The sequence below is a fragment of the Sphingomonas sp. UYAg733 genome (assembly GCF_054057355.1).
Genome location: NZ_JBSRZE010000003.1, coordinates 282,849 through 340,519, shown reverse-complemented (window position 1 = coordinate 340,519; position 57,671 = coordinate 282,849). Strand labels below are relative to the sequence as shown.

At 62.9% G+C, this 57,671-nt stretch carries 52 protein-coding genes and 1 tRNA gene (2 of these 53 cut by a window edge); 26 read left to right on the top strand and 27 right to left on the bottom strand.

Features of this window, described 5'->3' with window-relative positions:
- The 7 genes from cyoA to ACVWZA_RS08985 all read left to right on the top strand — a co-directional run.
- Positions 1–393, top strand: partial view of a ubiquinol oxidase subunit II gene (cyoA, locus tag ACVWZA_RS09015; protein ID WP_457310851.1) — the final stretch only. The gene continues 678 nt to the left of window position 1, outside the view; the window shows 393 of its 1,071 coding nt (coding positions 679–1,071); its start codon lies beyond the left edge, outside the window; its stop codon occupies positions 391–393.
- Positions 394–405: 12 nt separating this feature from the next.
- Positions 406–2,415 carry a cytochrome o ubiquinol oxidase subunit I gene (gene cyoB, locus ACVWZA_RS09010; protein ID WP_457310850.1) on the top strand — a complete coding sequence of 670 codons (2,010 nt, stop codon included), beginning with the start codon at positions 406–408 and terminating at the stop codon, positions 2,413–2,415.
- Positions 2,416–2,444: 29 nt separating this feature from the next.
- Positions 2,445–3,050 carry a cytochrome o ubiquinol oxidase subunit III gene (gene cyoC, locus ACVWZA_RS09005; RefSeq protein WP_457310877.1) on the top strand — a complete coding sequence of 202 codons (606 nt, stop codon included), beginning with the start codon at positions 2,445–2,447 and terminating at the stop codon, positions 3,048–3,050.
- Positions 3,047–3,442: a cytochrome o ubiquinol oxidase subunit IV gene (gene cyoD / locus ACVWZA_RS09000; RefSeq protein WP_457310849.1), complete on the top strand. Its 396-nt coding sequence runs from the start codon at positions 3,047–3,049 to the stop codon at positions 3,440–3,442. The genes cyoC and cyoD overlap by 4 nt, the downstream gene beginning before the upstream one ends.
- Positions 3,443–3,510: 68 nt before the next feature.
- Positions 3,511–4,158 (top strand): SURF1 family protein, encoded by a 648-nt coding sequence (locus ACVWZA_RS08995; RefSeq protein WP_457310876.1) that lies wholly within the window; start codon positions 3,511–3,513, stop codon positions 4,156–4,158.
- Positions 4,155–5,450, top strand: a complete 1,296-nt coding sequence (locus tag ACVWZA_RS08990; protein ID WP_457310848.1) for an ATP-binding protein — start codon at positions 4,155–4,157, stop codon at positions 5,448–5,450. Before ACVWZA_RS08995 ends, ACVWZA_RS08990 begins: the two co-directional genes overlap by 4 nt.
- 4 nt (positions 5,451–5,454) lie before the next feature.
- The gene (locus ACVWZA_RS08985; protein ID WP_457310847.1) at positions 5,455–5,988 is read left to right on the top strand and encodes a response regulator transcription factor; all 534 of its coding nucleotides are present in this window, start codon (positions 5,455–5,457) and stop codon (positions 5,986–5,988) included.
- 77 nt (positions 5,989–6,065) lie between these two features.
- Here ACVWZA_RS08985 and ACVWZA_RS08980 read toward each other — a convergent pair.
- The 4 genes from ACVWZA_RS08980 to ACVWZA_RS08965 all read right to left on the bottom strand — a co-directional run bounded on the left by ACVWZA_RS08980 (position 6,066) and on the right by ACVWZA_RS08965 (position 10,017).
- Positions 6,066–6,140: transfer RNA gene (locus ACVWZA_RS08980), tRNA-Glu, on the bottom strand.
- A gap of 75 nt (positions 6,141–6,215) precedes the next feature.
- Positions 6,216–8,789: a bifunctional lysylphosphatidylglycerol flippase/synthetase MprF gene (gene mprF / locus ACVWZA_RS08975; protein ID WP_457310846.1), complete on the bottom strand. Its 2,574-nt coding sequence runs from the start codon at positions 8,787–8,789 to the stop codon at positions 6,216–6,218.
- Positions 8,774–9,205: a DUF2147 domain-containing protein gene (locus ACVWZA_RS08970; protein ID WP_457310845.1), complete on the bottom strand. Its 432-nt coding sequence runs from the start codon at positions 9,203–9,205 to the stop codon at positions 8,774–8,776. Before ACVWZA_RS08970 ends, mprF begins: the two co-directional genes overlap by 16 nt.
- Complete coding sequence (locus ACVWZA_RS08965) at positions 9,202–10,017, bottom strand: AcvB/VirJ family lysyl-phosphatidylglycerol hydrolase (protein ID WP_457310844.1); 816 nt, start codon at positions 10,015–10,017, stop codon at positions 9,202–9,204. Before ACVWZA_RS08965 ends, ACVWZA_RS08970 begins: the two co-directional genes overlap by 4 nt.
- Before the next feature lie 150 nt (positions 10,018–10,167).
- On the opposite strand from ACVWZA_RS08965, the gene ACVWZA_RS08960 reads away from it, so the two are divergent.
- Genes ACVWZA_RS08960 through ACVWZA_RS08950 form a run of 3 tightly spaced genes read left to right on the top strand, consistent with a single transcriptional unit; the run spans position 10,168 to position 12,201 of the window.
- The gene (locus ACVWZA_RS08960; protein WP_457310843.1) at positions 10,168–10,446 is read left to right on the top strand and encodes a PqqD family protein; all 279 of its coding nucleotides are present in this window, start codon (positions 10,168–10,170) and stop codon (positions 10,444–10,446) included.
- A gap of 13 nt (positions 10,447–10,459) precedes the next feature.
- The gene (locus ACVWZA_RS08955) at positions 10,460–11,371 is read left to right on the top strand and encodes an HPr kinase/phosphorylase (RefSeq protein WP_457310842.1); all 912 of its coding nucleotides are present in this window, start codon (positions 10,460–10,462) and stop codon (positions 11,369–11,371) included.
- Complete coding sequence (locus ACVWZA_RS08950; RefSeq protein WP_457310841.1) at positions 11,368–12,201, top strand: sulfotransferase domain-containing protein; 834 nt, start codon at positions 11,368–11,370, stop codon at positions 12,199–12,201. Before ACVWZA_RS08955 ends, ACVWZA_RS08950 begins: the two co-directional genes overlap by 4 nt.
- Positions 12,202–12,223: 22 nt before the next feature.
- On the opposite strand, the gene ACVWZA_RS08945 is transcribed toward ACVWZA_RS08950, so the two are convergent.
- The 5 genes from ACVWZA_RS08945 to cysS form a co-directional block, all read right to left on the bottom strand.
- Positions 12,224–14,116: an asparagine synthetase B family protein gene (locus ACVWZA_RS08945; protein WP_457310840.1), complete on the bottom strand. Its 1,893-nt coding sequence runs from the start codon at positions 14,114–14,116 to the stop codon at positions 12,224–12,226.
- 182 nt (positions 14,117–14,298) lie between these two features.
- Positions 14,299–14,433 (bottom strand): hypothetical protein, encoded by a 135-nt coding sequence (locus tag ACVWZA_RS08940; protein ID WP_457310839.1) that lies wholly within the window; start codon positions 14,431–14,433, stop codon positions 14,299–14,301.
- 130 nt (positions 14,434–14,563) lie between these two features.
- The gene (locus ACVWZA_RS08935) at positions 14,564–15,934 is read right to left on the bottom strand and encodes a class II 3-deoxy-7-phosphoheptulonate synthase (RefSeq protein WP_457310875.1); all 1,371 of its coding nucleotides are present in this window, start codon (positions 15,932–15,934) and stop codon (positions 14,564–14,566) included.
- 291 nt (positions 15,935–16,225) lie between these two features.
- Positions 16,226–17,161 carry an NAD(P)-dependent oxidoreductase gene (locus ACVWZA_RS08930; protein WP_457310838.1) on the bottom strand — a complete coding sequence of 312 codons (936 nt, stop codon included), beginning with the start codon at positions 17,159–17,161 and terminating at the stop codon, positions 16,226–16,228.
- A complete protein-coding gene (gene cysS / locus ACVWZA_RS08925; protein WP_457310837.1) occupies positions 17,161–18,612 on the bottom strand; it encodes a cysteine--tRNA ligase in 1,452 nt (483 codons plus the stop codon). Before cysS ends, ACVWZA_RS08930 begins: the two co-directional genes overlap by 1 nt.
- Positions 18,613–18,781: 169 nt before the next feature.
- On the opposite strand from cysS, the gene rpsU reads away from it, so the two are divergent.
- The 9 genes from rpsU (at position 18,782) to rfbB (ending at position 25,985) form a co-directional block, all read left to right on the top strand.
- Positions 18,782–18,988: a 30S ribosomal protein S21 gene (gene rpsU / locus ACVWZA_RS08920; protein WP_069203433.1), complete on the top strand. Its 207-nt coding sequence runs from the start codon at positions 18,782–18,784 to the stop codon at positions 18,986–18,988.
- A gap of 88 nt (positions 18,989–19,076) precedes the next feature.
- Positions 19,077–19,676 carry an FKBP-type peptidyl-prolyl cis-trans isomerase gene (locus ACVWZA_RS08915; RefSeq protein ID WP_457310836.1) on the top strand — a complete coding sequence of 200 codons (600 nt, stop codon included), beginning with the start codon at positions 19,077–19,079 and terminating at the stop codon, positions 19,674–19,676.
- A gap of 48 nt (positions 19,677–19,724) precedes the next feature.
- Positions 19,725–20,363 (top strand): FKBP-type peptidyl-prolyl cis-trans isomerase, encoded by a 639-nt coding sequence (locus tag ACVWZA_RS08910; protein WP_457310835.1) that lies wholly within the window; start codon positions 19,725–19,727, stop codon positions 20,361–20,363.
- Between the two features lie 128 nt (positions 20,364–20,491).
- On the top strand, positions 20,492–21,901 hold the full coding sequence (locus tag ACVWZA_RS08905) for a cytochrome ubiquinol oxidase subunit I (protein ID WP_457310834.1): 1,410 nt from the start codon (positions 20,492–20,494) through the stop codon (positions 21,899–21,901).
- Entirely contained in the window at positions 21,898–22,905 is a 1,008-nt protein-coding gene (cydB, locus tag ACVWZA_RS08900) for a cytochrome d ubiquinol oxidase subunit II (RefSeq protein WP_457310833.1), read from the top strand. Before ACVWZA_RS08905 ends, cydB begins: the two co-directional genes overlap by 4 nt.
- Positions 22,905–23,024 carry a DUF2474 domain-containing protein gene (locus ACVWZA_RS08895; protein ID WP_457310832.1) on the top strand — a complete coding sequence of 40 codons (120 nt, stop codon included), beginning with the start codon at positions 22,905–22,907 and terminating at the stop codon, positions 23,022–23,024. The genes cydB and ACVWZA_RS08895 overlap by 1 nt, the downstream gene beginning before the upstream one ends.
- A gap of 93 nt (positions 23,025–23,117) precedes the next feature.
- A complete protein-coding gene (galU, locus tag ACVWZA_RS08890; protein ID WP_457310831.1) occupies positions 23,118–23,987 on the top strand; it encodes a UTP--glucose-1-phosphate uridylyltransferase GalU in 870 nt (289 codons plus the stop codon).
- Positions 23,988–24,048: 61 nt separating this feature from the next.
- On the top strand, positions 24,049–24,927 hold the full coding sequence (rfbA, locus tag ACVWZA_RS08885) for a glucose-1-phosphate thymidylyltransferase RfbA (protein ID WP_457310830.1): 879 nt from the start codon (positions 24,049–24,051) through the stop codon (positions 24,925–24,927).
- Positions 24,924–25,985: a dTDP-glucose 4,6-dehydratase gene (gene rfbB / locus ACVWZA_RS08880; protein ID WP_457310829.1), complete on the top strand. Its 1,062-nt coding sequence runs from the start codon at positions 24,924–24,926 to the stop codon at positions 25,983–25,985. The genes rfbA and rfbB overlap by 4 nt, the downstream gene beginning before the upstream one ends.
- Positions 25,986–26,106: 121 nt before the next feature.
- Here the strand turns inward: rfbB and ACVWZA_RS08875 are convergent, their stop codons facing one another.
- The 3 genes from ACVWZA_RS08875 to ACVWZA_RS08865 all read right to left on the bottom strand — a co-directional run bounded on the left by ACVWZA_RS08875 (position 26,107) and on the right by ACVWZA_RS08865 (position 28,838).
- Positions 26,107–26,547, bottom strand: a complete 441-nt coding sequence (locus tag ACVWZA_RS08875) for a hypothetical protein (RefSeq protein ID WP_457310828.1) — start codon at positions 26,545–26,547, stop codon at positions 26,107–26,109.
- A 144-nt stretch (positions 26,548–26,691) separates the two neighbouring features.
- Complete coding sequence (locus ACVWZA_RS08870; protein WP_457310827.1) at positions 26,692–27,456, bottom strand: metallophosphoesterase family protein; 765 nt, start codon at positions 27,454–27,456, stop codon at positions 26,692–26,694.
- A 119-nt stretch (positions 27,457–27,575) separates the two neighbouring features.
- Complete coding sequence (locus ACVWZA_RS08865) at positions 27,576–28,838, bottom strand: glycosyltransferase family 4 protein (protein ID WP_457310826.1); 1,263 nt, start codon at positions 28,836–28,838, stop codon at positions 27,576–27,578.
- A gap of 345 nt (positions 28,839–29,183) precedes the next feature.
- Between ACVWZA_RS08865 and ACVWZA_RS08860 the strand changes: the two genes are divergently transcribed.
- The 5 genes from ACVWZA_RS08860 (at position 29,184) to ACVWZA_RS08840 (ending at position 36,328) form a co-directional block, all read left to right on the top strand.
- Positions 29,184–30,482, top strand: a complete 1,299-nt coding sequence (locus ACVWZA_RS08860; RefSeq protein ID WP_457310825.1) for a sugar transferase — start codon at positions 29,184–29,186, stop codon at positions 30,480–30,482.
- 161 nt (positions 30,483–30,643) lie between these two features.
- Positions 30,644–31,384, top strand: a complete 741-nt coding sequence (locus ACVWZA_RS08855; RefSeq protein WP_457310824.1) for a polysaccharide biosynthesis/export family protein — start codon at positions 30,644–30,646, stop codon at positions 31,382–31,384.
- Positions 31,385–31,436: 52 nt separating this feature from the next.
- Entirely contained in the window at positions 31,437–33,674 is a 2,238-nt protein-coding gene (locus ACVWZA_RS08850) for a GumC family protein (protein WP_457310823.1), read from the top strand.
- A 6-nt stretch (positions 33,675–33,680) separates the two neighbouring features.
- Positions 33,681–34,976, top strand: coding sequence for a tetratricopeptide repeat protein (locus ACVWZA_RS08845; RefSeq protein ID WP_457310822.1), 1,296 nt, complete (start codon positions 33,681–33,683; stop codon positions 34,974–34,976).
- Positions 34,973–36,328 (top strand): O-antigen ligase family protein, encoded by a 1,356-nt coding sequence (locus ACVWZA_RS08840; protein WP_457310821.1) that lies wholly within the window; start codon positions 34,973–34,975, stop codon positions 36,326–36,328. Before ACVWZA_RS08845 ends, ACVWZA_RS08840 begins: the two co-directional genes overlap by 4 nt.
- Positions 36,329–36,832: 504 nt before the next feature.
- Here ACVWZA_RS08840 and ACVWZA_RS08835 read toward each other — a convergent pair.
- The 7 genes from ACVWZA_RS08835 to ACVWZA_RS08805 all read right to left on the bottom strand — a co-directional run bounded on the left by ACVWZA_RS08835 (position 36,833) and on the right by ACVWZA_RS08805 (position 46,656).
- Positions 36,833–38,317, bottom strand: coding sequence for an MBOAT family O-acyltransferase (locus ACVWZA_RS08835; protein WP_457310820.1), 1,485 nt, complete (start codon positions 38,315–38,317; stop codon positions 36,833–36,835).
- Between the two features lie 3 nt (positions 38,318–38,320).
- Positions 38,321–39,469, bottom strand: coding sequence for a hypothetical protein (locus ACVWZA_RS08830; RefSeq protein WP_457310819.1), 1,149 nt, complete (start codon positions 39,467–39,469; stop codon positions 38,321–38,323).
- A gap of 18 nt (positions 39,470–39,487) precedes the next feature.
- Positions 39,488–40,570 carry an acyltransferase family protein gene (locus tag ACVWZA_RS08825; RefSeq protein WP_457310818.1) on the bottom strand — a complete coding sequence of 361 codons (1,083 nt, stop codon included), beginning with the start codon at positions 40,568–40,570 and terminating at the stop codon, positions 39,488–39,490.
- Positions 40,571–40,663: 93 nt separating this feature from the next.
- Entirely contained in the window at positions 40,664–41,497 is an 834-nt protein-coding gene (locus ACVWZA_RS08820; protein WP_457310817.1) for a class I SAM-dependent methyltransferase, read from the bottom strand.
- 86 nt (positions 41,498–41,583) lie between these two features.
- Entirely contained in the window at positions 41,584–43,602 is a 2,019-nt protein-coding gene (locus tag ACVWZA_RS08815; protein ID WP_457310816.1) for an acyltransferase family protein, read from the bottom strand.
- A 10-nt stretch (positions 43,603–43,612) separates the two neighbouring features.
- Entirely contained in the window at positions 43,613–45,364 is a 1,752-nt protein-coding gene (locus ACVWZA_RS08810; RefSeq protein ID WP_457310815.1) for a carbamoyltransferase family protein, read from the bottom strand.
- A gap of 119 nt (positions 45,365–45,483) precedes the next feature.
- Positions 45,484–46,656, bottom strand: a complete 1,173-nt coding sequence (locus ACVWZA_RS08805) for an acyltransferase family protein (protein ID WP_457310814.1) — start codon at positions 46,654–46,656, stop codon at positions 45,484–45,486.
- Between the two features lie 110 nt (positions 46,657–46,766).
- Here ACVWZA_RS08805 and galE point away from each other — a divergent pair, with 110 nt between their 5' ends.
- Together galE and ACVWZA_RS08795 are read left to right on the top strand one after the other, a co-directional pair.
- Positions 46,767–47,780, top strand: coding sequence for a UDP-glucose 4-epimerase GalE (galE, locus tag ACVWZA_RS08800; RefSeq protein ID WP_457310813.1), 1,014 nt, complete (start codon positions 46,767–46,769; stop codon positions 47,778–47,780).
- Positions 47,773–48,561, top strand: a complete 789-nt coding sequence (locus tag ACVWZA_RS08795) for a glycosyltransferase family 2 protein (RefSeq protein WP_457310812.1) — start codon at positions 47,773–47,775, stop codon at positions 48,559–48,561. The genes galE and ACVWZA_RS08795 overlap by 8 nt, the downstream gene beginning before the upstream one ends.
- On the opposite strand, the gene ACVWZA_RS08790 is transcribed toward ACVWZA_RS08795, so the two are convergent.
- The 8 genes from ACVWZA_RS08790 to asnB form a co-directional block, all read right to left on the bottom strand.
- Positions 48,537–49,703 (bottom strand): glycosyltransferase, encoded by a 1,167-nt coding sequence (locus tag ACVWZA_RS08790; protein ID WP_457310811.1) that lies wholly within the window; start codon positions 49,701–49,703, stop codon positions 48,537–48,539. The two genes, ACVWZA_RS08795 and ACVWZA_RS08790, sit on opposite strands and share 25 nt — an antisense overlap.
- Complete coding sequence (locus ACVWZA_RS08785) at positions 49,700–50,899, bottom strand: glycosyltransferase family 4 protein (RefSeq protein ID WP_457310810.1); 1,200 nt, start codon at positions 50,897–50,899, stop codon at positions 49,700–49,702. Before ACVWZA_RS08785 ends, ACVWZA_RS08790 begins: the two co-directional genes overlap by 4 nt.
- Positions 50,839–52,062, bottom strand: coding sequence for a glycosyltransferase family 4 protein (locus ACVWZA_RS08780; RefSeq protein ID WP_457310809.1), 1,224 nt, complete (start codon positions 52,060–52,062; stop codon positions 50,839–50,841). The genes ACVWZA_RS08785 and ACVWZA_RS08780 overlap by 61 nt, the downstream gene beginning before the upstream one ends.
- Positions 52,059–53,492, bottom strand: a complete 1,434-nt coding sequence (locus ACVWZA_RS08775) for an O-antigen ligase family protein (RefSeq protein WP_457310808.1) — start codon at positions 53,490–53,492, stop codon at positions 52,059–52,061. Before ACVWZA_RS08775 ends, ACVWZA_RS08780 begins: the two co-directional genes overlap by 4 nt.
- A gap of 1 nt (position 53,493) precedes the next feature.
- A complete protein-coding gene (locus ACVWZA_RS08770) occupies positions 53,494–54,615 on the bottom strand; it encodes a hypothetical protein (RefSeq protein ID WP_457310807.1) in 1,122 nt (373 codons plus the stop codon).
- Positions 54,612–55,916, bottom strand: a complete 1,305-nt coding sequence (locus ACVWZA_RS08765) for a hypothetical protein (RefSeq protein ID WP_457310806.1) — start codon at positions 55,914–55,916, stop codon at positions 54,612–54,614. Before ACVWZA_RS08765 ends, ACVWZA_RS08770 begins: the two co-directional genes overlap by 4 nt.
- Complete coding sequence (locus ACVWZA_RS08760; protein WP_457310805.1) at positions 55,897–56,868, bottom strand: GDP-mannose 4,6-dehydratase; 972 nt, start codon at positions 56,866–56,868, stop codon at positions 55,897–55,899. The genes ACVWZA_RS08765 and ACVWZA_RS08760 overlap by 20 nt, the downstream gene beginning before the upstream one ends.
- A 112-nt stretch (positions 56,869–56,980) precedes the next feature.
- Positions 56,981–57,671 carry the 3' end of an asparagine synthase (glutamine-hydrolyzing) gene (asnB, locus tag ACVWZA_RS08755; protein WP_457310804.1) on the bottom strand. Its footprint extends 1,142 nt past the window's final position, so 691 of the gene's 1,833 nt are visible here — the last part of the coding sequence; its start codon lies beyond the right edge, outside the window; it ends in the stop codon at positions 56,981–56,983.

Below are 57,671 nucleotides of genomic sequence, written 5' to 3'. Positions count from 1 at the left end.
TTCCGCTTTCATGGGCTGACCGATCAGGACTTCGCGGCGTGGGTCGCGCGCAACAAGGCGGCCGGCGGTGATCTCACCCGTGCGCGTTACCTGCAACTCGAAAAGCCGACCGAGAAGGTGCCGGTGATGCGCTTCGCCAGCGTCGCGCCGGGCCTGTTCGACGCGGCGGTCGGGCAATGCGTCCAGCCCGGCACGCCGTGCATGGCCGACATCATGAGGAAGGACGCGGGCATGGCGGGGATGGACCATATGGCTGCACCATCGAAGCAGCCCGAATCCCCGCTGACCACCGCCGCCCCCGGCAGTCCGCCCCCGGTCGACCCAGCACATGTCGATCATCGCTCGCACGGCGCGCCGTCGGACGCGACGCCGCCCAAGCAGCCTGCCCTCTAAATGGCCATTCCAATGCAGATCTCACCGCTTTCCGTCAGCCCGATCTTCGGCCGCTTCACGCTGGAATCGCTGCCGCTGCACGAACCGATCGTCATGGCGACCTTTGCCGGCGTCGCGCTGGGCGGCGTCGCGTTGCTCGGTGCGCTGACCTGGTTCAAACTCTGGGGCTATTTGTGGCGCGAATGGTTCACCACCGTCGATCACAAGCGCATCGGTATCATGTACATGATCCTCGGCCTGGTCATGCTGCTGCGCGGCTTTGCCGATGCCGTGATGATGCGGTTGCAGCAGGTGATGGCGTTCAACGGGTCCGAGGGATATCTCAACGCGCATCATTATGATCAGATCTTCACCGCGCACGGGGTGATCATGATCTTCTTCGTGGCGATGCCGCTGGTCACCGGGTTGATGAACTATGTCGTGCCGCTGCAGATCGGCGCGCGCGACGTGTCCTTCCCGTTCCTCAACAATTTCAGCTTCTGGATGACCGCGGCCGGCGCGATTACGGTGATGATGAGCCTGTTTGTCGGCGAATTCGCGCAGACCGGCTGGCTCGCCATGCCGCCCTTGTCGGGGATCAGCTACAGTCCCGGGGTCGGGGTCGATTATTATATCTGGTCGTTGCAGATCGCCGGCGTCGGGACCTTGTTGTCGGGCGTCAACCTGATCGCGACCATCGTCAAGATGCGTGCGCCGGGCATGACCATGATGCGCATGCCGATCTTCTGCTGGACCGCGCTGTGCACCAACATCCTGATCGTCGCCGCCTTTCCGGTGCTGACTGCGGTGCTCGGGCTGCTGTCGCTCGACCGCTATGCCGACACGGCCTTCTTCACCAACACGCTTGGTGGCAACCCGATGATGTATGTTAACCTGATCTGGATCTGGGGCCATCCGGAAGTCTACATCCTGATCCTGCCCGCCTTTGGCATCTTCAGCGAAGTGACCTCGACCTTCTCGGGCAAGCGGCTCTTCGGCTACACCTCGATGGTCTATGCGACGGCGGTCATCACCTTGCTCGCCTACGTCGTTTGGCTGCACCATTTCTTCACCATGGGGTCGGGCGCCAACGTCAATTCCTTCTTCGGCATCACGACGATGGTGATCTCGATTCCCACCGGCGCGAAGATCTTCAACTGGCTGTTCACCATGTACCGCGGGCGCATCCGTTTCGAGCTGCCGATGATGTGGACGATCGCGTTCATGATAACCTTCGTGATCGGCGGTATGACCGGCGTTCTCCTCGCCGTGCCACCGGCCGATTTCGTACTGCACAATTCGCTGTTCCTCGTCGCGCATTTCCACAATGTGATCATCGGCGGCGTGCTGTTCGGGCTGTTCGCCGGAATCAATTACTGGTTCCCCAAGGCATTCGGTTTCCGGCTCAACGAATTCTGGGGGAAAATGTCCTTCTGGTTCTGGGTGCTCGGTTTCTATTTCGCCTTCATGCCGCTCTACATCCTCGGCCTGATGGGCGTGACGCGCCGCCTGCGCACCTTCGAGGATCCGAGCTTGCAGATCTGGTTCGGCATCGCCGCGTTCGGGGCGGTGCTGGTCGCGATCGGCATCGGCGCGATGCTGGTGCAATTCTATGTCAGCATCCGCGACCGGGAAAAACTGCGCGACGATAGCGGCGATCCGTGGAACGGTCGCACGCTCGAATGGGCGACGTCCTCGCCACCGCCCGACTATAATTTCGCTTTCTCGCCCGTGGTGCATAATGGCGATGCCTGGGCGGACATGAAGCAGCGCGGCTATCAGCGCCCGACCCAAGGGTTCAAGGCGATCCACATGCCGAGCAACACCGGCACCGGCGTGATCATCGCCGCGCTAAGTATGGCGTTCTCGGTCGGCATGATCTGGTATGTATGGTGGCTGGCGGCGCTCAGCTTCGTGGCGATCCTGGTCGTCGCGATCGGCCACACCTTCAACTATCGCCGCGATTTCCACATCCCGGCGGAGGAGGTCATCGCGATCGAAGACAAGCGCACGCGATTGCTCGCGGCGGGAGCGGCGGCATGAGCGCGACCGTGAGCACTGGCGCGATCGACATGGCCGCGGACGACGTCTTCTACCTGGTCGATGAACATGATCATCCGGAGGGTTCGAGCACAATGCTCGGCTTCTGGATCTATCTGATGAGCGACTGTCTGATCTTCGCGATGTTGTTCGCGACGTACGGCGTGCTCGGCGCAAGCTATGCCGGTGGGCCGGGCCCGCGCGAACTGTTCGACCTGCCTCTGGTCGCGCTCAACACCACGATGCTGCTCTTTTCCTCGATCACCTATGGCTTCGCGATGCTGGCGATGACCGAGGGCAAGGTGAGGGGGACGCAAGGCTGGCTGGCGGTGACCGGCCTGTTCGGTCTCGCGTTCCTGGGCATCGAGTTGTACGAATTCGCGCATCTCATCCATGAAGGCGCAGGGCCGCAGCGCAGCGCTTTCCTGTCGTCCTTCTTCACTTTGGTCGGCACGCATGGCCTGCACGTCACCTTTGGCCTGATCTGGCTGGTGACGCTGATGGTGCAGGTCCAGTTGAAGGGGCTGATCCCCGCCAATCGTCGTCGGCTGATGTGCCTCAGCCTGTTCTGGCATTTTCTCGACGTCATCTGGATCGGCGTCTTCACCTTCGTCTATCTGATGGGAATGCTGCGATGAGCGCCTCCGCCAATGTTCCCCCTGCTCATGGTCTGGGTCATGCCGACGCGCACGGCCATGATGACGAGGAAAGCCATGGCACGCGCAAGGGCTATGTGATCGGCTTCGTGCTCGCCGCGATCCTGACCGCGATCCCGTTCTGGCTGGTCATGACGACACCGTTTTCGAAACCAGTAATCGCGCTGATCATCATGGCTTTCGCCGCGGTGCAGATGGTCGTGCACATGATCTTCTTCCTGCACATGAACCGGCGGGCAGAGGGCGGCTGGTCGATGATGGCGCTGCTGTTCACCGTGGTGATCGTCGGCATCGCGCTGAGCGGGTCGCTCTGGGTGATGTACCATATGAACGCCAATATGACGCCGATGCCGCAGGCCATGGACCCTATGTAGTGACGCCGGCGCGCACCGTTTCCGCCCGCGCTGTCGTCGCGGGGCTGGTGGCACTGCTGCTCGTCGCCATGCTGGTTGCGCTCGGCACCTGGCAGGTGAAGCGGCTGGCCTGGAAACGCGACCTGATCGCGCAGGTTGACGCCCGCATCCACGCCGCGCCCGTCGCCGCCCCCGGCTCCGCAGACTGGCCGGCGATCGATGCACCGCGCGCGCAGTATCTGCGCGTGCGGCTCGCAGGCGATTTTCTCCTGATCTCGCCGACGCTGGTCCAGGCGGCCACGGAGCGCGGTGCCGGCTGGTGGGTGATGGCGCCGTTGCTGACCCGGCAGGGGTTCGTCGTGCTGGTCAATCGGGGCTTCGTGCCGACGCGCGTCGTTCCCCCGCCACAATCCGGTCCTGTCATTCTGACCGGCCTGCTGCGCATCACCGAGCCGGGCGGTGGTTTCATGCGCTCGAATGATCCCGCGCGCGACGCCTGGTATTCGCGCGACGTCGCCGCCGTCGCCGCGGCGCGCGGGCTGGGGAGCGTTGCGCCTTATTTCGTCGATCTGGATGCGGCGTCGGCACCGCCCGGCGGCCCGATCGGCGGGCTCACGGTGATCGCCTTTCCGAACAATCATCTCGTTTACGCGATCACATGGTATATCCTGGCGATGATGGTCGCCGGCGCCCTTGTCATCTTGCTGCGCGCGGAACACCGCGCGGTGCCGCGATGACCGCGCTGGTCGCTCCGCGCTCACTCGCCCCGACTGATGCCACCGCGTCGCAGAACATGTTGCAACTGGTGCAATTGCGCTGGCTGGCGATCGCCGGCCAGTGCGTAACGATCCTGCTGACCCATTACGCCTTTGGTATCGCGCTGCCGATCGTGCCGATGCTCGCCGTGCTTGCCGGACTCGCGCTGCTCAACACTATCAGCATGTTGTGGCTTAGCTCCGGGCGGCCGATCGACAATCGCGCATTGCTCGCCGCGTTGCTGCTCGACGTGCTGTGTCTGTCGGTGCAGCTCTATTTCAGCGGCGGCGCGACCAATCCGTTTGTGTCGCTGTTCCTGCTTCAGGTCGTGCTCGGTTCGGTGCTGCTCAAGCAAGGATCGACCTGGGTCGTGGTGGTGGTGACCAGCATCGCCTTCGCGCTGCTCACAATAATCTACCGCCCGATCGTCCTGCCGGACGATTATCGCACCTCGCTCTTCCAGCTCCATGTCCAGGGCATGTGGGTCTGCTTCGCGCTGGTCGCGGTGCTGCTCGTAATGTTCGTCACGCGCATCAATCGCAATTTGCGCGCTCGAGACGCGCATCTCGCCGCGATGCAGCGTCAGGCGGCGGAGGAGGATCATATCGTCCGCATCGGCCTGCTTGCTTCGGGCGCGGCGCATGAGCTTGGCACGCCGCTCTCCTCACTGTCGGTGATCCTCGGTGACTGGCGCAGGGCACCGGGCATCGCCGGTGATCCCGACCTTGCCCATGAACTCGGCGAGATGCAGGCCGAGGTGCAGCGCTGCAAGGCGATCGTGACCGGCATCCTGCTCGCTGCGGGCGAGGCGCGCGGCGAAGCATCGACCGTCACCAGCGTGCGCGCCTTTTTCGGCCGGGTCGTTGCCGACTGGCAGGCCGCGCGAGGTTTCACCGAGCTACACTATGACGACGCCTTCGGGGCCGATGTGCCGATCGTCTCCGACACCGTCCTTCAGCAAATGGTCTTCAACCTGCTCGATAACGCCGCGGAGACCTCGTCCGATGAAATCCGCATCGACCTGGCGCGCGACGGCGATATCCTCACTGTCACCGTTGCCGATCGCGGCGCCGGTTTTGCCGTGGCGACGCTCGACGCGATCGGGACGCCCTATAATTCAACAAAGGGGACCGCCGGCGCCGGGCTCGGCCTGTTCCTCGTCGCCAATGTGATGCGCAAGCTCGGCGGCACAATGCAGGCGCGCAACCGGCGAGGTTGTGGAGCCGAGGTGGTGCTGCGCCTACCGCTCTCCGCACTCGAATTGACAGACTAGGGTCATGGCGAACGAGCCCTTGCTCTTTCTGGTCGAGGACGATGCGGCCTTTGCCCGCACGCTGCAGCGGTCGTTCGAACGGCGCGGCTATCGTGTCGCGCTTGCCACCGATCCAGCCGAGCTCAACCGGCTGTTGGCGACCGAAACGCCGGACTATGCGGTGGTCGATCTGAAACTCGGTCAGGCTTCCGGACTCGCCTGTGTCCAGACGCTGCACGACCATGATCCCGACACCGTGATCGTCGTCCTGACCGGCTATGCCAGTATCGCGACGGCGGTCCAGGCGATCAAGCTGGGTGCGACATCCTATCTCGCCAAGCCGGCCGATACCGACGATCTGGAAGCCGCATTCGGCAAGATCGGCGGCGATGTCGACACGCCGATCGGCGGGCGGCAGACCTCGATCAAGACGCTGGAGTGGGAACGGATCCACAAGACGCTCGCCGAGAGCGACTTCAACGTATCGGAAACCGCACGCCGTTTGGGCATGCATCGGCGAACACTGGCGCGGAAGCTGGAGAAACGACCGCTGCGATAGTTTTCCGTGCGGTTCGGGAGCTTTTGGACACTTCGCGATCAGCAACTGCGTCTTGCCCGGCAAGTGCTTGAAAACGCTGGTGACCCCTACGAGAATCGAACTCGTGCTTTCGCCGTGAGAGGGCGACGTCCTAACCGCTAGACGAAGGGGCCGTTGTGCCAGAGGCGCGGCTGATACGGCGGGGGCGTGAAGACGTCAAGGCGCTGGGTCAACCTGCCGGCGCGACGCTATCCACCGATCAGCGCCACAAGGTCCATCATCGCGCGTGGCGCGGCGAGACCCGGAGTAGTCGCGACATAGCGTGGAACCCAGTAGGGCCGGAACTTCGCCTTGAAAGAACGCAGTCCGGAAAAACCGTACAGCGCCTCGCCATGGCCGTAGATCGCATGGCCGATGCGCGACCAGAGCGGGGCGAGGCGGCGGCCGGTCAGCCCCGACAGCGGCGCCATGCCGAGGTTGAAGCGCACATAGCCGTTCGCCTCACCCCATAGCATCAGCCGCACGAACAGCAGGTCCATCGCGCCATAAGGTGTATCGGGCAGATGCCGCATCAAATCGACCGACAGCTCGGTGCGGCTGCGCGTCGTCCAGATATTGGCGAAGGCGACGATCCGGCCCTCATGACGCAGCACGGCGCAGTCGAAGCGGCTGATATAGTCGGCATCGAAGCGGCCGATACTGAAGCATTTTTCGCCCCCGGCCTTGTTGCGCAACCATGCATCCGACACCTGCTGCAACTGTGGCCCGATCCCGGGAACGGCGGCCCTGGCGACGATATCGAAGACAAGCCCGGCGCCTTCGGCTTTGCGCACCGAGTGACGCAGCGTCCTGGCGGTGGGGCCGTCAAGCGTGAAGGCCGCGAGATCGACATGCGCCTCCTCGCCATACTTCATCACTTGCAGCCCCATTTCGATAAGCAGCGGCAACAGATCGTCGCTCGCCTGGTAGAAACACAACCGGCCATGCGCGGCGTCGCACAGGCCGCGCAGCCGCCACACCAGTTCGGACCAAGCCGCGTTCGGCCCGACCGGGTCGCCCATCACTACCCAGGTGCGGCCATGTACGCGGTACATCAGGAACGCGTCCGCCGAAGCCGAGACGATGAACTGCTTGTCGCCGGTAAACGCGAGCGCCGCGTCGGTACGCTCCGACGCGGCAAGCGCGGCATCGGCGACCGCCGGCGGCAAGGTGTCGTCGCCGGCTGGGCGAACGGGCGCCGAGAGCAGCCGCCAGCCCGCCACCGCGCCGAGCAACATCGCCGCACCCAGGCTGGCGCGCAGGAAGCGCGGCGCATTGCCCCGCCACGCAAAGGCCCACCACAGATCGTCGCTGTAGGGCACATGCTTATACGCGAAGAAACCGGCCCACAGGCTGAGCGCGATGGCGATCGCCGCGGCGGCGAGCCAGGTGCGCTGCAGCGGCGCGTCGAGGATGCCGGCGCGGCGATAAAAGGCCGGGCGGCAATATTGCAGCAGCGCCGCGATCACGCCGAGCAGCACGGCCTCCTCATAATCCACGCCTTTGAGCAGCGAGAAGACGATGCCACCGGCGAGGAACAGCCGCGCGGCGAGGAAACCGCTGCGCAACCGTGCGTTGATCGCCGGCGCGATCAGCAGCAGCGCGGTGCCCGCCATGCTCGCGGCGAAGTGCGATGCCTCGACGAACGGCAGCGGCGCGACGTCGGCGAGCCAGTCGATCCGCCAATGCACCGCGGGCAACGCTCCGGACACGAGCAGGATCAACCCGCCGATAAACACCAGCAGCGCAATCAACGGCGGCGCGAGGAAATAGCTGGTGCGCTCGACCAGCGACAGGCCAAGCGAGATCGGGCGGCGCAACCGATGCCCCTCGACCGAGGCGAGCAACGCCGCCGCGACGATCAGCGGCAGGACGTAATAGATCAGCCGATAAAGCAGCAAAGCGGCGAACGCCTCGCCCCCTGCGGCGGGCAGGATCGCCAGGATGACCAGTTCGAACACGCCGATGCCACCGGGAACATGCGAAACGGCGGAGGCGGTTACCGCGAGCGTATAGGCGAGGAAGAACAAGGCGAAGCTCTGCGGCCCCGATTGCGGCAGCAGCACGAACAGTGCGGCGGCGGCGGCGGCGAGATCGAGCATGGCGACGCCGAGTTGCGCGGCCATGATGCGCACCGGCGGCACCGGCAAGGTGAGGCGCCCGATGCCGATACGTTCGACACCGCGATGCCGGGCGGTGAACAGCGTCACGATCAGCGCGACGATGGCGAGGGCGATCACGCGCTGCCCGACGATCGGCAACAATGCCGGTCCGATCACGAGCGGCGCGCTGCCGGTCAGCAGCGCCAGCGCGATGATGCCCGACAGGCCGGCCCAGAAACCGGCGGAGGAGAGCAGGCCGACGCGCGCGACGTCGCCCAGGTCGAGCCCGGCCGAGGCATAGACACGGTAGCGTGCCGATCCGCCGGTGAGCAGGCTCAGGCCGAAATTATGGCTGATCGCATAGCTGGTGAAGGAGGCGAGCGCGGCGGTGCGCCAGGGCAGCCGCACGCCGATCGCGCGCAGCGACAGCGCCTCACTCAGCGTCAGCGCGAAATAGCTCAGGCCGGTCAGCGCGATCGCTGCGGCGATGCGCCCCTGCGGAATCTCGTGGAGCGCGGCGCGCACATCCTTCAGCCGCACTTCGCCCAGGATCGCATGCAGCGCCTCGAACCCGAGCAGCGCGACCGCCAATATGGCAAGCGCGATCAGCGGCCGGCGGTGCGACCGGCCCCAGGCGGTGGCGTCGCCGATGCGGTCGCGCCGGATCAGACGCGCGTCCATATCTGCGATTTGCAAAACCATCCTCCGATCAGGCAGCCCGATATTTTGAGCGTGTCGGGCGATGTCTGGATGATCCGTGAAGAGAAGCGGCGGCCCATGTCGGGCACGAACACGATGCCAGACCATTTGCCCGGCGCGGTTTCGCGATAGCCGGAGAGCAATTGCACGCCGATCAGCTCGGTCACGCCGGACTCGCGCGCATCCTGTTCCGCCGCGGGCGTGGCATGAGCGATCGTCCCGCACAGCTCGCCATTGCAGTTCATGGTGCGGACCTGGATCGTGCCCATGGGATTGTGCCACAGGCCGATGATCGGCGGCGGCGCGGGCACAGCGACGGGCTTGGCGATGACGGGCAGGGCGATGAGCGGAGCGAGGAGTGCCGCGAGCGACAGTGCGAGGCGGCCGGGACGGGTCATTGCGGCAGTTCCCTGATCTGCGAGACATGGGGGATCTGCGTGACATGGGGGATCTGCGAGACATGGGGGATCTGCGGGACATAGGGGCGGAGCGCGGCGAAGATCGTGGTGATCAGCCGCTGTTCGTCGCGGTGGAGGAAATGGCCGCCAGGTAGCGCGATGACCTGGGCATGGCCGCCCTTCAGGCTGGGGCACAGACTGTCGGTTTCTTGCTCGCCGTGGATGCAGAACAATGGCGCCCACGCGATGCTCTTCGCCGCCGCGACCGGATCGGCATCGGGCGTGCCACGATAGGCGAAGCCGGTCGGGTCGGCGCGGAAATAGACGCCCTGGCCGGGGACGACGAGCACGATCGCCGCGATATGGCTGCGCAACTCGGGCGGTAGCGATGCCGCGCCGATGCCCAATATGTCGGATCCGAACGATTGGCCGATCAGAATGACCCGATCGGCGCCGGTGCGCGTCATCGTATCGCGCACCGATTTGGCGACGATCGCATCGACATCGGCGGCGGTGCGGTGGGTGGCGAAGATGCTCGGCGAATTGATGCCGAGCACCGGCACATGACTCTCGGCCAGCGCATGCGCCACGCTGGCGCCCATGCCGAAGCGCAATCCCATATCGCCCGACATATACAGCGCGGCGACCGGTACGCGGCCATTGCCCGGGCTGGCGAAGAAACGATCAGGATCATTGTCGAAGAACCCGGCTGCCCAAGCGACCACCGCAAGCGTGACGAGCAAGAACCCGATCACGGCAAGGATCCAGCGCAGCGACGACCGGCGTCGCCGGATGGGGAAGGATATCGACATCGTGTCGCACTAGCGATGCGCGCGTTACGCGGAGATGGCGGGCCGATGACGAATTTGTCATGCGCGCGTCGCATGAAGCCGGCGTTCCACTCTGGACGAGGTGAAGTGCGATCCGTAAGCAGCGCAATGGGTGGCGGTTTGGGGCACGGAATGACGATCGATCTGCAGAGCGAGATCAAGCGGGCGGACGGCTTTCTGGCGGCGAAAGTCGGCGACGGCCAGGTGCTGCTTGATATCGACGCGGGCAGCTATATCGGAATTGACTCGGTCGGCAGTGCGATCTGGGAACGGATTGCCGAGCCGGTGACGGTCGTCGCGCTGCGCGATGCGTTGATTGATGCCTATCAGGGCGACCCGGCGGTGATCGAGGCGGATTTACTGGCTTTTATCGATCGCCTGGCTGGCGTGAAGATGATCCTGTGCGTCTGACCGTTACGCCGGCGTGAGCGACCTGTATCTCTGCGGCTGGCGGGTTCAATCAGACCTCGCTTTGCCTGAACTGGTGCCATGGGACGGCGATGACCGGCCGGTCGATATTATGATCCGCCTCCGCGCCACCCCTGAACGCCTCGACGGTGCGGTCGATGTCAGCCCGTTCCTTCAGGTATCGCAGGACGGGCGCTGCCTGCTCACCCTGAGTGAGGTGGCGACGTATTTCGTCAACGGCCCCGGCGAAGTCATGGTCGATCCGCGCGCGGGCGCGTCGCAAGCTGAAGTGAGGCTGTTCCTGCTTGGATCGGTGTTGGGCTATCTCTGCCATATCCGCAGCCTGTTTCCGTTGCACGGATCCTGCGTCGCGGTCGGCGGCAAGGCGATCGCCTTTTCCGGTCCGTCGGGCGCGGGCAAATCGACCACCGCGGCACATCTGGCGCGGCGCGGACATCCGCTGATCGCCGACGATGTCTGTGCAATCGAGATCATCGATGGCGTGCCTCATGTCCGGCCAGCCTTTCCCCGGCTGAAGCTATGGCAGGACGCGCTGGATGCGGTCGGAGTCGAATCGGCCGGGCTTGAGCGCAACCGCGCGGGCCAGCAGAAATATCATTACCGCCACGACCGGGCCGAATTCCCGACCCGGCCAGTGCCGATCGGGGCGATCGTGTTGCTCGCGCGGCCCGGGCATGGCGAGGACGAATTGCTTGAACGCCTGGCCAATCCGGTCGAGATCGTCGGTGCGCTTGGCGCGGAGATTTTCCGCCCGACCGTCGCGGCCGCACTCGGGCGAAAGCCGGCACTGTTCGAGGTTCAGGCGGCGATTGCCGGGTCGGTGCCGGTCCATCGCTGGCGCCGTCGGTTCGAGTTCGACCGGATCGAGGGATGGCTCGACAGGATCGAGGCGCTGGTCGCGCCGTGAGCGGGGTCGTCCTGCTCGCATCCTATCCAAAGTCCGGCAACACCTGGACCCGCGCCTTTCTCGCCAGCCTTGACGCCGGTGGCGGCACCCCCGACATCAACGCACTCGGGCCGTCGGCGTCGCTGAGCAGCCGAGCGCTATGCGATCTGGTGCTCGACGAGGATACAGGCGACCTGAGCAATGCCGAGATCGCGCGGGTGCGGCCTTGGATCAGCCGCCGGGTGGCAGGCGAATTCACCGCACCGGTTAAGGCGCATGACGCCTGGCTCGTCCCGCCCGGCGCGATCGAGCCGCCGTTTCCCGCCGACATTATTGACCGGGCGATCCTGATCGTGCGCGATCCGCGTGATGTGGCGCTCTCATGCGTCCATCATTTCGGTAAGTCGCTGGATGAGGTTGTCGATGACATGGCTGACCCCCAATTCTGCCTGGGCGCGACAGACAACCATGCCAACAGGCAAGTCTATCAGCTGGTATCGAGCTGGAGCCGCCACGCGGCAAGCTGGCTGGATGACACACCGTTTCCGGTGCACCTGATGCGTTACGAGGCGATGCGCGGCGATCCGGCGGCCTGTTTTGCGGCCGCGCTGCGCTTTCTGGGACGGGACGACGATCGTGCGACGATCGACCGGGCGGTTGCGGCCTCGTCGTTTGATGCGCTTGCGGCGCAAGAGAAGGAAGCCGGCTTTGCCGAGCGCCTGCGGCGATCAAGTGCGCCCTTTTTTCGTTCCGGTCGGGCCGGCGGTTGGCGCGATACGATGTCCGCCGAGACTGCCGGCCGCGTCGTGGCGGATCATGGCGCGATGATGCGTCGGCTTGGCTATCAATAAGCCTCGCCGCGAGCGATGCGCCTCAGATATTTTCCATCCGGCGGATGAATCGGCCGGCCGTGATGCCGCGGCTTACCGCCAGCAGATACACCCGGCCGACGCCGTCATAATCGGCCGATCCGATGCCGGGCCACTCGCCCAGCAGACGTGCCATCCGATCCAGGTCGAGCGCCCGACTGGCGAGCGGGCTGTCGCGCAATTGGCAGAGTTCCGCCTTTAGATCGGGCAGCGCCTCATCGAAGCTGTTCTGCCAGTCGGCGGCCTGAAGCCCCTTGCGGCGTTCACCGAGAATGACCTCCGGCACAAGACCGGCCATCGCCCGCCGGATCAGGCCGCGCGGTACACCGTCCGGCATCCATCGCTCTTCCGGGATCGTAAAGGCCAGGTCCATCACGCGACGGTCGCCGGTCGGGTCGCGGACATCGATGCCGAACAATCGCCGTGTCGACCAATGATTCTGGCCACGATGACTCGATCGAGCGAGACTGAGCAGGCGCAACCGGCGCGTATCGCTGCGGGCGACAGAATAGAGGCTACCAGCGGTTCGAATCGCCTCCTCCTCAACGCCGTGATCGGCCAGAAACTTCGGATCGGCGATCGAGAAATCATACAGGCGCGGGTCCTGTTTGCCCGCCAGACCGCGCAATCCTTTCACTGCCTGCCCGGGCAGCAGCGCGGTCGCGACCTGATTGATCACATTCAGCCAGTTTTGGCCGCCGTTGCGACGCAGCGCCATCGCGGTGCCGAACGCGGTTGTCAGCCTGCCGGAGCGTATCTGCTGCCCGAATGCGGCCATGCCGTCGTGGCTGATCGTAAGGTTGCCCATCGATCCGATCAGCATGATGCGAACGCCCCGGTCGTGGGCCGATTGATCGATGCCATTGTACCAGATGAGGTTACTGGCGTTGAGCGGAGGCAGGTCCAGGCCGGCCTCGCGAAGCTTCAATGCCTCGAACAGCGTCGAGGACGAATTCGAAATACGAACATGCGTGATGTTAGGGTATCGCGCGCTCAGTGCGGCGGCATGGGGCCATTCATCGCCGAACCGGCCAGCGGCATCTCCAGGCAAGGGCGCATCGGGCGCAGCAGTAAACGCGGTCAAGCCGCGCTGCTCCTCTCCAAGCGCACGGGCTGCCAGCGCGGTCACCGCGCTGCTGTCCATTCCGCCACTGAGCTGCGCGCCGATCGGCTCGCCGGGGTCGATCCGGCAGCGAACTGCGGTGTCGAGCGTGTCGCGCAAGATTTCCTCATAATCCCGGCCGCTCGGTAGCTTTAGGAGCGGCAGCATTTCAGGACGCCACCAACGCTCGGTTTCCGCCCGTCCATTCTGCCAGGTCAGACGATGGCCGGGCGCAATGCTGAAAATGTCTTCGAAGAAACTGCGATCATGATCACGCGGCATCATCGCCAGCCAATGCGCCAGATGACGCTGGTCGAGCTTGCGCGGTACATCGGGGTCCGCCAGCAGCGCACGTTGTTCGCTGGCGAACACCAGGTCGCTATCCCGGCGCCAGTAGGAAAGCGGGCGCAATCCCCCCGGATCGACCGCGAGAAACAGGCGCCGCGATGCCCCGTCCCACACGGCCAGAGAGTAATCGCCGATGACGTGACGGCATAAATCGTCGCCCCAGGCGCGGTATGCCGCGAGGATAATCCGCGCGGGGGAGAATCTGTCCGTCAGCCCGATGCCGAGCGAGCGTCTGAGGTCGTCGATGTTATCGATCCGCCCGTCGACCGCAGCGCCGCGATGGCTGGCGTCCTGCGCGATCGTCGCCCCGTCACAGCCGGCAAGCCGCGCGCCTTCGATCAGGCATTCCGTCCGGGATCGCGGCGACCCAAGGATCGAGGCGGCGATCGTGCGGTCGATCGTGCGGGGCGGCTCGGATGAACTGGTGGCCCGACCGCAAATCGACATTCCTGCAACTCCGCTCCGCTCCTGTTTCAGAGAACCACGTGTCGCCGGTCATCTGTGTTCAACACGACGGCGCGGGGAATCGGTGTCATATCGACGCCAAACAGCGCCGGCGCAAAGGCACCCGACGCTGCTGGTATCCTAGTTCGTTGAAACGACGGATGTGAACATCCTTCGTTTATCGATCAGGAAGAGGTGCCTACGCCGTCATTTTGCGTCGCGCCGCCAACAGCAGTCGCTTTTGCGGGAACGACATCAATTACAGGAGCAGTCCAGACGGGCTTCGCTTCGGTCGCGACGGTCTGCTGAATCTTGTCCATGAGATAACCCCTTAATTGGCTGGCGGCTTAAACTATCCTCTTCAGGTCTAAACCAAGCAGCTGGAATTTACAACCATAACGGAAAAATTTTGCAACGCTGCAGATATCAGTCAATAGCGGTCGGGGGCAGTCAGGCCGCCACCCGCCGCCGCTCGGCCATCTCCACATTCAGCATCTCGGCGAGCAGGAACGCCAGTTCCAGACTCTGGCCGGCGTTCAACCGCGGGTCGCAATGTGTGTGATAGCGGTCGGCCAACGACTGCTCGGTAACATCGACCGCACCGCCGGTGCATTCGGTCACGTTCTGCCCCGTCATCTCGGCATGGATGCCGCCGGCGATCGACCCTTCGGCGCGGTGGACGGCAAAGAAGCCGCGCACTTCGGCGAGGATGCGGTCGAACGGCCGCGTTTTGTAGCCATTGGCGGCCTTGACCACGTTGCCGTGCATCGGATCGCAACTCCACACCACCGGATGGCCTTCGCGCAGGACCGCGCGGACCAGCCTGGGCAGGCCGGCCTCGATCTTGTCGTGACCATAACGCGTGATCAGCGTCATGCGACCGGGGATGCGGTCCGGGTTGAGCGTGTCGAGCAGGCGCAGCAGCGCGTCGGGCTCGAGGCTCGGGCCGCACTTCATGCCGATCGGATTGCCGATGCCGCGCAGATACTCGACATGAGCGCTGCCCTCGAAGCGGGTGCGATCGCCGATCCACAGCATGTGCGCGCTGGTGTCGTACCAGTCGCCGGTCAGCGAATCCTGCCGCGTCAGCGCCTGTTCGTAACGCAGCAGCAGCGCTTCATGGCTGGTATAGAATTGCGTCTGGCTCAGCTGCGGCACGGTCTCCGGGCTGATGCCGCACGCCTCCATGAAGTCGAGCGCCTCGCCGATGCGGTCGGCGACGTCGGAATATTTCTTCGCCCAGGGGCTTCGGCCCATATAATCGTGCGTCCAGCGATGCACCTGGTGCAAATTCGCATAACCGCCGGTGGCGAAGGCGCGCAGCAGGTTGAGCGTCGCCGCCGACTGCGAATAGGCGCGGATCATACGCTGCGGGTCGGGCTGGCGCCCGGCAGCGGTAAAGTCGATATCGTTGACGATGTCGCCGCGATAGGCGGGCAATTCCACATCGCCCTGGATTTCGGTGTCGGCGGAGCGCGGTTTGGCGAACTGTCCCGCCATACGGCCGAGCTTCACCACCGGCAGCTTCGAGGCATAGGTCAGAACCACCGCCATCTGCAGGATGACGCGGAAGGTGTCGCGAATGTTGTTCGCGCTATGCTCGGCAAAGCTTTCGGCACAGTCGCCGCCCTGAAGCAGGAAGGCCTTGCCCTCGACCACCTTGGCGAGATCAGTGGTGAGGTTGCGGGCCTCTCCGGCGAAGACAAGCGGCGGGAATTTTTCCAGCGCGTCGGTCGCGGCGTCGAGTGCCACGAGATCGGCATAGGTCGGCATCTGCCGCGCCTCGGCCTTGGTCCAGCTGTCAGGTGCCCAGGTGCTCATGTCATTCTCCATGCGTATCGCGATGTACCAGTCGGCATGGGTCGCGATGCCGTTCGCCGCGATCTGGTTGACGACCGGGCCGCTGGCGCGCTTGCCATCCTCTTCCCAGCCCTGAACCGTGCTGCCCGGCGCGCTGTACCACGCGCCGAATGCCGCCCGGGTGAGCGCGCGCTCCTCGCGGAAACGCTTGATCTTTATGCCGGCCATTGTCGTCATGCCGGGGCTGTTACCCAGTTGGGGTAATACAGGCAAGAGAGGATTTCCCCGATAGGGTAAATCGTCTCGCTTGGGTCAATAGCCTGCGATTAGATCGACGACATTCTCCATTGGGCGTCCGGCCATGAAGGCATCGAGATTCTTCAGGAACAGGGTGCCGGCACGCTGAAACATCTTGGTCTGGCTGCGGCCCGACAAATGCATGGTGTGGATTGCGTTGGGCGCATCCCATAACGGATGTTCGGGCGGCAGCGGCTCGGGGGTGACGGTATCGAGAAAGGCGCCAGCAATGCGATGCGCTTTTAGTGTCTCGATCAGCGCGTCCTGATCGACCATGTCGCCGCGCGCGATGTTGATCAGCCATGCGCTGCGTTTCATCGCCGCGAGTTCGTCAGCGCCGAACATCGCCTTGGTTTCGCCGGTCGAGGGGGCTGCGAGGATCACCCAGTCATAATCGCCGAGCTTTGCGCGCCATGTGCCGGGGGTGAGGGTTCCGTCACGGCCCGAGCGGGTGACGCCGGTCACGGTCACGCCGAAGGCGGCGAGGCGGTCGCCGATCAGCCTGCCGATCGCGCCATAGCCGATGATCAACGCGCTCGTGTCGAGCAGCTCGACCTGGCCAGGCGCGGCGATCGTCCATTCATGACGGTCAGCGAACCGCACCACCTCGTCGAAACGCTTGGCGGCGGCGAGCACACCCATCACCGCATATTCGGCAACGGCGACCGCATTGATGCCGGTGCCATTGGTAACGATGACGCCGCGTTCCTGCAGCAGGTCGAGCGGGAAGGCGTCGAGCCCGGCAAAGATGGTCGAGAGCCATTTGAGTTGCGTGCCGCGTGCCGCGATTTCACCCGAATGCGCCGAACGCTGCATATCGACCCAGGCGATATCGGCATCGAGCACCATCTGTTGGGCGTCTTCGCGCGTGGTGAACCATGCGGCCTCGAGTCCGGCGGGCAGATGCGGTTCGAGCAGAGGGCGAGCAAGGGCTGGGAGGACGGCTTTCATCAATTCAATCTCCAATCCCAGCCGAGCGGATCGCCGTCCATCACGTCCACACCAGCGCTGGCGAGTTCGTCGCGAATCGCATCGGAGCGGGCGAAATCCTTGTCGGCCCGCGCCTGTTTGCGGTCGGCGAGGCGAGCGTCGATATCTTCTGCAGTCACCGTCGCGGTCGCGGGGCGCACGCGCAGGTCGGCGCGGGTGACGGTGGCCAGTTCGAGACCCAGCACAGCGTCGAACCCGGTTAGCGCGGCGAGACGATCGCTAGCCGTGATGCGCTTGTCGGCAATCATCTCCTCCAGCACGGGCAGCGCGCGGGGCGTGGCGAGGTCGTCGGATACCGCCTCCTCTAGGCGCGCTAGATAGGCGGCTGCCTTGTCGGCATTGCCCGGCGCGTCGCTGCGCAGCTTCTCGATCGCCTGAACCAGTCGCTTCAACCGCGTCGCGGCGGCGGCGAGGTTGTCCCAGGTGAATTCAAGCTCGCTGCGATAATGCGCCTGCAGGCAGAGCAAGCGATAGACGAGCGGATGATAGCCCGCATCGACCAGAACCTGGAGCTTGAGGAATTCACCGGTCGATTTCGACATCTTGCCGCCGCGCCCCTGAGGATCTTTGGCTACTAGAAAGTTGTTGTGCATCCAGATGCGCGCCCCGCTGTCGCCGCACGAGCAGAATGCCTGATTCTGTGCGATCTCATTGGGGTGATGTATTTCGCGGTGATCGATGCCGCCGGTATGGATGTCGAACGGATGGCCGAGATGTTGGTGGCTCATCACGGAGCATTCGAGATGCCAGCCCGGTGCGCCCTTGCCCCAGGGAGAATCCCATTCCATCTGGCGCTGCTCGCCCTCCGGCGACTTGCGCCAGATCGCGAAATCCTGCGGGTGGCGCTTGCCCGAGACCGGGTCGATGCGGCTTTCGCCCCCATCTTTATCGACATCGGACACGGAGCGCGCGAGGCGACCATAGTCGGACACGCTGGTCGAATCGAAATACAGGCCCGAGTCGATCTCGTAGCAATGTTCGGGCGCGATCTTCTCGGCGAAATCGATCATCTGCGCGATATGGTCGGTCGCGACGGTCCATTCGGCTGGGGGCACGATATTGAGGCGGGCGACATCGTGCTTGAATGCGCCGGTATAATGCGCGGCGATCTCCCAGATCGATTTCGCCTGGGCGACCGCCGCCTTTTCCATCTTGTCGTCGCCGACATCGGCATCCGAGGTCAGGTGACCGACATCTGTTATATTGATGATGTGTTTGGTTGGCCAACCCTTCCATCTGAGCACGCGGCCGAGCGTGTCGGCGAACAGGAAGGCGCGCATATTGCCGATATGCTGATAGTTATAGACTGTCGGGCCGCACGTGTAGACGCGCACCAATGACGGATCGATCGCCTCGAAGCCTTCGAGCGATCGGGTGAGGCTGTTGTACAGGGTGAGGGGCGTGCCGGTCATGGCGCGGGACATAGCGGGGCAAGGCGTGGGTCGCAAACATGCGGTTTCCTCTTGAGATGCCCCGTTTCGTCTTGAAAAGCATGTCGTGCGCTGGTAGGGCGCACGCCTTCGCGGCGCGGACCCATGTCTGCGACGACCTATATCTATTGATTCGGAGCTGCACCGGTTTATGCAAATCATCGTTCGCGACAACAACGTCGACCAGGCCCTGCGTGCCCTGAAGAAGAAGCTGCAGCGCGAAGGCGTCTATCGCGAAATGAAGCTGCGCCGGCATTACGAGAAGCCGTCGGAAAAGCGCGCTCGCGAGCGTGCGGCGGCGATCCGTCGTGCACGCAAGCTCGAGCGTAAGCGCCTGGAGCGTGACGGCGCACGGTAAGGGTCCCATGGGGTCTTCGGGCCCCATGACTTTCTCTCGATTCAGCAGCTCAGGTGCCCTGGTGGTGCCGCGTCAGGGTTAAGCGCCGATGTCAGCGATCACCGCGGTTCCGTTGCAGCCCGTCAAGCGGCGCGTGCTGGTGTATCTGTGGATCGGCATCGCGCTGCTCATGTGTGGCGCGGTCGCGCTGGCGCAGATGGCGCCGGGTGATCCCGTCACGACCTATCTTGCCAAGAACAAGGCGGCAAAGGGCGTCGTGCAGACCGAATCGGGCCTGCAGTACAAGATCATCGAGCCCGGCACCGGCGATGTCCGTCCGACCGATGCGGACGTCGCCCTGGTCAATTACGAAGGAAAGCTGACCAACGGCACGACCTTCGACAAGTCACAGCAGCCGACGCCGATGCCCGTCTCCAGCGTAGTGCCGGGCTTTTCCGAAGCGCTGAAGCTGATGCCCAAGGGCTCGAAGTATCGCGTCTGGATCAAGCCGAGCCTTGGTTATGGCGACAAGGTCACCGGACCGATCCCGGCTAATTCGATCCTGGCCTTCGATATCGAGATGCTCGATTTCATGCCAGAAGCGACGCTGCGACAGATGCAGATGCAGCAGCAGATGATGCAACAACAGCAGGGCGGCGCACCGGGCGGCATGCCGCCGGGCGCCGGTGGACCGCCTCCGGGCCAGTAAGCCGCGACGTTTCGCCGCGACTGCAGTCCTTTTTTGAAAGATCCGCCAATGGCGACGCCTCCTGTCACTTCCTCCACGCTGCCCCCGTTCGCGCCATCGTCGGGAGCGAAATCGGGTAATGGCCGGGCGTTGATCTTCGGCCTGATCGGCATCATCGTCGGCGTGCTTGGGACGCTGGGTGTCATCCAGGGTCAGGCCTATCTTCACACACAGAGTGTGTCGGGTGCGACCTTCCTCGCCAAGAATCGCGGTGGCGACAAGACGATCGTCGAGACGCCATCGGGCCTTCAGTATAAAGTGCTGACGGCGGGCAAAGGCGCCAAGCCGACCGATACCGATATCGCGCTGGTTAATTACGAGGGCAAGCTGACCGACGGCACGACCTTCGACAAGTCGCAACAGCCGACACCGATGAAAGTCACTGAGGTCGTGCCGGGCTTCTCCGAGGCACTGAAGCTGATCCCCAAGGGAGGCAAGTATCGTTTCTGGATCAAGCCGAGCCTGGGTTATGGCGAAAAGGTAACTGGCCCGATCCCGGCCAATTCAGTGCTGGTGTTCGATGTCGAGATGGTCGACTTCCTGCCCGAAGCGACAATCCGTCAGATGCAAATGCAGCAACAGATGATGCAGGGGCAGGGCGGTGCGCCGGGCGCGAATGCGGCGCCGGGCGGCACCCCGAAGCAATAACTGCAGCAATAACTGGCGCTTGCTCGTTTCAGCGAAATGAGTGACGTCAACATGCAGGCGCGGACGCGCCGCACGCACTTGCACCGGATCGGCCATAGGCGCAGACCGTCGGCAGAGGTGCTGTCCAAATGTTCGACTCCGTCGATCCGATCCTTCTCGCGCGCATCCAGTTCGCTTTCACCGTCAGCTTCCATTTCATCTTTCCGGCCTTTTCGATCGGCCTGGCGAGCTATCTCGCGGTACTCGAAGGTCTGTGGCTGCGTACCGGCAAGCAGCTTTATCTCGACCTGTTTCGCTTCTGGATAAAGATCTTCGCGGTCGCCTTCGCGATGGGCGTCGTCTCGGGCATCGTCATGTCCTATCAGTTCGGCACCAACTGGGCGGTGTTCTCCGACAAGACCGGGCCGGTGATCGGGCCTTTGATGGCGTATGAAGTGCTGACCGCCTTCTTCCTGGAGGCAGGTTTCCTCGGTGTGATGCTGTTCGGGATGAAAAAGGTTGGCAAGGGCCTGCATTTCGCCGCGACCTGCTGTGTCGCGACCGGTACCTTCGTCTCGGCTTTCTGGATCCTGTCGGCGAATAGCTGGATGCAGACGCCGACCGGTTTTGTGATCAACGCCGCCGGGCAGTTCGTGCCCGGGCCGAGCTGGGCCGCGATCATCTTCAACCCGAGCTTTCCCTATCGCCTCGTCCACACGGTGACCGGCGCGTATCTGACCACCGCATTGGTCGTCGGCGCGACCGGCGCATGGCATTTGCTGAAGGACGGCGGCAATGCCCATGCACGAAAGATGTTTTCCATGGCGATGTGGATGGCCGCGCTGGTCGCGCCGGTGCAGATTTTCGTGGGAGATATGCACGGGATCAACACGCTGGAACACCAGCCCGCCAAGGTCATGGCAATGGAAGGGCATTATGACAGCCACCCGGACGGCGCGCCGCTGATCCTGTTCGGCCTGCCCAACGCCAAGGAAAAGCGTGTCGATTATGCGGTCGAGATTCCAAAGCTTTCGTCGCTGATCCTGAAGCATGATCTCAACGCGCCGCTCGCCGGCCTGGATACAATCCCCGACGACCGCGAACCGCCGGTGGCGATCGTCTTCTGGTCGTTCCGGGTGATGGTCGGGCTCGGCACGGCGATGCTCGGCCTCGGACTGTGGAGCCTGATCGCACGGGCGCGGCGCAAACTCTATGACTGGAAATGGCTGCATCGCGCCGCGTTGGTGATGGGGCCGGCTGGGTTCGTCGCGGTCATTGCCGGATGGATCACGACCGAGGTCGGGCGGCAGCCCTTCACGGTCTATAATCTGCTGCGGACCACGCACAGCGCATCGCCGTTGGCCGCGCCGGCGGTTGGCGCGTCGCTGATTGCCTTTGTTATCGTTTATTTCGCGGTGTTCGGGATCGGCGTCTGGTACATATTGAAGCTGATGCGGAAGGGGGCCGAGGCAGGCGAGCCAGAGATCACCAACGCGCCGATCCGCACCGCAGGCCTCACACCATCGCCCGCCCAGCATCCTGCGGAGGTGCAGCAATGAGCGTCAATGTCGATCTCGCGACGGTGTGGGCATTCATCATCGCCTTTGCCGTGTTCGCCTATGTCGTGCTCGACGGTTTCGACCTCGGAATCGGTATTCTCTTCCCGGTATTCGGCGTTGGGGAAGAGCGCGACCAGGCAATGAACGCGATCGCGCCGGTATGGGATGGCAACGAAACCTGGTTGGTGCTCGGCGGCGGTGGCCTGATGGCAGCGTTTCCGCTGGCCTTTGCGATCGTGATGCCGGCGCTTTATCCGCCGATCATCGCGATGCTGCTTGGACTCGTGTTTCGCGGTGTTGCGTTCGAGTTCCGCTGGCGCGATCCGCGGCACCGGGCGTTCTGGGATTTCGCCTTTACCGCCGGGTCGGTCACCGCGGCATTGGCCCAGGGCATCGCGCTTGGCGCGCTGCTGCAGGGTATCGAGGTCAATGGCCGCGCCTATGGCGGCGGCTGGCTCGACTGGCTGACGCCGTTCACCGTCCTGACCGGGCTTAGCGTGGTGGCCGGTTATGCTTTGCTCGGCGCGACCTGGCTGATCGCCAAGACCGATGGCGGCGCGCAGAAACATGCCTATCGGCTTGCCAAATGGTCGGGCGTGCTCACGCTGGCCGCTATTGCCGCGGTGAGCTTGGCGACGCCATTTCTCGATCACGATTATTATAGCCGCTGGTTCCAGATGCCGGGCTTGCTGCTGACCGCGCCGGTGCCGGTGCTGATCGCAATCCTCAGCCTGGCCTTTTGGCGCGCGCTTGGGCGGGATGCGCAATCCATGCCGTTCCTGATCGTCCTCGCCGTGTTCGCTTTGTGCTTTGTCGGTCTTGGGATCAGCATATATCCTTTCATCGTGCCCGATCAGGTGACGATCTGGCAGGCGGCAGCGCCCGAATCGAGCCAGATCTTCATGCTCATCGGGGCTGGTGTGATGGTGCCGATCATCCTCGCCTATACCGGCTGGGCCTATTGGGTGTTCCGCGGCAAGGTCGGCACTGACGGCTATCATTGATGGAAAGCGATGCCGGCCCGCTATGGAAGCGTCTCGCCTGGATGGCGGCGATCTGGGCGGGCAGCGTAGCAGCGCTTGGCGTGGTCGCGATGCTAATTCGCTGGTGGTTGATGGGCTGACCCGTGCCGCGCTCGGTCGAGCGCAACTCCCCCTTCCAATAGCGCTGCAAGGCTCTTACGGCTCGCAAACTTAGTGTTTCAGGATCAAACCCGATGAGCTTCAAGCCGCTTCGCAAGGCCGTATTCCCTGTCGGAGGGTTGGGCACGCGCTTTCTGCCGGCGACCAAGGCGTTACCCAAGGAAATGTTGCCGGTGGTTGATCGGCCGCTGATCCAATATGCGGTGGATGAGGCGATCGAAGCCGGGATCGAGCAGATGATCTTCGTCACCGGCCGGGGCAAATCGGCGATCGAGGACCATTTCGACATCGCCTACGAACTCGAAACGACCATGGCACATCGCGGCAAGTCGATGGATTTGCTACACCAGACCCGGTTGAAGCCAGGCGCGGTTGCCTATGTCCGCCAGCAGGAACCGATGGGTCTGGGTCACGCCGTATGGTGCGCGCGCGATATCGTCGGTGACGAGCCATTCGCGGTGCTGCTCGCCGACGATTTCATGGTCGGCGAGCCGGGCTGTTTGAAACAGATGGTCGAGGCGTATAACAAGGTCGGCGGCAATCTGATCTGCGCGCAGGAAGTACCCCAGGATCAGACGCACATGTACGGCGTCATCACCCCGGGCGCGCGCAATGGTGCGCTGACCGAAGTGCGCGGCCTGGTCGAGAAGCCGAAACCGGGCACCGCGCCGTCCAACCTGTCGGTGATCGGCCGCTACATCCTGCAGCCGGAGGTGATGCGGATCCTCGAGACACAGGAAAAGGGCGCGGGCGGGGAAATCCAGTTGACCGATGCGATGGCGCGGATGGTTGGCGATCAGCCGTTTCACGGCGTGACCTTTAACGGCCAGCGTTACGACTGCGGTGACAAGGCCGGTTATGTCCAGGCCAATCTGGCGGTTGCGCTCGGCCGTGACGATATCGGCAAGGCGGTGCGCGCCTTTGCGGTCGATCTGCTGCGCTGACCAGACACCTTTAACCTATCCGCGTTAGACCGACCGTTCCGGGAGAGGACAGGTCGGGGCGATGAAGGGTATTATTCTGGCGGGAGGCAGCGGCACGCGGCTCTATCCGGCGACATTGGCAATATCGAAGCAATTGCTGCCGGTGTTCGACAAGCCGATGATCTATTATCCGCTGTCGGTGCTGATGCTCGCCGGCATTCGTGACATTCTGATCATCTCCACACCGCGCGACCTGCCGATGTTCCGGCTGTTGCTGGGCGACGGCTCGATGTTCGGCATCAACCTTGTCTATGCTGAGCAGGAGTCGCCGCGCGGCCTGCCCGAAGCGTTCCTGATTGCCGAGCGGTTCCTCGCTGGCGAGCCGTGTGCGCTGATCCTTGGCGACAATATCTTTCACGGCGACGGGCTGGGCGGAAAGTGCCGTGCCGCCGCGCAGGCGGCCGAGGCGGGCGCCGCGACGGTGTTCGCCTACCAGGTCGACGATCCGGAGCGTTACGGGGTGGTATCGTTCGATGCCGATGGTCGCGCCTCCTCGATCGAGGAAAAGCCCGAGGTTCCGGTGTCGAACTGGGCATTGACCGGGCTCTATTTCTGTACCGCCGAGGTGGTGAAGATCGCGCAGGGCCTGACCCCTTCGGCGCGGGGCGAACTGGAAATCGTCGATGTGCTTCGCGCCTATCTCGCGGCGGGGATACTCGAGGTCGGCAAGCTCGGGCGCGGCTATGCCTGGCTCGACACCGGGACGCACGATTCGCTGCACGACGCATCGTCCTTCGTGCGTACGATCGAACGGCGGCAGGGCATCAAGATCGCCTGCCCGGAGGAGATCGCGCTCGATCTCGGTTATCTTGATCCGGCAGCGTTGATGACGCGCGCCGATTTGCTCGGCAAGACCGATTATGCGCGCTATCTGCGCCATTGTGCGGCGCAGGCCGCGTGATACGCGTCATCTCCACTCCGCCCGAACGGACCGTATTGGTCACCGGAGGTGCGGGCTTTATCGGATCGGCGGTATGCCGGCACCTGATCGCCGACGGGCGCACCCGGGTAATCAATCTCGACAAGATGACCTATGCCGCGTCGCATGCGGCGCTCGTTGAAATTGAGGGGTCGCCGAATTACCGGTTCGTTCAGGGCGATATCGCCGATCGGCGCCTCGTCGCAGATGTGCTTGCGACTGAACGGGTCGATGCGATCATGCATCTGGCTGCGGAAAGCCATGTCGATCGGTCGATCGACGGGCCGGCGGTGTTCATCGAGACCAACATCACCGGCACTTTTCATATGCTGGAAGCAGCACTTGATCACTGGCGATCGCTGAGCGGGGAGGCGCGGGCCAATTTCCGCTTCCATCATGTGTCGACCGACGAAGTGTTCGGTGACCTGCCGTTCGACGATAGCAAGTTCAGCGAGGACTCGGCGTATCGGCCATCATCGCCTTATTCGGCGTCGAAGGCGGCGGCGGATCATCTCGTCCGCGCGTGGCATCACACCTATGGTTTGCCGGTTGTACTGTCCAATTGCAGTAACAATTACGGGCCCCATCAATATCCCGAAAAACTGATCCCGCTAACCATCACACGCGCTGCCGCAGGCGAGACCCTGCCGGTCTATGGCACGGGCGCGAACGTGCGTGACTGGCTGCATGTGACGGATCACGCACGCGCCCTGGATATGGTGATGACGCGCGGCGAGCCCGGCGCGACTTATGTCGTGGGGGGACGCGAAGAGCATAGCAATATCGCGGTCGTCGCGATGATCTGTGACCTGATCGACGAACGGATGCCATCATCTACGGGGCGACGGCGAAATCTGATTCGGTTCGTCGAGGATCGGGCGGGACACGACCGGCGCTATGCGATCGATCCATCCCGGATCGAGCAGGCGCTCGATTGGCATCCGGAGATACGCTTTCGGGAAGGTTTGGCGGCGACCGTCGACTGGTATCTGGCAAAGCAGGTGGCTGATTGCGAAGCGGCTTCAGCCACACAGAGCTAATCCCGCGGAATGCGCACAGCATTTGCCGCTACAAAAATGCGTGCGGTACACACAATCCATAGCATAAGAAAACGGGGCCGAACTTGCGTCCGACCCCGTTCAACTTTGTATCGCAAAACGACTACGGGCTGGCAGGCGCACTGTCGTTGTTATCGACAGCGACATAGATGCCGGCGCCAACGGCAATAGCCGCAAGTATAGCAACGATCGTGCCGCCCGAACGATCATCCGATTCGCCAGCTTCAGTACCGTCCTGCGCAGCCGCGAAGGACTTCGGCGCCGTTAGGCATGCCGACTTGCCGACCGACAGGATCGACGTCGGCTTGAGCGCGTAGCTGCAACCGGTCATCGCGACCTTGGCGTTTGCCTTGCCGCGCGTCAGGACGCGGTCGCCAGCATAAAGCGTCTGACCAGGATAGGCTGCGATCAGCTTGCCCTCACGAGCAACGAAAGTGCCCTGGCTAGCCGAAGTGAGCTTGCCAACAGATTGCTCCGACGCCGCGAACAGCGGCGACGAAAGGCTCGCCATTAGGATGGCGGCGGTTACCCGCGAAAATTTCATTTCAGTCTCCCTTTAACCGCTTCAATTTGTAGGCTCTTGAGTCCGATACCGCCGGCATGTCGATTTGTCCACCCGAAAATCGATCTCGCACCGGACAGATATCGAAATTCGAGGGCGCAACGCGCGGCATGTCACAAGGTTCCATCAAAAGCGAGCTGTCAGGAAACGTCGTCCGGTCCCCTCAATACACAAGGCCGTCAAAATTCCCGATGTATAGGCGCCCGTATCAATACCAATTCGGTTGAAATGTTCGTCAGGTCCATCGCTAATGGTATGTCCATGAACAACAACAAGCTGATGATCGACTATACTGTCCAGGAAATCTTCACGAATCCAGCGCAAATCTTGAATCGTCTGTTCTTGTATTGGAACGCCAGGCCTGATGCCGGCATGAACGAACAGGTAATCGCCGAACTGAAAACTATCCACAAAACCGTCGATAAACGCCAAATGGTCGTCGGGAATTGCGCGCCGCACCAAAGCCGCGGCCGCCGGAGGATCGAGCAGCGCGAGTCGCCCGACCTCCACGCCATAGCTCTGCGCACATTCATAGCCGCCGTAGCGTAACCAGTCGCGAAACTGGTCGGTGTCCCGATCCAGCACGCGCACCAGCATCTCCTCGTGATTTCCCATTACGAACACTGGCGTGGGTAGGAAATTTCGCGCCTGCAGCAGAAAATCGAGCACGCCGCGCGAATCAGGCCCGCGGTCGATCAGGTCGCCGAGAAAGATGATATATTCGCGCTGGCACGGATGCGCGCGCCGATCCGCAGCGATCTCGTCGATCAGGGCGCGCAGCAAGTCGAGCCGGCCATGCACGTCACCGATCGCATAGGCGCGCGCATCGGGCGGGCCGCTCGGTACGCGCGCTGGTTTGGGCTTGCGCCCGATCTTTCCGAAAATTCCCACGTGCTCAAAAATCCCGCTGGACTGCGCTACCCGATTCGATAACCGGGATAAACCGCAGCCTTATACGCCCGCCGCGCAGTTTTGTTGCGCTGCGCCAACGATCACGACGCGATCAAGGTTCACCGCCGATGTGATCCAGCCCCGATCTGGTCGAGTAACATGCGCCAACGATCTAGCGTTCGCGCTTTTGTGTAGTGACGATCAAGAATCTCTCGCGCGACAGCACCCATGCGGTCGCCACGCGGCCGATCGTCGGCGAGCGTGACAATGGCTTTTGCCAGCGCCACGGCGTCGCCCGGAACCGCCGACAGACAGGCATGGCCGGGTTCGAGCAGCCGGATCAGTTCGCCATCCGCCGCGCAGACGGCGATGACCGGCCGCGCTGCGGCGCAGATGCCGAACACCTTGCTCGGCACGATCAGGCCTTCGAATTCCGGCCGGAGCGAAACCCAGTGCGCATCGCCGGCGCCAAGCGATTCGGAAAGTCGCTCGCGTGGCTGATAGGGTGCGAAGCGGAAGCTGGTCAGGCCCAGTTCGGTGACGCGGGTGGCCAGTTGATCCGACATGTGGCCGCCACCGATGAACAGGAAGACGATGTCGCGCCGCTCGCGAAGCGCGATCGCCGCTCTGATCAGCGTGTCATATTCGTGCGCACGACCGAGGTTGCCCGAATATTCGAGCACGAACGCGTCGTCGGGAATGTTCCATTCCTGCCGGAGCGAGGGCGAGCGGATCGGGGAGGGGGTGATATCGACGTCGTTCGACCAGTTTGGGATGACCGCGATCCTGTCCCGCGCCACCCCCATTCGTTCGACCCGTTCGGCCATCAGGTCGCCGATCGCAACGACACGCGCCGCGTGCCGAAAGGACCAGTTACGCAGCGCGGCCAGAAGCTTGCCGACCGGACCGTCAGCGATCCGCACGCCGTAGGCGCCGGCGATTTCCGGATAGAGGTCCTGAACCCAATGGACCAAGGTCGCACCGCGCAAGCGGGCGGCGATGGCAACCGGTACGGATAGCAGCGGCGGATCAGTCTTCACGACGAAGATCGTGCCGCGACGCGCCAGCCGAAGCGCCGCGACGAACGCCGTGACGTAATATGCCAGGTACGCGCCGATCCGGCCGGCCATGCCGCGCCGTTGCCCGGGCGTGGCGGTGCGGACGACCGTTACGCCGCCACGATCCTCGCGGGCGGGCAGCAGTCCTTGATCCTGGCCGTAAATCGCCCGGCTGGAGACCACGGTTACGGTACGTCCATGTCCGGCGAGGTATTCGGCAAGGTCGGACAGGATCTGCGCGGTTGCGCTGTGGTCGGGCGCATAGAAGCGGTTGAAGAAAACGACCTGCACCGTCGCGCCCGATTTTGGTTCGCTGCCCGTCATCATGCGCGCCAAAGCACAACAGACGGTGTTGATCAACGGGCTGATCCAATCGGGGCGACACGCGGGCCGATTTTTCGCCGCTGATGTGATTCGTGACGCTGCGAGAACGCTGCACCTGCGAAGGGTTTGTATGTTGTGCGGATAATGGCGTATGGAGGTCGCGGTCGCTCAATCACGTTGCCATCGGGTCCGATTCTTACAATACCGGTAAGAACGATTTGATGTATGTTGTTGATCTTGAAGACTTGTATGGGGAACCGCAATCATGTGGACCCAATCGGGCAACATCTATATGCCCGACCCGAGCTAAAGCGCCGGTCGGGGCCTAACAAGGGGCTTTCAGCAATGCTGCAGTCGCGATTGCAGAGGCATCATGGTGTCGTAAAGTCGGCGGCGGAGCGTTTGCGCGTCCAGTTGGCGATCGGCCTGCTGGTCGCGGTCGTCCTGCCGGTGATGGCGCGCGCCAATTTCATGCCGCGGGGCATCCTCAGATACAGCACCAATTTCAATTCGATGATCGCGGCGACGATCGCGGTCGTGCTGGGCATCATGCTGTTCCGGCGATTCCGCAATTTCCCCGGCGTGCGCGCCTATGAATATGTGTTGCCGTCCTTCTTCACTTCTTATGGTCTGGTAACCGGGGTGCTGCTCGCCTTCCGCTTCGATTATGTCGTGTCGGTGCTGGTCGCGAGCCTCGGCTTGTCGATCATCACCTTTTTCATACTATGTTATTTCGGACTGCGCTCGACCGCCTATGTGTTTCATGTGGTGCCGTCAGGGGATGTTTCGCGGCTCGAGCAGATCGGCAATGTCGAGTGGATCCATATGGTCGAGCCGACCTTGCCGGCATCGCCCGGTTCGGGGATCGTCGTCGATCTTCGTGCCGATATCGACGACGAGTGGGAACGCCTGTTGGCCGATGCAGCGCTGGAAGGGATTCCGGTCTATCATTTGAAACAATTGCTAGAATCGATCACCGGGCAGCTCGAGATCGAACATATCTCGGAAAATGGCCTGGGATCGCTTGCGCCTAATGAGGGGTATGGCAAGGTCAAGCAGTTGGGCGATGTCGCGACCGCGATCATCCTGCTGCCCGCGCTTCTGCCGTTGCTGGCGATCGTCGCCGTCGCGATCAAGCTCGATTCGCGCGGCCCGGTGCTGTTCCGTCAGCAGCGTATGGGTTTCCGCGGCAAGCCGTTCCAGGTTTACAAGTTCCGCACCATGCGCCAGCCCGAGGCTGCAGTTGCGAGCAGCGACGATGAACGCAAGCGTGCGATGACGCAGGACGAGGATCATCGGATCACCGGCGTCGGTCGTTTCCTGCGCCGGACTCGGATCGACGAGATTCCCCAGATCCTGAACATCCTTCGCGGCGAGATGAGCTGGATCGGCCCGCGCCCCGAAGCGATATCGCTGTCGAACTGGTATCAGCGTGAACTGCCGTTCTACAGCTATCGCCATGTCGTGAAGCCGGGCATCACCGGCTGGGCCCAGGTCAATCAGGGACATGTCGCGGAGATCGGCGACGTACACTACAAGCTGTGCTACGATTTCTACTATATCAAATACCTGTCCGCCTGGCTCGACGTGCTCATCCTGTTCCGCACAGTCAGGACCGTGATCACCGGGTCGGGGTCGAAATAGAATCGCAATTATGTCAGCCAGGCCCTTGGCAGCGCGGCGATTTGCAGCGGACCCGGATCCGCTGCAAATATCCTGTCGGGTTGATTCCAGCGGGCCGGCTGCTAAACCGCCACGAATATGCGAGGGGCCCCCTTCGTCGTCGAATTTTATTGGAGCTGGCATTGATCGCTCACGCTGAACGCGGCCGCAGGGAATTCCTTGGCGCCCTCCCGCTGCTTCGCCGCAAATTGTGGCTGGTGATGTTTATGTCGCTCGCCTTGGCGGCGTGCGCCGACAAGCGCGGCGGCACTGTGCCTTATGGCGTACAGGATTTCGGTACGCCTGACGCGCCGGTCGCGCTGAAGACCGACGACAGCTATCATATCGGCCCTGGCGACACGCTGTCGGTGGTCGTCTTCCGCGTCCCCGATCTGACTGGCGACGTGACGGTCGACGTGACGGGCACCTTCACCATGCCGCTGATCGGCCAGGTCGAGGCAACCGGCAAGACGACCGATCAGCTGTCCGATGAGCTGGCGACCAAGCTTGGCACCAAATATCTGCAATCGCCGGAAGTGCGCGTCACCGTGAAGAGTGCGACCAGCCAGCGCGTGACGATCGACGGGTCGGTCAAGCAGGCGGGTATCTATCCGATCGCGGGATCGACCACGTTGATCCAGGCGATCGCGCTGGCGCGCGGCACCGATACCGATGCCAATCCGCGCCGCGTCGTTGTGTTTCGCACGATCAAGGGGCAGCGCCAGGCGGCATCGTTCGACCTGACCGACATTCGCCGCGGCATCCAGCCAGACCCTGAGATCTTCGGCAACGATATCATCGTCGTCGACGGCAACAGGGCGCGTCAGAACTTCAAGGATGCGCTAAGCACCGTGCCATTGCTCGCCATTTTCAGGCCGTTCTGACAATGGCTCGCGCCGCGTCCAGCACGAACGATCTCTACGATTCGGGGGTTTCATGAACGAGTATCAACCGCGACCCGACGACCGCGCTTTGCGCGGTCCCGGCCAAACCGCGCTGGTCGATCCGCGTTCGGCGGGGCTCGTCCCCTTCCGCGCAGCGCCGCCGGCCGAGGGCTCGATCGCCGAGATCGATCCGCACGAAATCTGGCGCGTTCTTACCAAGTGGCGCTGGCTGATCGCCGGCTGCACGGTGCTTGCCTTGCTTGTCGGGCTTGCCATCTCGCTGCTCGCGACGCCGATGTACAAGGCGGCGGTGCAAGTCGAGATCGCGCTTGCACAGGATGACATCACATCGAACAACGATCGTGGCAGCCGCCAGACGGCAGTGCGCGATCCGCAATATCTCGCGACCCAGATCGGCCTGTTGAAGAGCCGCTCGCTCGCCGAACGCGTGGTTGCCGACCTGGGGCTCGGCGGCAAGGCTGGCGCCGCCGATCGTCCCCGCGTCAATGCCGGAACGATCCAGCGCAACCTGACGGTGGTGCCTGTACCGGCGAGCCGCCTGATCAACATCACTTTTGTCAGTCCGTCACCAAAGCTGGCCGCGGACGTCTCGAACGCGATCGCTGACGGGTTCATCGCATCCAATCTCGAGCGTCAATATGGCGCGACATCCTATGCGCGGACCTTCTTGGAAAACCGCATCGCCAAGGTGAAGGGTCAGCTCGAAATATCCGAGCGGCAACTGGTCGAATATGCCCAGAAGGCCGGTATCATCGTCGTTAATCAGAACAAGGGCGACGATGGCGGCGATACGACGAGCAGCTCGCTGGACAGCGCATCGTTAGTCGCTCTCAATGAGGCTCTCGCTACTGCACAGAGCGATCGCATCTCGGCCGAGCAGAAATATCGCAACGCGCTGCGCACGGCGCCGCAGTCGCAGGTGGTGCAGAGCGCCGCAGTCCAGACGCTGATTGGGCAAAAAGCGGGGCTCGATGCCGAGTATCAGGACAAGCTCAACATCTACAAACCCGAATTCCCCGAGATGCAGCAGTTGCGGTCGCGGATTCAATCGCTGCAGCGCCAGATCACGGCGACTTCGGGCAGCATCTCGGGTGCCGCGGCGGGCGATCTGCGCGCGGAATATCTTACTGCAGTGGGTCGCGAAAATGATCTGCGGGGCAAGGTCAACGGACTGAAGACATCGGTCATGGATCTGCGCGGGCGCAGCATCCAGTACACCATTCTGCAACGTGAGGTGGACACCAACCGCCAACTCTATGACGGCCTGTTGCAGCGCTACAAGGAAGTCGGCGTTGCCGGCGGCGTTTCAAACAGCCTGGTGTCGATCATCGATCGCGCCAGGGCGCCGGGCGCGCCGTTCGCGCCGTCGATCACCAGCAACATGGCGTTCGCGCTGTTCCTCGGCCTCATGCTCGGCGTTGGCCTGGCGTTCGCGATCGAGTTCATCGACGACACGGTCAAGAATCCTGACGATATCAAGGACAAGCTCAAGCTGTCCCTGCTCGGCGTTGTGCCCACCGCGCCGAAGGGCGATGCGGTGGCCGAGTTGCTCAACGACCCGACTTCGGAACAATCCGAAGCATATTCGTCGGCGCGCAACTCGATCGATTTCGCGACCTCCGGTGGCGTTGCCAAGTCGATCCTGATCACCAGTTGCGCACCGGGCGAAGGTAAGTCGGTCAGTTCACTCGCTCTCGCGCAGAAGTTCGCGCGTTCGGGCCGTACCGTGCTGCTGATCGACGCGGACATGCGCAAGCCGACCTTCAAGGTGAAGCTGGAGGAGAAATGCGGCCTGTCGTCGCTGCTCGCCAGCCATGACAGCATCCGCAATCATATCGCGCGGACCAGCATCGACGAGCTTTACGTCGTACCTTCGGGGCCAATCCCGCCCAACCCGGCGGAATTGCTCGCCGGACGGCGGATGCGCGAATTGCTGACCGAGGCCGAGGGCATCGTCGACATCGTCATCATCGATTCACCGCCGATCCTCGGGCTTGCCGATGCGCCGCTGCTGTCGTCGATGTGCGAAGCGACGATCCTGATCGTGCAGGCGGGCCGTATCCGCCGACCAGTGCTCAAGCGCTCGGTCTCGCGCCTGCAGGAAGCCGGATCACATCTGATCGGTGTCGTGCTGACAAAGTTCAATGCTCGCACCTCGGGTTATGGCTACGGTTACGGCTACGGCTATGGCTACGGCTATGGCTATGGCCGCGAGAAAGAGGGCAGCCGGTCCGATCCGCAGCGTCAGCTCTCGGTCAACGCCGACTGATCGCAAATGCCACAACGCAACTTGCTGTATTCGAGCGCCACGCGTTGGGTGCTCGCGGGTGTGCTCGTGGTCGCTGCCGGTTGGGCTTCGCTCAGTCATGTCTATCGCGGCGCGCACCGCAAGATCGACGCTGTAACGATCGTCTTTGGCGAAGATCCAACTGTCTTGCAGACACGTCTGGTCGATCTGAACGGCGGGTTGGCGATAAGGTTCGGTGCGGCTGAGCGGGCGCGATTGTACAGTCGGCTGACAAGCAAGCCGCTCGACGGTTCGGCATTCGCGTTGCTTGCGCTCGATGCGACCGCGAAAGGCGACATGGTACGCGCGGCGAAGCTTGTCGAGCATTCGCTCGCACTCGAGCCGCGGACCCGGCTGGCCTGGTTGTGGCGGCTCGACCAGCAGATGCGGAATGGACGGACGGTCGAGGCGGCGAATAGCGCGCTCAGATTGCTTGCGATAGATCCCGGCCAATATCAGACCTATGTGCCGGTCCTTGCCGGGCTGGCGCGGGATCGCCGCAACATCCCGCAGATCGCAGCTGCATTGCAGGGCAATCCGGGGTGGCGCGAGCCGTTCCTCAGTACGCTGCAGAGCCGTGGCTTCGATCCGGGGATCCGTTTTGAGATTATGGATGCGGGCAAGAGCAATGTCTACACGATCGACCGCGAGCGCGCGGCATTCGTCGCCGACCTGATCGCGAAGACCGATTATGAGCGAGCCTATCTCGCCTGGATTTCTTATCTGCCCGAATCCGCCCTGGCGAGTGTCGATACACCTTACGATGCCCATTTCCGGGGCATGCCGGGGCCGCCGCCGTTCAACTGGCAGCTGACCGCTGCCGATGGCGATCGGGCCGAGGCAAACAATGGGCTCGACTTGTCCTATTCGGGGCGCAAGCCGGCGACCCTGGCAAGCCAGGTCGTTGTGCTGCAGCCCGGGCGCTACCGGTTGCGCAGCGTGGTGGCCAACGCCAGCAGTGACGGTCCGCCGAACAGCGGCGCGTCGCTGACCTGGCGTGCCTCTTGCTTGCCCGGCAATCAGCCGGTGGGTGAATTGGCGCTCGAAACGGACGTCGCCGGAAAGCCGCAGCTATCGGCGCCGTTCAGCCTGCCTGAATCGGCGTGCCCGGCGGTGTTGCTGTCGCTGATCGGAACGGCCTCCGAATTCCCGGTGCGGTTGGACGCGCGGATCGCGGGAGTCCAGTTCGAGCGCGCCAGCGCTGCAGATAGTGGCACCCAGCCGAGCCCGGCAACCACTCCGACATCGGCGATCCCGTCACCCAAGCCGTCGGTCGTGCCATGAATCGTATCGCGCCCATCATCCCCGCGACGATCTTCCTTGGCGTCGCGGTCGTTCTGGGTGGATCGTCCGGCGGCGGCGTTTTCGCCAATGCCGCGATCCAGTTCGCAGCCGCGCTGGGCATCGCGCTGGCGATCGTTTCGCGGCACGATTATCCCGGCGGAACGCAAAAGGGCTTGTTGCTGTTACTTTGCGCCGCATTCGGCCTCTGCCTGTTCCAGCTGATCCCGCTGCCGCCCGCTTTATGGTCGGCGCTGCCGGCGCGCGGGATCGTAGCGCAGGGACTGACCCTTGCTGGAATCGATCCGGGCTGGCGACAGATCAGCCTGACGCCCGAGGGAACGATCGGCAGCGCGCTCGCGCTGTTGCCGGTGATCGCCGCAGCGCTGATCGGCATGCGCACGCCGCGTGTCGGCCTGGTCGCATTGTTCATCATGCTGATCCTGCTGATGACGATATCGGTCGGTGTCGGCCTGGCGCAGCACGTGACCGGCATTCAATCGCCATTTTATCTTTATGCTATTTCCAACCGCGGCGAAGCGACCGGATTGTTTGCCAACAGCAACCATCTGGCAACGTTGTGCGTGCTGTCGATCCCGGCGGCGACCGCCCTGTTCGTCGCCCAGCGGGGAAAGACCAGGCCCAATGCCAGCTGGCTGGTTCTAATCGCGATCGTGCTGGTCGCGCTGTTCGGGGTGTGGATCGCCAACTCGCTGGCCGGGATCGGCCTGTCGCTGATCGGATTGGTGTCGATCTTTCTGATCGCTCGGCTGCGGCGTGGCGATAGCAAGATACGGACCGGCGTGATTGGGGCGATTGCGGTCGCGGTGCTGGCGATCGGCGTGGTCGCAATGGTAATCGTTTGGGGGCATGTGTCGAGCGGCCAGTTCTCCGCGGGATCGGAGATGGGGCGGCCGCAGCTCTGGAGCCGCACCGTGCGAGCGATCGGCGCGTTCATGCCATTCGGATCCGGTCTGGGCGGTTTTCGTTCGGTCTTCCCGCAGTTCGAGGACGCGCGCACGGTGACCCGCGTGTTCGCCAACCATGCGCATAACGATATTCTGGAAGTGATCATGACTGGCGGCGTGCCGGCGATCATCCTGATGGCCGGCTTTGCCGCATGGTGGTTACGCACTACGGTGATGATCTGGCGCGCATCGGCGCGCGATGCCTTTTCAGAAGCGGCCACGGTCGTCACCGGCATTATCATGCTGCACGAGTTCGTCGACTATCCGCTGCGTACCGCGGCGATCGGGGTGATCTTCGGCCTGTGCTGCGGCGTGATGGCGCGGCCGCGGCGCATCGTCGAGCCGGAAGAGAAACCCGTCCGCGCCAGCCGCCACCTCGCGGCTTGACCGTTCAGGAGCGTTGAATCCGATTCTTTTTGTGCTGAGCAGAGATCGCTTGGGCAGAGCCGCATCGGAACCTTGGTTGGAAAGACATTTGGCGCGCGCGAGTTCGACCGACTTAGGGTTGGGCTCGATGTCCCATATCTCCTCCAGCTCTAGTGTCGCCAACCTTGCCATTTTCTATTAAGGCTATGATATATAATGAATTATAGTCCTAGGATGTAAAGCGCTAGCCTAAGAAACGGGACATTACCGGTGTCCCATATCTCCCGCCGTTCGACCTCTCGGCTCCGTCGCTCGCGGTGATTCAACCATGGCACTGGGTGTGGTCTGGCATCTCTTGTCGGATTTAGGCCGCTCGATCTTTCTTATTGTCGAAACAGCATCGCCATGTGCGCAAAGGCCGCGAGCGGCGACCTGTCGGCGTCCGCCTCGATGTCGGCCTTGATCGACACGGAGCAACGCTGGCAGGCGTCGATCTGTGCGGGTGCCGACGCGCCGGGCGGCGGATCAGAACTGGAAGTAGATGAAGGCACTCTTCACTTCGAGCATCACGAATACCACCGCGATCGCGACGGTCAGATAGGCGGTCTTCGCCACGATCAGTGGCATGCCGTTGGCTGTGAAGCGCGGCACGATGCGGTCGCGGACAAACCAGACGATGAACATCGACGCGGTCAGCGCGGCGGCCATCATATAGCTGTTCGGGGCGAGCCCGAAGGCGTGATACTGGCGCGGGTCGAGCATCTTGCCCCACAACGTGACTGTGTCGCGCAGGCTGACCGCGCGGAACGGGATCCATGCCGCCATCATCAGCGGCAAAGTGATCGCGACGCCGATCAGCGCACCTAAGACACCACCGGGCATGCGAATACGCGGCGAGATGACACGCTGCGCCCAAACCATTGCGGCATGGTAGATGCCCCACAGGACGAAAGTCCAGTTGGCGCCGTGCCACAGGCCCATGATCGCCCAGGTCGAGAAGAGCGCGCGGGTGCGCTTGCCCTCGGTTACTTTGGCGGCGCCCGGCACATTCTCCGAACTCTCGGCCAGCGTATCCCAGGCGCCGTGCCCGGGCTCGCGGTAGCGGCCCATCAGCGGGATATAGACATAGTCGCGGATCCAGGTGGACAGCGAGATATGCCAGCGCTTCCAGAATTCGCGTGGAGAGGTCGAGACATAGGGGAAGTTGAAATTCTCCGGCACATAGATGTTCATGATCATCGCCGAGCCGATCGCGATCGACGAATAGCCGGCGAAATCGAAATATATCTGAAAGCCAAACAGGAAGGCGAGCGTCCAGGCGTCGAACGCGCTCATTTGCGCGATGTTGCCGCCGAAACCCTGGTCGACGAACCCGGCGATCGTGTCGGCCAGCACGACCTTGAGGAACAGGCCGGCGATGATGCGTTCGATGCCGCGGCGGACCTGCTGGCCGTCGAACGGCGCCGGATCCTTCAACTGCGGGATCAGGATGTCCGGGCGCATGATCGGACCCGCGACGAGATGGGGGTAGAAGGTCACGAAGGTCAGGTAGCGCAGCATGTTGCGCTCCGGCGGTAGATCGCGGCGGTAAACGTCGATCGTGTAGCTCAGCGTCTGGAAGATATAGAAGCTGATGCCGAGCGGCAAGATTATGTTGAGTGTGGTGAAGCTGGGATGAAAACCGAGCACTTCCGACAACGAGAAGATGCTGTTGCGGAAGAAGATGAAATATTTGAAGAATCCGAGGATGCCGAGATTCACCACGAGGCTGACCTGCATCAGCCGCTTGCGCTTGATCGGATCTTCCTGCCGGTCGATCAGCAGCGCGAGATAATAATCCATGACCGCGCTGCCGAGCATCAGGGGTACGAATTCGATCCGCCAGAAACCGTAAAAGGTCGTGCTGCCGAGCAGCAGCAGCCAGAGCCGCGCGTTACCCTTTAACTGCCAGTAGAGGATGCAGATGATCGGCAGGAACAGGCCGAGAAAGGTGACTGAATTGAACAGCATCGATCAGTATCCCATCCGGCGCGCGGCCTGGTCGATTCCAGCGGCGAGGCGCTTATGGCCGGCGGCGGTGAAGTGCATGAAATCGGCCTCCTTGAAGCCGAACAACTCGTCAGTGACGGTCGCCCATTCGGGGCCCGGCACGATCGGGTCGATATCGACGAACCCCGCGCCATGGCGCTTGGCCACCGCCTGCAGGTCGGCCTTGAACACCCGGTACTGCGCCATCGGGTAGGGACCATCGATGTCCTGGCGATAGGGCGGCACATAGAGCAGCACATCGACCCCTTGCGCGCGGGCATCGGCGACCATGCCGTCGATCAGTGCCATGCGGTCGCGATACACATTGCGATCGACCGGGCGTTTGCTGGTCGAATGGATGCCGAGCATCTGGTTGCGCAACGTGTGGACCGCAAAGCCAAGCGTGCCGCGCAGCGCGGGCTTGGACCGCCATAGCGGCCAATGCCGAGCCAGGAAGCGCGTGGCGTTACCCTCTGCCCGGGTCTGAAGGGATTGATGGCTTCCGGCCGCCTGGGGCGACAATGTTTTCAGGCTTTGCTGCATCGAAGGTGCGATGACCGGCCAATAAGGCCTCGACTCGAGGCTGGCGGTGACCTCCGGGCGTTCGACGAAATCGCCGACCGTTTCACGCACGCCGAGTTCGCGGATATCGTCATAGCATATCGGGAGGATGAGCAGTTTCGGACGGTAGGTCGGGGCGACCGCATTCCATACGATCGCCTCTTCGGTCAGGTTCGCATTGGGTTGGCTATAAGTGACGAGATATTTGCCGCGCTCGGCTAGCGCCCGGCGAAGCAGTTCAGGCGCGTTGACGTCACCGGGTTGATAGCGGTTGATCCCGGAGAGTTGCGAATTGCCGAACCACAGGACCGCCGGCGGCTTGCCCGCCCTGACCCAGGTGGCGACGCACTTGTCACTGTCGACCGCATCGCTGCATTGGGTGATCTGACCGCGCTGCGCGAAGCCGGAAGTCTCGGCGCCGAAGCCCGCATCCGCCAGCTTGATGAGGATATGAGTGCGCGCATATTCGAGAAGCGCCAGCGCGAGCACCGCACCGATCAACAGCGGCAGCCAGGCTTTCAGCCTTGCCCTTGGCAGTGCGGCCATGGGGGAGGGCGCGATCGGGTCGGTCATAAGGATCTTCCGATGAAATCAGGTCGCGGACGGGGTGGAGGCGGTGATTTGCATTCGCCGCCACGAATAACGCTTCTTCACGCGCAGCATCGGTTGTTCGACGAAGCGCCAGGACAATTCGGTAACGATCAGCGATATCGATATCTCGGCCGCCACGACGAGCAGGTAATTGGTCAGGTTGCCGGGCTGCCGGTATGCTTCGGCGGCGTGGAAGATCGGATAATGGTAGAGATAGAGGCCATAGGAGCGGCGCCCCAGATAGCGCGCGACCGGGCTGGCAAAGGCGCGGCGCAGCGGATCACCATCGGCCAGCCGAGGGATGGTGAAGATCAGGGCCGCGGAGAGCAGCGCGAATACGGTGAAGGCCGGCGCGACCTCCTGCATGAAATCGCGGGACGCGGAGAACAGGGTCGCGACGGTTGTGGCGAAACATATCCAGGCGAGCGGGCGAAGAAGGTGTTGCGGCATACGCGCGCTCAATGCACCTTCGCCGATCGCCAACAAGCAACCCAGCATCAGGCCGTCGGTCCGCGCCGGTGTGAAGGTGTAGAGCAAGGTCGGCGGGTAACCCGCTGCGAGCATGGCAAAGCGGATCGCGATGGCCGAGGCGATGACCAACGTTGCGAGGAGCGCCGCCGGTCTCAGCCCACGCTTCGACGCGAGGATGAACACGATCGGCCAGACGACGTAGAATTGCTCCTCGATCGCCAGCGACCAGGTATGGCCGAGGCTGCCGAGCGTCTCGGCAGGCAGGAAGTTGGCGAAGAACGCCATCACGGCCACCGCGACGGGCAGGCGGTCGGAGGGTGCGCCGGTCCATAACAGCATCGCGAGAATCAGGCAGACGAGGAGGGGCGGGATGATGCGGAACACGCGACGCAGATAGAATTCGCGCAGGTCGATACGGCCGGTCGCCTGGTGTTCGAGCATCATCAGTCTCGTGATGAGATAGCCCGAGATAACGAAGAAGATATCGACGCCGAGAAAGCCGCCTTGCAGCCGTCCATAGCTGGCATGGACGAGTAGGACAAAGCCGACCGACAATGCGCGCAGGCCATCGAGTTCGGGAAGGTAATCCCGTCTGTCCGCCGCCTGCGTCACATCATGCTCCCCCCGTGTCGCGCGGTGCCATGGCGCCGCGAACCGATCCCCGGGGAAAAGCCTTTGTCAGAAGTTGCACGGCCGGTCGAGACGCTATGCCGGACGACGCAGGACAGTGATCGATGCCGCTGACAGCTTGCGCGTCAGGGCGTCGGGCAAGATCGCCGTGAAGCCTTCGACTGCGTCGATCAGGGCGCCCGGAAGAAACTTGTGCAGTCGCGCGGTCTTGGCATGGCCAGCGGATAGCGGGTTGGTGAACATCTCATGGCGGACGACTTCCAGCCCGGCGCGCTTGGTCAGCGTCGCGATTTCATCCTGATGCAGCAGAAAGATATGGCCGTCGGAATCCGGCTTGAATTGCTGATCCTCATAGATCGACGCATCCGGACAGTCGGAAAAGCGCGGCAGGCGATTGAGGAAATAGCCACCATTGGGGGTCGAGATGATGATGTGGCCGCCGGGCTTCACCACCGTCGCAAGCTGGGCAAGGAATTCGTCGGGATGGGCGACATGCTCGACCACCTCGAGCGCCAGCGCGACATCGAACGCGCCGGCGAACGTATCGCCCAGTTCGAAGATATTGCCGGGGACGAACTCGATCTGCGCCGCAAGCGGCGATTTGAGCTTCACATAATCAATCAGGTCGGCGCGCAGGTCGTTCCAGGTCACGCGATAGCCCATCGCGGCGGCGGCCAGCGTGTAGTTGCCCTGCGCGGCGGCGAGGTCGAGCAGCCTGGCGCCGGGGCTGGCGACACTGCGCAGCGCGTTGAGCACGCGGCGGCGGCGCTGGTCGTACATCTTCGCATAGCCGCGATTGGATGTGCCGCCCCAGATTTCGACATCGTCATGATGGTGCGAGATTCTCCAGCTTTCGGGCCAGTCGGCGCGAGCCTCGATCCGGGATGTTTCGAAAGCGAATGACGGCATAGGTATTGCCCTCTGATATGTGCTGCAGCGCGACGGCATGTGCGTGGCGAATGATGTTTCGAATTACAAGCGGGGCCGATGTCCCGTCATGGGCCGAGGATGGCGGCATCGAGCGCCGGACGAAGCGGTCCGGCGAGCGTGGCGCTCCCGATCGACGACAGATGATGATCGTCGGCAAACAGCACGACGCCGTCACGCATCGGCACACAGCTGCCCGTCGCGCAAAGTAGGGCGCCAGGGTTGAGTATGCGGATGCCGGGATTGCGACCGGCCAGTGCTGAGATCGCGCGGCTGGCATCGTCATGATCGCGTTCGGCCAGGGCGCGGGGGACGGCGCAGCGATCATCGGCGCGCCGTGCAAGGCAGCGTGGAACGTGATGCGGGAAGAGCGGCGTATCCTCGACCAGCACCAGCCGAATTCCATTCCCTCCGGCGACCCGGCTCAGCCGCGCCAGGCCCGCCGCGAAACCCCATCGTACCTTGGCGAGCGGGCCGGGCAGGGTGCCCAGAATATCCGCATCCGGCCAACGCGACGACGCGACGATCGCCACGACCCGCCCTGATTGGGCCAATAGCCCGGCCTCGGCCAGCACCGCATCGCGGAAGCGGGCGCATTCGGCGAGATTGGTCGTGCTGGCGACGATACCGACTACCAGTGCTTGCCCGTCGAGCGGCCGGCATCCACCGCGAGTGCGGGGAAGGACGGCGACATGCGCGGCCCGGCCCCAGTGATCGAGCATCGGAATCAAATGCGCGGCGTGGGAATCGCCGACCAGGATGATCATGCGTTTCGCCGTGCGGTCGCCGATCAGACAGGAGTCGACCGGCGCGAGTGTATCGAAGACGATCCGGTAATTTCCGCATTCGGGCGAGATGGCTGGGTCGGCCTGTTTCGTCCCGGCCGAGAAGACCGCCTGAAGGCGCGGTGAACCGGCGAGTCGGTGGTTCGCGATGATGATCGTGATCCCGGCGCCCACAGCGCCGATCAGCAGCAGCATGATTCCGGCAACCAGGCTCTTGCCGGTGGTCCGGAACATTGATGGCTGCTGATGACGAACCGGGGTTTCGATCAGATGATAACTTGCCGAACTGAGCAGGAAGGAAACAACCACTGCGGCAATCAGTGCAGCGGTGCTCGGCGCGCCCAGCGTATCGCCGCGCACGAACGCGAGCAGCGGCCAATGCCAGAGATACCAGCCATAAGAGAGCTTGCCGATATAGACGGCGGGCGAGGTCGCCAGGAGGCGTGCGACCGGGTTTGCCGGCGCGATGGCACCCGCCGCGAGCAGTGCCGCCGCTCCAAGCGTCGGCAGCAAGGCGATCCAGCCTGGAAAGGGCGTGTCATGGTTAAACGTCCACAGTGCAAGGCCGATCAGGATCAGGCCGATCGCCGAAATGACGGTCGCGCCGTGTTTCCAGCGCGGCCGGTCGCCACGAATTGCCAGCGACAGCATTGCGCCGATGGCGAATTCCCAGCCGCGAAATGGGGTGAGATAGAAGGCCCAGGTCGGACGCAACTGGGTGCCCGCAACGCTGACCGCGAGCGAACTGATGAACACCGCGCCGAACAGGATCCACAGCGCGCGACGTCCCGCGAGACCGGCGCGCGCCGCGATCCAGCCGGTCAGCGGGATCAACAGCGGCCAGACAATATAGAATTGCTCTTCCACCGCGAGTGTCCAGGTGTGGAGCAACGGATAGGTTTCGGCCGCGGCGGCGAAATAGCCCGACGGCTGGAGCGTGAAGAAGATGTTCGAGGCGAAAAACAGCGTAGCAAGCGCCGACTGGGCGAGCGATTGCAGCTCACCGGCCGGCGGCACCAGCCACAGGCCGAGGGCAAGGGTGGTCGCGATTACCGCGAGCAGGGCGGGAAGCAGTCGGCGCACGCGGCGGGCGTAGAATTCGGCGAGGTTGATCCGTCCGGTCCGCTCATGCTCGCGGACCAGGATGCCAGTGATCAGGAAACCCGAAATGACGAAGAAGATGTCGACGCCAACGAACCCGCCTGGCACCAGCGCCGGAAAGGCATGGTAGGCGACGACCGAGCCGACCGCGATCGTCCGTAGCCCGTCGATATCGGGGCGATAGGCGATCGTTGCGCTCATCGAACCGCGATCAATTCGCGGCCTTGCGCTCGATCAGTGTGTCGCCGAGCACCAGCACGTCCATTTTGGTGCGCAGGAAGCAATCCAGCGCTTCCTCCGGACGGCATACCACCGGCTCATTCTCGTTGAACGAGGTGTTGAGTAGCATCGGTACGCCACTGATCGCCTCGAACGCCTCGATCAGATGGAAATAGCGCGGGTTGGTGCTTTCATTGACCGTCTGGAGCCGGCCGGACCCATCGACATGGGTTACGGCGGGGATCAATTCGCGCTTCTCTTCGCGAATCTGGAACACCTGCATCATGAAGGGAACGCTGTCCTCCTCCTCAAACCAGCCGGGAACGCCGCGATCGAGCACCGAGGGCGCGAACGGGCGAAAGCTTTCGCGCCGCTTGATCTTGAGGTTGAGTATTTCCTTCATGTCAGCGCGGCGCGGATCGCCCAGGATCGAGCGGTTGCCAAGCGCGCGCGGGCCCCATTCCATGCGGCCCTGATACCAGCCGATCACCTTGCCCTCGGAAATCGCGGTGGCGGTGCGGCGGCACAATTCGGCCTCATCCGCGATCGTCTCGATCGTGCAGCCCGCCGCCTCTATCTCAGCCTCGCGCGCGACCATCAGTCCCTCGACTTCGGCGGTCGGGGCGTGCGGGCCCCAATAAGCATGATCCATCACAAATCCGCGCGGATTGCCCTGCTTGTGCCAATAGGCGAACGCGGCGCCGATCGCGCCGCCCGCATCGCCTGCTGCCGACTGGACATAGACATTGGTGTATGGCGTGCGACGGCGCACCTTGCCGTTGGCGACCGAATTGTTGCCGCAGCCGCCGGCGATGGTCAGGTGCGGCACCTTGTGCTTCGCATGCAGCATGTCCAGCAGGTTGAAGAACGCTTCCTCGTACATCGCCTGGATCGACTTGGCCAAGTCGCGATGACCTTGGGTCAGTTCGCCTTTGGGGTCACGGCGCGGGCCGAGCAGCGCTTCGAGCTCAGGCGAGAACAGGTCGCCGATCTCGGGAATGCCGTCGGTCCACTGATATTGCGTGCCTTCCTTGTGATGCTTGAAATATTTCAGGTTGAGCTCGAAGCTGCCGTCGCCCTTGAGCTTCACGATCTCGCGCATCGCGTTGATCTGGGTCGGCTGGCCATAGGGCGCTAGGCCCATCACCTTATACTCGTCGCCATAATGCGGAAAACCAAGATACTGGGTCAGCGCCTGGTAGAAGATACCGAGCGAATGCGGGAAGAAGACCCGCCCTTCGATATCGATCTCGCTGCCATGGCCGATCGCCCAGGCCGCGCTGCTGAAATCGCCGAACCCGTCGACCGACACGACGCTCGCGTCCTGGAACGGCGAGACGTGGAACGCTGATGACAGATGCGCGAGATGGTGCTCGATCGGCGCGTGCACACCCTTGAAGGTTTCGCCGGGGAAACTCTCTTCGAGATATTCGGCGATCCCCTTGCGCGCCTTGCGGTTCTTCAGCCGATCCATGACGAAGCCGAGATCGGGTCGCTTGGTCGCGACATAGGCAATCTTGCGCAACAGATTGGCGCGGCTGTCCTGATTGACCGCGATCACATCGACATCGCCGAGCGTCAGCCCCGCTTCGGCCAGACAGTAACGGATCGATTCAGAAGGAAAGCCGGCCCAATGCTTGATGCGACGGAACCGTTCTTCTTCCGCAGCGGCGATCATCACGCCGTCGCGTACCAAACAAGCGGAGGAATCGCCGTGAAAGGCGTTGAGACCCAGGATGATCAAGCAAAAGTCTCCGTGACTCGGCCGACGCGGGAACGCGGCATGACAATGTGGTGCGACCCCTCGCTCGTGTGCGCTTATACCGAAAATGTTGCAGTACGGAAGAGATCACAAATACCCAATTATCTCTTCGGGATACGGAGGGTTCGTAAGAACAGGGAGCGAACGCTGGAGGTATTGCGCTCGAACAGCCACCACATTGCGGCGGCATACAGGAGGGCGGCGACGATAAGGCCGGTGGCCGTGACGAAGCCCAAAGGGCCGATCGCGAATTGTGCCGGCGCGAGCAGTGCAAACCATAACAGGGCGATCAGCGGGAAATGCATGACGTATAGCGTGAAGGAGATTTCGGAGAGCCAGAAGGAGAATCGGCCATAAATTCCGCCAGGATTGGTCAGGCGCGCGAGGCAGGGTAGGGCGGCTGCGCAAGCGATGCCGAGTAGGATATCGGTCGGCAGGCCCGACCAGGCGAGCGAGGCAGCGAGGCCGAGAAGGAACGCCAGCACAATTGCCGCGACGAGGAGGTGGAAGCGCCGCTCGGGCATCGCTCGAACGCTATCGCCAAGTGACCAGGCGAGCGCGCCCATCGCCCAGATGCTGCCCAAGGCGAGGATGGCGAACGGCAGAAAGGCCATAACGGCGAGGGCGAAGATCGCTGCTGCCGCGCGCGCGCCAGGCGAGGCGTTGCGCCCGGCCAGCGCCAGCCAGGCAAAGGGCACGAGGAAATAATACCAGAATTCGTTGGCCAGGCTCCATAATGGCCCGTTTGTGCCGAAGACCGGCACTGCGATCGTCTGGAGAAAGGTGATGTTGCCGAAAAAGGTCGCAAGCGTCGGGGTGGGATCACTGCCCGGATAAGGACCGCTTGAGAGGATGTCCCAATATTGCGCGCCATAGCCGTCCAGGCGCAGCAGATCGCGGCCGATCCAGTCGAGCAATGCCGTCGCGATCAGTGCGGGGATCAGGGCGGTCCATAGTCGTGCGAAACGATGCACCGCATAATCGGGCAAGTTCCACTTGCCCTGACGGATTTCGCGCATCGCTCTCCCGCCGACCAGAAAGCCGCTCAGTGCGAAGAACAGTATGACCGCCTGATGACCGAGCCCGCCGATCACATAGAGCGGCGCGAAGGGAAGTTTCGAGCCGGTCAGGTCGGAATAATCGACGAACACGAAACCGCGGACATGGCCGACGAGCACCAGCAAGGCGGCAAGACCGCGGACCATGTCGAGATGTTCGAAGCGGCGTCCGCGCGGGGTGCGATGACGGGTCGCCTCGCCCTGATCTGACGTCACACCTGTCCCCCGAAGATCCGCCGGCGTCGTCAAAACAGCACGACGCGGCGCGACCAAGGCTTGATCGAGCAGTGTGATGCCTATAGCCGCGCAGTCGAAGGGGCAACCTCATGAATCGCGTAGTGGTGACCGGTGGCGCGGGATATATCGGCTCGCATGCCTGCAAGGCGCTCCGGGCGGCCGGATGGGAGCCCGTCGTTTATGACAACCTCGTCTATGGCCATCGCGAAGCGGTGAAATGGGGCCCGTTCGAGCAGGGCGACATTCTCGACGAGGCGCGGCTGGCGGAGGTGTTCGCGATATATAAGCCGGTGGCGGTGATGCATTTCGCGGCCTTCGCTTATGTCGGCGAATCGGTCACCGAGCCGGAAAAATATTATCGCAACAATGTCGAGGGTACGGCCGCGCTGCTGCGCGCGATGCGCAAGGCGGATATCAGTCGGCTGATCTTCTCCAGCAGCTGCGCGACCTATGGCCTGGCCGAAACGATCCCGATTTCGGAGACGCAGTTGCAGGCGCCGATCAATCCCTATGGCCGGACCAAGCTGATCGGCGAGCAGATCGCGCGTGACTATGCGCATGCCTATGGTTTCGATTGCATCGCACTGCGTTATTTCAACGCGGCCGGCGCCGATATCGAAGGCGAGATCGGCGAGGATCACGATCCCGAAACGCATCTGATTCCGCTGGTGCTGCAAGCGGCGGCAGGAATACGGTCGGCGATTACGGTGTTCGGCGACGATTACGACACGCCCGACGGCACCTGTATCCGTGATTATCTCCACGTCGCGGACCTCGCCTCGGCGCATGTCGCGGCACTGGAGAAGCTCGGGACCGGGCCGACGGGCTTTGCCGCGCTCAACCTCGGCACCGGGCAGGGGACCAGCGTGCGCGAGATTATCGCGGCGGCGGAGCGCGTGACCGGTCGAACAATCCCGGTCACGATGGCGGCGCGGCGCGAAGGAGATCCGTCGACGCTTGTCGCAGATCCTGTGGCGGCAAACGAGATACTCGGCTGGACCGCGCGACATTCGGATCTCGACACGATCATCTCAACCGCGTGGCGCTGGCTCGATGTGACGACACAGAATGTCGCCTCTAAAGGAACAGTGCACCGTGCTTGATCAGATCACGCCGATGGTCATCACCTACAATGAACAACCTAATATCGCGCGGGTGCTCGACCGGCTGAGCTGGGCGAAGCGCATCCTGATCATCGATAGCGGCAGCACCGACGAGACGCTGGCGATCATCGCGCGCTATCCGCAGGCGCAGGTGGTGATGCGCAAATTCGATACCTTCGCCGGTCAATGCAATTTCGGTATGGGCCTGATCGAAACGCCGTTCGTACTGTCGATGGATGCCGATTATATCCTGTCCCAGGCGTTGATCGACGAGATCGCGCAGTTGACCCCGGCGATGGCGGTGTCGGGTTATCGCACCGCATTCCGTTACTGCATCTATGGGCACCGGCTGGCGGGCACGCTCTATCCCGCGCGGGTCACTCTTTATCGGCCCGAGCGCGGCGAATATGCCGATCTCGGCCATGGTCACAAGCTTGCGATCGAGGGCGCGGTCGAGGATCTGACGGCAACGATCGACCATGACGACCGCAAGTCGCTGCGCCGCTGGCTGGCATCGCAGGACAAATATATAGTGCGTGAGGCCGATCACTTGCTGAGCATGGATCCGGCGAAGCGTACGCGGATCGAAAAGCTCCGCGCGCTGGCATGGCCGGCGCCCTTTGCCGCGCTGATCTACGCGCTGATCATCAAGCGATGCCTGTTCGATGGCTGGCCGGGCTGGTTCTACGCCCTGCAGCGCAGCTATGCGGAACTGTTGCTGTGCATGGAGATCGTCGACCGCAAGCTGGCCGCCGGTCAGCGCGACGCCGACAGGCCCTGATAGGCGGCGATCATGCGCGCGGCGATCGCGTGCCAGCCGAAATGCGCAAGGGCAGCTTCACGGCCAAGCACGCCCATTGCCTGCGCCCGGGCGGGATCGTCGGCAAAGGTGCGGATCGCCGTTCCCAATGCCTGCGCGGTCGGCTCGGCGATCAGGCCGCATGCCGCCTGTTTCACCACCTCCGCGACGCCCGCGCCGGTCGAGACGACGACCGGCTTGGACCGCACCATTGCCTCGAGCACGGTATTGCCGAAATTCTCATTGAGTGAGGGCAGCACGAACTGGCCGCACTGCGCGAACAGCCATTCCTTGTCGGGGCCGGTGACGTTGCGGTCGATCAGGACGATGCGGTCGGCGACCTGCGCCTTGGCGATCGCCCCGCGCAATTCGTTGGAGTGAGCCTCGTCATCGGTGCCGGCGATGACCAGCCGCGTGGCCGGAGAGAAGGCGAGCGCGTCGATCAGCGCGACGAGGTTCTTCTTCCAGTTTAGACGACCGAGATACAGCGCATAACCGGGCCGCGCGGTCGCGTCGGCGATATCGGGTGAGACCGTGTCGGGCGTGATCGGCGCCGGTTCCTCGACTCCGTTTGGGATGATCAGCTTCTCGGCTGCCTTCAGCCCGAGCGCGTCGAAATCGATCGCCTCACGGTCGGCGGTAAAGTGGATTGCCGCTGCCTCACGGATCGTCCTGCGCTCGAACAGGGTTAGCCAGGCATTCTTGATGACGCTCGATTTGGCGCGGATCAAGTCGGCGACGAGCATGCCGCGCGGCGACAGGATAAACGGCTTGCCGGCGATTTTCGCGGCGCGGGCGGCGGCCAGGGTCGGCCACAGGAACACCGAATGAAGGTGGATGATGTCGAAATCTCCAGCTTGCGCGCTCAGCGCGGCGCCCATCGTTGGTGCGCGGTACAGGCGGCGCGGGGATCCGACCTCGAAATAAGTCACGGCGACTCCGTCCATGTCCACCGATATCGACACCGGCACGTCGGAGACGCCGGGACCGTCGGCATTGGTCGTGAAGACGCTGACCTGATGGCCGAGTGCGGCCTGGCCGGCGGCAAGGCCGTGAACGGAATAGATCGGGCCGCCATAACGAACCGCTGGGAAATAGCTTGGGACGACGTGAAGAATCTTCATGACGGTTCCGCCCAGCCCAATATTCCGGCCACGGTGCACGCGACACGCTGCCGGTAATGCGCCCATTCCGCACCCTGCGCTGACGCCAGCGCGGCAGGCCGCATCGCGCGGACGATGGCCGGATCGGCGGCATATTTCGCCAGCGCATCGGTCAACGCATCGACGTTGTTGAACGGGATCACATCGCCATTTTCACCTGGCACGATGAAGTCGCTCGCACCGACATGATCGGAGGCCAGCACCGGCAGGCCGCACGCCAACGCCTCTGGTACGACCAGGCCGAACGAATCGAAGCGTGACGGCATGACGAGCAGATCGGCCCAACGATAGAGTTCGGCCAGTTCGTCATGCGGCACCTTGCCGAGCAACGTCGCGCAGGCGTCGAGGCGTGCGACGAGATTGGGTTGGCCATCGGCGCGGGCGGCGGCAATGCGACAATCATAGGCGATACCGCGTCCGGCCAGGTTTTCGAGCGCGGTCGCCAGCAAGTCCGCTCCTTTCACGCCAGTGAAGCGGCCGACAAAGGCGAGCCGGAGCGGGCCGTCATGCAATGTCTGGTCCGCGCCGGGACCAAACGACCTGGGTTCGAAGCCGAGTGGTACGGCATGGACCCGGTCCGGCGGCACGCCGGCATCGATATAGCTGTTCGCGGCAAGCGTCGAACAGCACAGGATATGATCCGACAATGCGATCTCGGCGTCCTTGCGGGCATTGACCCCCTGGCGGAACATCGTGCCGATATCGCTCAAGCCACTTTCGGCTTGCATGCGATGATGGACGCTCGCGGCGTCCAGGATGGTGGGCAAGCCGAGCGCCTTGGCGGCGCGCAACGTGTCGAGCGCGCCGTTTTCGTAGACGATCACCGCGCGCGGTGCGATTTTCGGCAGCGCGTGTGAAACATTGCGGTCGAACTGCGCATACATGCGATGCGCAAGCCGATGGGCTAGCGGCGATGGGAGCAACTTATTGCCGGCACGAAAGATCAGGCCGGCCAGCCGGTGAAACCGGTGGTGCCCGGCCAAAGCCCCGGTCAGCGCGGACCGAATCGGGCTCGCATGATGCAGGGTTGCATCCCAGCCGGCCTCGATCAGTGCGGCGGCGAGCTGGTCGGCATGCTGCCGCCCGGCGATGGCAATCAGGATGTCGCGCGTGCGATCCCCGCTTTGGCCAGCGCTTCGCGGATTCCGTCCAGGCATTCGCGGTAACTCCAGTTATCGATAATCCGGCGGCTAGCCGCGCCCATTGCCACGCGTCTGGCCGGGTCGGCAAGCACGCCGCGGATGGCGGCGGCGAGTGCGACGATATTGCCGGAGGGGTAGGTCGCGCCATTGACGCCGTCCTGCACCAGATCGCGGACGCAACCGACCTCTTGCGAGACGATGACGGGCAGACCGGCGCACATCACCTCGTTGACGATCAGACCCCATGGCTCGTTTTCGGAAGGCAGCACGAACAGCTCGCTCGCGGCATAGACGCAGGGCAGGTCGCTTTGGTTGAAGAAGCCGGGGAAATGCACGTTCCGATCGGCCGCCTCGCTCGCGGCGTTGTGCAAATCGGCTTCGAGTTCCCCCGATCCGACCATCACGAGATGCGCGTCAAGGCCATCGCGGCGCAGTTGAAGAAACGCCTGGAGCAGATCGCCGGGGCGCTTCCGGCCCTGGAATTTCGAAGCGAACAGGATGATCGGGGCGTCGTCCTCTACGCCGAGCCGTTTGCGCCAACCTTCGCGCTCTTGCGGCGTGATTCGGGCAGCGGCGATGAAGCGGTCGTTGTCGACCGTATAGGGAACAAGCGAGATATCTTTATCGTCAACGTCCATCGCGCGATAGTAATCGCGATTGGCGGCACCGATCGCGAGCAGGCCGGTGCATTGGCGATAGAGAGCGCCCATCACGATGCGGCGGGCAGCGGCCTTTGCCGGGCTGATCCCCAGGGCAAGATGGGTTTCACCGCGCATGAAGACCGGCACGCCCTTCAATCGCGCGGCGGCCAGCGCGATCATCTTCGCGGCATAGCCATGACCGTGGATCCACAACGCATCGTAGCGTTTTGGCGAAATCTCCGCGAAAATCTCCGGCGAGACGGTCGAGAAGAAGCCATAGGGTTCGATTGTACCAAAATTCTTGCCGATGAACCGCGATTCGTAACCGGCAAGCAGATCGACATCCCAGGTCACCGCTTTCCCAAAATCACGATCGTGCGCGCCGCGGAGCGAGAAGTCGGAAAGGTACAGCGCGGTGATCTCCAGATCGTCGGCACGGTTGAGTGCGGCGTAGAGCGGCGCAAAATACTGGATCGGGTGGGTGTTGACGACCGCGATCCGGATCGGCCGTCCGGCATTGCCGGTGGCCGGGATCATGCGAGGGCCACATCCCCGAGCGGATAGCCGCGCTCCAGGTAAAAGTCCTGCTGCGATCGGTTTCGCCGTTCGGCCATCTCGACGCGGAAAGCTGCGATCGAGACGCCCACGATCGTCCAGTATATCAAACCGCCGGTCGGATTGTTGACGGTGAACAGCACGAGATGGACGATGACGAAGATCAGGCTCGCCATGTGCGCCGCAATCATCAGCGGCGATTTCGATTTCCGCAGATGCCCGAGCACCAGAACGATGACGAAAGCTTTGGGCAGGAACACCAGGGTGAAGCCCACAAAACCCATTTCCTGCATAACGCGCGCGGTTTCCAGTTCATAGGCGTTGCCGTTGAGCCACCAGAGATAATCACCCCCGATCAATGACATGGCCGCGTTTGAATTGCTGCCGATGCCGGTTCCGATCAGCGGCGACGTTTCGAAGGCGTCCGCCGCCTCGGTGATCGGCGTGGCGAGTCGGTTGATCGCGCTATCGGAATTGTTTGCGCGATATTCGAGCGCGGAAAAAGCCGTACCGAAAATTGTCACGGTGGCGACGCCGACAATGGCCAGACCGACTGCAAATCTGAGCGCGGTCTGAAACGGCAACAGGCCTTTCCAGCCGCCGATAAGCAATAGCAAAGGGCCGGCAAAGGCGAAAACGACCATCGGCGTTCGCGCGCCAGTGGTCGCTGCGCCGCCGATCGATAGTGCCAGTGCCGCCGTGACGATCAGCAATGTCCGCCGCTTGGGAATCGATGCGAGCAACAGCGATGTCGCCAGCGGCACCGCCAGCAACAGGAAGGTCATGAACCCACCGATATAGGAAAATGTGCTCGACGTTCTCGCACGGCCCAGTTTGAAGTCGCCTTCGCCCTGTTCGCCGAAAAGAGATACCACGGCTTCGACGCCCTCTTCGTGGCTCACATACTGATTGACCCAGGACGTCGGCGGCTGAGAAAATTGATACAGTCCGAGCAACGCGATCGGAACTGCGAGATAGCAGGTGCTGATCATGATCTTACGCAGCTGCAGGCGATCCTTGATGATATCGGGGATGATGAATGCGAGCGGCAGGTAGATCAGATAATTCTTCAATCCGAACAGGCTTAACAGCGACGATGGCGAGTTGGGGTTGACCAGCTGAATGGCGCAATAAACTGCTTCGAGTAACAGCAGAAACAGCAAGGTTCCGCTTTTCGGCCCAAGATCCTCGCTACTGCGCGCCGAGATGAAATATCCCAGATAGGCGAAGAGCAGGACGAAATCCTTGACCAACAACAGCTGCGACTGGAACCCTGGCAAAACCCATTTGCGCACCGCGCCCTCGAACATCGCCCAGACGAGCACGCCGACGATCGCGAAACCCCAGAAACGTATCGCCGCGAAACAGAGCACGATGATGATGGGCAGAAGCGGGATGAAATTCAGAAGCATCTCAAACGCGCTCCGTAGTCGCTGATGATTGCCGCAGCAGCCGGTAGATCATGCCCGCACTGCTTTTCAGCGAGTGTGGTTGATACCAGTTTTTTGCGGCCTGCTGCAACGCCCCAAGCGCGGTGTCGTCAATGACCGCGCTGGCATCGCCTTTGCCGAGCCTGATATAATTCGTTCCAGGCCGGAGCCCATCGTTTGTGCCGGCCGCTTCACTCAGGCAGATCGGGATCGCTCCATGGGCGCAATAGGCCGCGAAGATCGTCGACTTGGCAAGGCGGTCGGCATCATAGTCGAGCAATCCGAACCGTGCGTTACCCAGTTCCTGGCGGAGCATTGCGGTCGACACCTGTCCGACGCTACGGACCCGTGCGGTGCCGATCATTGCCGGTGGCGCCTCGGTGCGACCGCCGATATCGATGATCTCGTCGATCTTGTTGGCGGCGACAAAGGCTTCGATCTGGGTGATCCGTTCGCGATAGACCGCATTATAGATACCGGCCCGACCGAAGATCGCCAGCGAAGGGGGGCGTTGCGCCGCCGGAACCGGATTCTCGAGATCACCGATGGTCGAAAAGACCGGTAGCGCGATGACCGATCCGCTCTGCCCGCCGCGCCAGCGCTCAAGCAGTGCCGCATAGGGGCCGGTGGTCGCGATGCCGGCCGTGCTGATGCGCTGTATGCGCCGCGCCACCCATGCCTGTACCGGGCCGAGCCAGAATGCGCTGCCCCAGATCGGGCCGGTCGCGAACAGTTCGTGGAACACCGTCAAAAGGGGGCGAGCGGAATTCCCGCGGCGCCACCGTTCGAGCCCTGTCGCCAGCCATAGCGGTATCCCCTTGTTCTGATATCCATAGCCCGACAGATGCAACAGAACCGGTGTCGAGGCGCCTCCCGCAATCTCGTTCAGGGTCGCGCGCAATGCCGCCGATGTTCGCTTGCCGAGCTCGTGCGTTTCCCACTCGTCATGCAGCCGTTGGTCGGGCGGCAGCGGCGAACCGGAGACGAAGATCGTCCTTATGTCATGGTCGCACAGCAGTTGCTCGGCGATCAGGCGCGCATAGTCGCCAACACCTTCCGGAGATACCGCGCGGCGCGGGACAATCTGGATCAGCGTCGTGGTCATGATCGCGCCGTCACCAGGCCGGGGCGGAATGCTCCGATGACGCTGATCGCCAGACCCTGCAGCAATAGCGAGCCGCTGAGCGTCATGCTTAGTAACAGAACCGACAACGGATGGGTGAAATCCCAGAACGGCACGGTCGCGACCAGCAGGGCGACCTGGATCAACGCAACCAGCGGGTCGAGCCGGACCCAACCCTTGGCGCGATTGAGCAGCACGGTCGGCGTCGAAACGAGCGTCATCGCAGCGGTCGTGAGCGCGACGAGCAGTTCATGATCGAGATGCATATATTTTGGCCCAAGCAACCAGAGCAGCGGCCCAGGCAACAATGCACCCACCGCGATCACGCCCAGCCCGACAGCTGCCATGCCTGCCTTGGCGATCCAGCCGGCCAGGATGAACCGGCGGATATCGCTTATCCCGGCAAGGCGCGGGACGATGACGACGATCGAGAAGGCGGACAGCACGCCGACGATCGCGGTGATGCGGTTGACCGCGAAGACCGATGCGACGACTTGCGCACCACCGAAGCGCGCCGCCAACCACAGGATCACGCTATCCTGCAGCGCGAAGGCCAGCACGGCGGGGGCTGCGGGGCCGACATAGTGCATGATCGCCTTGACCAGGCCGGGAACGGGGGTGGGACTATGCTCGACCTGTCCGCGCAACATCCATGTGCTGGCCGCCAGCGTCACCGCCGAACACATCAGTCCGCCGAGCAGGGCCATCCAATAGGAGCGCGAAATGCCGAGCACCATGATCGCGGCGGCAAGAACGCGCATCGACTGCCCGGCGATATCGCAGACATAGGAGCGGCGGAACCAGCCGAGCAGGCGCATGACCTGCAGGTTGATGCCTGCACTCATCAACATGAGCGCGCTGCCGAGGAGCAAAACCAGGGCGATCAGCAGCGCATCGAGTCCATAATGCGATTGCTGGCCGACGGCGGGGAAGATCGCCGCCGCGATCAGACCGACGCACACGAACAGGATCAGACGCAAGCGACGGATGCCGGCGAGGTAACCGCCGAACGCCGTTCCGCCCAGTCGCGCCTTTCGCCAGAAATAGGTGATCGAACTGTTGAGCCCGAGGTCGCTGGAGATCGTGACGAAAGTCAGCGTCGTTGCGGCAAGGCCGTAAAGCGCATAATCCGGGATCGGCATGTAACGGACATAGACGAGGCCGGAGACCATCCCGATCGCCTGCGCGAAACCGCTCGACAAGCCGAATTCAAACAGCAAGCGGAACCAGGCAATGAGGCGCTGACGCAGCATGGTGACAGCGTCAGGCCGCCGGTGCGACATGCTCGGCCGCGATCAGGCGGCGGAGCAGTTCGTCGAAATCGACTGTCGAGCGCCATCCGAGCAACCGTTCCGCCTTGCCCGGATCGCCGTAACTTGTCGCGATGTCGGTTGCGCGCATCAGGTTCTGATCGACCTCGACATGATCGCGCCAGTCGAGATTCTGCAGTTCGAAACAGCGCTGCACGAAATATTCCAGGCTATGGCTTTTTCCCGTCGCGACGACGAAATCGGTCGCATGGTCGAGCTGCAGCATGCGCCACATCGCGTCGACATAATCCGCCGCCCAGCCCCAGTCGCGCACCACGTTCAGCGCGCCGAGCTTCAGTCGCTCGCCCGAACCCGCGGCGATGCGCGCGGCGGCGCGGACGACCTTGCGCGTGACGAAGCGCTCCGGGCGCAGCGGCGATTCATGATTGAACAGGATGCCCGAGCTGGCGAACAGGCCATAGGCCTCGCGGTAATTGGCGACCTCCCAAAAAGCGGTTGCCTTGGCAACGCCATAGGGACTGCGTGGGTGGAATGGACTTTCCTCGGTCGCAGGCTTTGCCTCGGTCGTCTCACCGAAGCACTCGCTGGACGCGGCGTTGTACAGACGGGTCTTGCCGCCCATGAAACGCAGTACTTCGAGCAGGTTAAGCGTGCCGAAGGCGATGCTCTCGAGCGTTTCGACCGGTTGTGCGAAAGATAGGCCGACCGAGCTTTGCCCGGCGAGGTTGTAGACCTCGTCCGGCCTCGCTTCCGACAGCACCTGCAATACACTGCGGAAATCGGTCAGGGTCATCGACAATGGCGTGACCTGGTCGAGGATCCCGAGCTGCGCGAGATTGGAGAAGCGCGACACTTCCGCGTCGCGCGAGGTGCCGAATACGCGATACCCCTTGTCGAGCAGCAGCTTCGCCAGAAGCGCGCCGTCCTGGCCCGAAATCCCGCAGATGAGCGCGTGCTTGGTCAAGGCCTACCTCGTTGTTGCGCCCCAATTGTTGCGGATGCGAAGAGCATGATTTGCCGAGCGAGGGAAGGCGAAAAGCATGGCACGAGCCTGACATTCGTCGGAATCACCCCTGTCAGTCGGCCGTATGATAGTGGTCGAGCAGGTAGCGTGACCATTCGCGCGACAAGAGGCCATGGCTGCCGGCGGCATTGGCGCTGCGCCCTTCGAGCCCCTCAACGCCCCCCATCCAGCTGGCATACGGGATGGCGAAGCCGGTCTTGCGGCGATGGCGATGCCATTCGGGCAGAGCAGAGACCGGCGCACCGGCAAGAAGCTGTTTGCCTTCGCCCGGTTTCAGGTGACCGATCAGCGGCGCCAGTTCGCGGAACAATGCGATATCGACCAACGGTGTGCGGATTTCCACGCTGTGACGCATTCCCGCCCAGTCGGCGTCGCGCAGCAACTGGTTGCGCATGTAAAAGCTGAGTTCGAGCAAGGTGACCGCGGCCTGGTCCGAATCGGGCATCGGGTCGAGCACATCGTTCATCCGCGCGACGATACCGAGCCGGGCGAGACCGGCTTTGACGAAACTGGGATCGAGAATGCCGGCAAAGTCGTCGGGTAGTCGCAACGACCGGCGAACCAGATACGCGCCACCCAATGTTCCCGTATAACGCAACAGTCCGGCTGCTTTGGGATTGTTGGTCGTGAAGCGCGGCATCGCCATCCTGAGCAATCGCCCTGCCACTGACCCAAGCCCGGGCAATCGCGCGATCCGTCCATATCGCGCATGCCAGGCGGGGACGTCGACGAAGCTCGGATAT

Bases quoted from the DNA above. Each gene is read 5' to 3' on its own strand.
- rfbA (WP_457310830.1), top strand. From the start codon at position 24,049: ATGAAGGGTATTATTCTGGCGGGAGGCAGCGGCACGCGGCTCTATCCG.
- rpsU (WP_069203433.1), top strand. From the start codon at position 18,782: ATGCAAATCATCGTTCGCGACAACAACGTCGACCAGGCCCTGCGTGCC.
- ACVWZA_RS08875 (WP_457310828.1), bottom strand. From the start codon at position 26,547: ATGAAATTTTCGCGGGTAACCGCCGCCATCCTAATGGCGAGCCTTTCG.
- cyoD (WP_457310849.1), top strand. From the start codon at position 3,047: ATGAGCGCCTCCGCCAATGTTCCCCCTGCTCATGGTCTGGGTCATGCC.
- ACVWZA_RS08860 (WP_457310825.1), top strand. From the start codon at position 29,184: ATGCTGCAGTCGCGATTGCAGAGGCATCATGGTGTCGTAAAGTCGGCG.
- ACVWZA_RS08945 (WP_457310840.1), bottom strand. From the start codon at position 14,116: ATGTCGATTTGCGGTCGGGCCACCAGTTCATCCGAGCCGCCCCGCACG.
- ACVWZA_RS08815 (WP_457310816.1), bottom strand. From the start codon at position 43,602: ATGAGCGCAACGATCGCCTATCGCCCCGATATCGACGGGCTACGGACG.
- ACVWZA_RS08930 (WP_457310838.1), bottom strand. From the start codon at position 17,161: ATGAAAGCCGTCCTCCCAGCCCTTGCTCGCCCTCTGCTCGAACCGCAT.
- ACVWZA_RS08765 (WP_457310806.1), bottom strand. From the start codon at position 55,916: ATGTCGCACCGGCGGCCTGACGCTGTCACCATGCTGCGTCAGCGCCTC.
- cyoC (WP_457310877.1), top strand. From the start codon at position 2,445: ATGGCCGCGGACGACGTCTTCTACCTGGTCGATGAACATGATCATCCG.
- ACVWZA_RS08830 (WP_457310819.1), bottom strand. From the start codon at position 39,469: ATGACCGACCCGATCGCGCCCTCCCCCATGGCCGCACTGCCAAGGGCA.
- ACVWZA_RS08905 (WP_457310834.1), top strand. From the start codon at position 20,492: ATGTTCGACTCCGTCGATCCGATCCTTCTCGCGCGCATCCAGTTCGCT.
- ACVWZA_RS08820 (WP_457310817.1), bottom strand. From the start codon at position 41,497: ATGCCGTCATTCGCTTTCGAAACATCCCGGATCGAGGCTCGCGCCGAC.
- ACVWZA_RS08910 (WP_457310835.1), top strand. From the start codon at position 19,725: ATGGCGACGCCTCCTGTCACTTCCTCCACGCTGCCCCCGTTCGCGCCA.
- ACVWZA_RS08775 (WP_457310808.1), bottom strand. From the start codon at position 53,492: ATGCTTCTGAATTTCATCCCGCTTCTGCCCATCATCATCGTGCTCTGT.
- ACVWZA_RS08840 (WP_457310821.1), top strand. From the start codon at position 34,973: ATGAATCGTATCGCGCCCATCATCCCCGCGACGATCTTCCTTGGCGTC.
- ACVWZA_RS08990 (WP_457310848.1), top strand. From the start codon at position 4,155: ATGACCGCGCTGGTCGCTCCGCGCTCACTCGCCCCGACTGATGCCACC.
- ACVWZA_RS08780 (WP_457310809.1), bottom strand. From the start codon at position 52,062: ATGATCCCGGCCACCGGCAATGCCGGACGGCCGATCCGGATCGCGGTC.
- ACVWZA_RS08965 (WP_457310844.1), bottom strand. From the start codon at position 10,017: ATGTCGATATCCTTCCCCATCCGGCGACGCCGGTCGTCGCTGCGCTGG.
- ACVWZA_RS08850 (WP_457310823.1), top strand. From the start codon at position 31,437: ATGAACGAGTATCAACCGCGACCCGACGACCGCGCTTTGCGCGGTCCC.
- ACVWZA_RS08790 (WP_457310811.1), bottom strand. From the start codon at position 49,703: ATGAAGATTCTTCACGTCGTCCCAAGCTATTTCCCAGCGGTTCGTTAT.
- mprF (WP_457310846.1), bottom strand. From the start codon at position 8,789: ATGGACGCGCGTCTGATCCGGCGCGACCGCATCGGCGACGCCACCGCC.
- ACVWZA_RS08985 (WP_457310847.1), top strand. From the start codon at position 5,455: ATGGCGAACGAGCCCTTGCTCTTTCTGGTCGAGGACGATGCGGCCTTT.
- cysS (WP_457310837.1), bottom strand. From the start codon at position 18,612: ATGACCGGCACGCCCCTCACCCTGTACAACAGCCTCACCCGATCGCTC.
- ACVWZA_RS08995 (WP_457310876.1), top strand. From the start codon at position 3,511: ATGCTGGTTGCGCTCGGCACCTGGCAGGTGAAGCGGCTGGCCTGGAAA.
- ACVWZA_RS08865 (WP_457310826.1), bottom strand. From the start codon at position 28,838: ATGACGGGCAGCGAACCAAAATCGGGCGCGACGGTGCAGGTCGTTTTC.
- ACVWZA_RS08835 (WP_457310820.1), bottom strand. From the start codon at position 38,317: ATGCTGTTCAATTCAGTCACCTTTCTCGGCCTGTTCCTGCCGATCATC.
- ACVWZA_RS08915 (WP_457310836.1), top strand. From the start codon at position 19,077: ATGTCAGCGATCACCGCGGTTCCGTTGCAGCCCGTCAAGCGGCGCGTG.
- ACVWZA_RS08770 (WP_457310807.1), bottom strand. From the start codon at position 54,615: ATGACCACGACGCTGATCCAGATTGTCCCGCGCCGCGCGGTATCTCCG.
- ACVWZA_RS08960 (WP_457310843.1), top strand. From the start codon at position 10,168: ATGACGATCGATCTGCAGAGCGAGATCAAGCGGGCGGACGGCTTTCTG.
- galE (WP_457310813.1), top strand. From the start codon at position 46,767: ATGAATCGCGTAGTGGTGACCGGTGGCGCGGGATATATCGGCTCGCAT.
- galU (WP_457310831.1), top strand. From the start codon at position 23,118: ATGAGCTTCAAGCCGCTTCGCAAGGCCGTATTCCCTGTCGGAGGGTTG.
- cyoB (WP_457310850.1), top strand. From the start codon at position 406: ATGCAGATCTCACCGCTTTCCGTCAGCCCGATCTTCGGCCGCTTCACG.
- ACVWZA_RS08970 (WP_457310845.1), bottom strand. From the start codon at position 9,205: ATGACCCGTCCCGGCCGCCTCGCACTGTCGCTCGCGGCACTCCTCGCT.
- ACVWZA_RS08895 (WP_457310832.1), top strand. From the start codon at position 22,905: ATGGAAAGCGATGCCGGCCCGCTATGGAAGCGTCTCGCCTGGATGGCG.
- ACVWZA_RS08935 (WP_457310875.1), bottom strand. From the start codon at position 15,934: ATGAGCACCTGGGCACCTGACAGCTGGACCAAGGCCGAGGCGCGGCAG.
- ACVWZA_RS08940 (WP_457310839.1), bottom strand. From the start codon at position 14,433: ATGGACAAGATTCAGCAGACCGTCGCGACCGAAGCGAAGCCCGTCTGG.
- cydB (WP_457310833.1), top strand. From the start codon at position 21,898: ATGAGCGTCAATGTCGATCTCGCGACGGTGTGGGCATTCATCATCGCC.
- ACVWZA_RS08785 (WP_457310810.1), bottom strand. From the start codon at position 50,899: ATGCCTGGACGGAATCCGCGAAGCGCTGGCCAAAGCGGGGATCGCACG.
- ACVWZA_RS08845 (WP_457310822.1), top strand. From the start codon at position 33,681: ATGCCACAACGCAACTTGCTGTATTCGAGCGCCACGCGTTGGGTGCTC.